A 55,476-nucleotide genomic window follows, 5' to 3' on the forward strand; every position below is an offset into this window, starting at 1 on the left:
GGCATGCCGGTGGTGAACGACACCACATGCAGTCCATACGCCAGGTACAAACCCAGAAACAGCAGGCCTTCGGCGCGGGTCACGCGATAGCCGGTATAGAACAGCGGCAGGCACAGCGCCGCGACGCCGAGCATCACCGGCAAGTCGAAGTCCAGCGCGTTGGGCGATACCGACAGCGGTGACGGCGCCACCAGCGCCGTGACGCCGAGCACCCCCAAAAGGTTGAACAAGTTGCTGCCGATCACGTTGCCCACGGCGATGTCGCGCTCGCCACGGATTGCGGCGATCAACGACGTGGCCAGTTCGGGCAGGGAAGTGCTGACGGCAACGATGGTCAGGCCAATGATCCGTTCAGAAAGCCCCAGGTCAGTGGCCACCGCGACGGCCGCCCCCAGCAGCAGATGTCCAGCGTAAACCAGCATCGCCAATCCGACGGCGATCATCAGCAAGCTGCTGATCCAGGGGGCTTGTGCCTTGTGCTCATGAGTCGAAACAGGACGTGCGGAATGTCGCGACTGACGCAGCAGCAGGCCGAGGTACAGTGCCAGTGCCAGCAGCAGTACTACGCCGTCCGTGCGGGTCAGCTCCTCATTCCACGCCAGAATCGATACCAGCAAACTGGCACCGATCATCAATGGAATGTCCAGGCGCACCAGTTGCCGGGAAACCCGCAAAGGAATGATCAGCGCGGACAGCCCGAGGGTAACGAGGATGTTGAAAATGCTGCTGCCGATCACGCTGCCGACGGCGATGTCGGTGTTGTTCGCAAGCGTGGCTTGCAGGCTGACCGCCATTTGCGGTGCGCTGCTGCCGAGGGCGACAATGGTCAAGCCGATGATCAGGGGGCGAACATGCAGGCGCGCTGCCAGGCGAACGGCGGCGCGCACCATCAGTTCGGCGCCGACTATCAACAACAGCAGCCCGCTGAACAATTCGATCACGCTGATCAGGGGTAAATCGGCTAGTCCGAAAATGGTGGATGCTCCATCCGTCAGTCGAGGGCTTGCACACGAACACGTGCAGTGCCGCTTTTGAGCATGCCCAAGCGTTCGGCGGCTTCATGGGACAGGTCGATCAGGCGTCCACGGGTATGGGGGCCACGGTCGTTGATACGCACCACGCAGGATTTGTCGTTGTTCAGGTTGGTGACCTTGACCCGCGTGCCGAAGGGTAGCTGACGGTGGGCGGCGGTCATGGAATTCTTGTCGAAACGCTCACCGCTGGCGGTGCGTTTACCTTGGTGTTTGGCGCCGTAGTAGGAGGCAACGCCGGTTTTGTCGTAGCCGTGCGGGTCGACGGTGTCGGTGCTGGCGCAACCGGCCAGTAAAGAGAGCAGGGCGCAAAGGCTGAGCAGACGCTTCATTGAAGGTTTCCCGAAAACAAATGTGGGAGCCAGCCTGCTGGCGATTGCGCAGTGTTAGACATGGATATGTTGAATGTCAGACCGCTATCGCCGGCAGGCTGGCTCCCACAGGGAGTGGAGCCAGATTTGAAGGCTGGCTCCAATTTCATCAGCCTTCGAGTTTGCTTTTGAGCAATTCGTTCACTTGTTGCGGGTTGGCCTTGCCCTTGGAGGCTTTCATGGCCTGGCCGACGAAGAAGCCGAACATCTTGCCGCGCTTGGCTTCGTCTGCCGCGCGGTATTGCTCGACCTGCTCGGCGTTGGCCGCAAGCATTTCGTCCAGCACCGTCGAGATCGCGCCGGTGTCGGTCACTTGCTTCAGACCGCGCTTGTCGATGATCTCGTCCGCCGTGCCTTCGCCGTTGGCCATCGCTTCAAACACCACCTTGGCGATCTTGCCGGAGATGGTGTTGTCCTTGATGCGCAGGAGCATGCCGCCCAGAAGCTCGGCGGAAACCGGCGACTGTTCGATGTCCAGACCTTGCTTGTTGAGCAGGCTGCCCAACTCGACCATCACCCAGTTGGCCGCCAGCTTGGCGTCGCCGCCGATGCTCGCGACTTTCTCGAAGTAATCGGCTTGCTCGCGGCTGGTGGCCAGAACGCTGGCGTCATAGACCGACAGACCGAATTGCTCCTGGAAGCGCTCGCGTTTCTGTGGCGGCAATTCCGGCAGGGTGGCGCGCACTTCGTCGAGGAACGAGTTTTCGATCACGACGGGCAGCAGGTCCGGATCGGGGAAGTAACGGTAGTCGTTGGCTTCCTCTTTGCTGCGCATCGGCCGGGTTTCGTCCTTGTTCGGATCGTACAGGCGGGTCTGCTGGATGACTTTGCCGCCGTCTTCGATCAGTTCGATCTGACGCTGGATTTCGCTGTTGATCGCCTTCTCGATGAAGCGGAACGAGTTGACGTTCTTGATCTCGCAGCGGGTGCCGAACTCGACCTGACCTTTCGGACGGATCGACACGTTGCAGTCGCAACGCAGCGAACCTTCGGCCATGTTGCCGTCGCAGATGCCCAGGTAACGTACCATGGCGTGGATCGCCTTGACGTAGGCCACAGCTTCCTTGGCGCTGCGCATGTCCGGCTCGGAAACGATTTCCAGCAGCGGTGTGCCGGCACGGTTCAGGTCGATGCCGCTGGCGCCGCTGAATTCTTCGTGCAGGCTCTTGCCGGCGTCTTCTTCCAGGTGTGCGCGGGTGATGCCGACGCGTTTGACCGTGCCGTCTTCGAGGGCGATGTCCAGGTGGCCCTTGCCGACGATCGGCAATTCCATCTGGCTGATCTGGTAGCCCTTGGGCAGGTCCGGGTAGAAGTAGTTTTTACGGGCGAACACGTTGTGCTGGCCGATCTCGGCGTCAATCGCCAGGCCGAACATCACCGCCATACGCACCGCTTCCTGGTTCAGCACCGGCAGCACGCCGGGCATGCCCAGATCTACCAGGCTGGCCTGGGTGTTCGGCTCGGAGCCGAAGGTGGTGGAACTACCGGAAAAGATTTTCGACCGGGTGGTGAGCTGGGTGTGAATCTCCAGCCCGATCACGACTTCCCATTGCATGTGTGTCTCCTCAGAAGCCGGTTGGGGTGCGGGTGTGCCAGTCAGTGTTGAGCTGATACTGGTGGGCAACGTTCAACAGGCGACCTTCCTGGAAATACGGAGCGAGCAATTGCACGCCGACCGGCAGACCGTCGACAAAACCTGCTGGCATGGACAGGCCCGGCAGACCCGCGAGGTTGGCGGTGATGGTGTAGACGTCTTCCAGGTATGCAGCGACCGGGTCGCTGTTCTTGGCGCCGAGCTTCCAGGCCGGGTTCGGCGTGGTTGGGCCGAGGATGATGTCGACCTCATTGAAGGCTGCCATGAAGTCGTTCTTGATCAAACGGCGGATCTTCTGCGCTTTCAGGTAGTAGGCATCGTAGTAACCGGCCGACAGCGCGTAGGCGCCGACCATGATCCGGCGCTGTACTTCCGGGCCGAAACCTTCGCCACGGGAGCGCTTGTACAGGTCGATCAGGTTGACCGGATTTTCGCAGCGGTAGCCGAAGCGCACGCCGTCGAAACGCGACAGGTTGGACGAGGCTTCCGCCGGGGCGATCACGTAGTACGCAGGAATGGCGTGCTGCATGTTCGGCAGGCTGATTTCCTTGATCACGGCGCCGAGCTTTTCCAGCTCCTTGACGCTGTTGTGGATCAGCTCGGCGATGCGCGGGTCGAGACCGGCGCTGAAATACTCTTTCGGCACGCCGATGCGCAGGCCTTGCAGCGAGCCGTTGAGGCTGGCGCTGTAGTCCGGCACGGGCTCATCGATGCTGGTGGAGTCGTTCGGATCGAAGCCGGCCATACCTTGCAACATAATTGCGCAGTCTTCGGCAGTGCGCGCCATCGGGCCGCCCTGATCGAGGCTGGACGCATACGCAATCATGCCCCAGCGCGAAACGCGACCGTACGTCGGTTTCAGGCCGGTGAGGTTGGTCAGCGCGGCGGGCTGACGAATGGAGCCTCCGGTGTCGGTGCCGGTGGCGGCAGGCAACAGACGAGCGGCAACCGCGGCAGCGGAGCCACCGGACGAACCGCCCGGTACGTGTTCCAGGTTCCACGGGTTTTTCACCGCGCCGTAGTAGCTCGACTCGTTGGCCGAACCCATGGCGAATTCGTCCATGTTGGTCTTGCCCAAGGTCACGGCCCCGGCAGCGGCCAGCTTGGCGACGACGGTCGCGTCGTAGGGAGCCTTGAAGTTGTCGAGCATCTTCGAGCCGCAGCTGGTGCGAATGCCCAGGGTGCAGAACAGGTCTTTGTGGGCGATCGGCGCACCGAGCAGGGCGCCGCTCTCACCATTGGCGCGGCGGGCGTCAGCGGCTTTCGCCTGCGTCAGCGCCAGGTCTTCGGTGAGGCTGATGAAACTGTTGAGCTGCGGATCGAGCTGGGCGATGCGCGCCAGCAGGACTTTAGTCAGCTCTTCGGAGGAAAACTTTTTATCGGCGAGTCCGCGGGCGATCTCGGCCAGAGTCAATTGATGCATTGCAGGCTCTTTCCCTATTAGTCGATGACTTTCGGAACCAGGTACAGGCCGTTTTCGACCGCTGGTGCGATGGACTGGTAGGCCTCGCGGTGATTGGTTTCGGTCACGACGTCTGCGCGCAGGCGCTGGCTGGCTTCCAGTGGGTGGGCGAGCGGCTCGATACCGTCGGTATTGACCGCCTGCATTTCGTCGACCAGCCCGAGAATGCTGTTGAGGGCCGAAGTGATGTGTGGAAGATCGGCATCATTTAGGCCAAGACAGGCCAGATGAGCGATTTTTTCCACGTCGGAGCGTTCAAGCGCCATTGGGATTCTCCAGTGGAAAACAAAACGGACGGCGTCCGTGTGTTAGATTGTCGGAACACTACCGCACTTCTACGGTCATAAGGCCGCGATTGTGGGGCTTGGTGCACAGAAAAGCGGCCAATTTAACATATTGGCGCCTTGCCCAAAATCCCTGTCGTTGTTAGAGTTTGCCGCACTTTTTTACCCACGCGTTGCCTAGGGTCCCTTTCCCATGTTCAAGAAACTGCGTGGCATGTTTTCCAGCGATCTTTCCATTGACCTGGGCACTGCCAACACCCTTATTTACGTGCGCGAGCGCGGTATCGTCCTGAATGAGCCATCGGTTGTGGCCATTCGGACACACGGTAACCAGAAAAGTGTTGTTGCTGTCGGCACCGAAGCCAAGCGCATGCTGGGTCGTACGCCGGGCAATATTGCTGCCATTCGTCCGATGAAGGACGGCGTTATTGCCGATTTCAGCGTCTGCGAAAAAATGCTGCAGTACTTCATCAACAAGGTTCACGAAAACAGCTTCCTGCAGCCTAGCCCTCGTGTGTTGATCTGCGTTCCGTGCAAATCCACCCAGGTTGAGCGTCGTGCCATTCGTGAATCGGCCCTCGGTGCCGGTGCCCGCGAAGTATTCCTGATCGAAGAGCCAATGGCTGCTGCGATCGGTGCCGGCCTGCCGGTAGAAGAAGCCCGCGGTTCGATGGTCGTGGATATCGGCGGCGGTACCACTGAAATCGCGCTGATCTCCCTCAACGGTGTGGTTTACGCTGAATCCGTACGGGTTGGCGGCGACCGTTTCGACGAAGCGATCATCACCTACGTGCGTCGCAACTACGGCAGCCTGATCGGTGAATCCACCGCAGAGCGCATCAAGCAGGAAATCGGTACGGCCTACCCGGGCGGCGAAGTTCGTGAAGTCGACGTTCGCGGCCGTAACCTTGCCGAAGGCGTTCCACGGGCATTCACCCTGAACTCCAACGAAGTGCTGGAAGCTCTGCAAGAGTCCCTGGCAACCATCGTTCAGGCCGTGAAAAGCGCTCTGGAGCAATCGCCACCGGAACTGGCTTCCGACATCGCCGAGCGTGGTCTGGTACTGACCGGTGGTGGCGCTCTGTTGCGTGACCTCGACAAGTTGCTGGCCCAGGAAACCGGTCTGCCGGTGATCGTCGCCGAAGATCCGCTGACCTGCGTTGCTCGCGGCGGTGGCCGTGCATTGGAAATGATGGATAAACACACCATGGACCTGCTTTCCAGCGAGTAAGTCGCCGGAATGCCTCTATGCTGTTGAGCGCGCAGGCAGCACTTTGCAGTGCTGCCTGTTCGCGTTTATCTTCTGTCAGTCTGCATCCAGGCCGGATCGCTGTCGTATGAATAAAGAGAACATTTGCCTGGGAGGAGCGGCTTATTAAACCGCTTTTCACCAAGGGTCCCTCACTGGGCGTGCGCTTGTTGGTGCTGGTCGTGCTGTCGGTCGCGTTGATGGTGGTCGATGCCCGCTTCACACTGCTCAAGCCGGTGCGTAGCCAGATGTCGCTGGTGCTGATGCAGTCTTACTGGGTCACCGACTTGCCGCAGCGGCTGTGGCAGGGCGTGGCAAGCCAGTTTGGCAGCCGGACCGAACTCGTCGCCGAAAACGAAAAACTCAAGACCGAGAACCTGCTGTTGCAGGGGCGCATGCAAAAGCTTGCCTCCCTCACCGAGCAGAACGTGCGGCTGCGCGAGTTGCTCAACTCCTCGGCGCTGGTCAATGAGAAGGTCGAAGTGGCCGAGCTGATTGGCATGGACCCCAACCCATTCACTCATCGCATCATCATCAACAAAGGTGAACGTGACGGCGTGATCCTCGGGCAGCCGGTGCTCGATGCCCGCGGGCTGATGGGGCAGGTGGTCGAGTTGATGCCCTACACCTCACGTGTTCTCTTGCTGACCGATACCACTCACAGCATTCCGGTACAGGTGAACCGCAACGGGTTGCGGGCGATTGCCAGCGGCACCGGCAATCCTGAGCGCCTGGAGTTGCGTCACGTGGCCGATACTGCCGATATCAAGGAAGGTGACTTGTTGGTCAGTTCCGGCCTCGGTCAGCGCTTCCCGGCGGGTTACCCGGTGGCGACGGTCAAGGAAGTGATTCACGACTCTGGCCAGCCGTTTGCCATTGTGCGTGCCGTGCCCACCGCTGCCTTGAATCGCAGCCGCTACTTGCTGCTGGTGTTCAGCGACGGGCGTACCGCCGAAGAACGCGCCAATGACGCGGCGCAGGCTCAGGAAGCGCTGGATCAGCACGGTGGTGGCCCGATGATTCCTCCTGCGGTGTCCAAGCCTGCCCTTGTACCGGCTGCAGCGGCCGCTCCGGTAGCTCCGGCGCCAGTGACTCCGGCTGCCCCGGCTCCCGCTGCCACGGCCCCGGTCAAACCTGTGACCCCCAAACCTGCCGCCAAGCCGCCCGCTGCCGCCAAGCCTGCGGCCAAACCGCCTGTCTCCGCACCGGCTTCTACTGGGGGACGAGAATAATGGTCGGTACCACCGCATCGCGAAACGGCTGGATCGTCTGGCTGACCTTCGCTGTCGGCATGCTGCTCAGCATTTCGCCACTGCCGCAATTCATGGAAATCCTCCGTCCCCTGTGGCTGGCTATGCTGCTGGCCTTTTGGGCGCTGGCCCTGCCGCAGAAAGTCGGTATGGTCACCGCCTTTTGTCTCGGCCTGGCCGAAGATGTGCTCTACGGTACGCTGCTGGGGCAGAACGCATTGATCCTGACGCTCATCACCTACCTGGTACTGGCGCTGCAACAACGCCTGCGGATGTTCCCGATGTGGCAACAGAGCCTGGTGATCCTGGTGATCTTCGGCCTCGCCCAGCTGGTTCAACTATGGCTCAGCGCCCTGACCGGCAATCGCCAGCCAACCCTGGCGCTGGTGCTGCCTGCCTTGGTCAGCGCATTGCTCTGGCCTTGGATTAGCTTCGGTTTGCGCGGATTGCGTCGACGCTACAAAATCAATTAATCCGCTCAGGCATTAGACAGGGAGAGGTCTTGATGAAACGGTTGTACCTCGCCTCAGGCTCGCCGCGTCGACGTGAGCTGCTCACGCAGATCGGCGTGCCGTTCACCGCCATCAGCGCGGATATCGATGAAACCCCTTTGTCCCACGAATCCCCATCGGCCTATGTCGAGCGCCTGGCGCGCGGCAAAGCCGAGGCCGGGCACGGGGCGGTCGTGTCTGGGGATTCGTTCTGCGTCCTCGGCGCCGATACCGCCGTGGTGCTCGACGGTAAAATACTCGGCAAACCGGTTGATGAAACCCAAGCGTGCGCCATGCTGAAGATGTTGTCCGGGCACGAACACCTGGTCTTGACCGCTATTGCCGTGCTCGATGGCGAGCGTTGCGAATCCCGGGTTGTCACCAGTCGCGTGCGCTTTCGGGATATCAGTCCTGAAGAAGCCGTGGCCTACTGGGCCAGCGGAGAACCCCGGGACAAGGCGGGTGGTTATGGCATTCAAGGATTGGGAGCGGTGTTTGTTGCCGGGCTCAATGGAAGTTATTCGGCGGTGGTTGGACTGCCGCTGTGCGAAACCGCAGAACTGCTCGGCCATTTCGGCATACCCTGTTGGCAAACCCACAACGCGCGCTAAGCGTCGTACAGAACAGATGCGGCCATTATCGTGAATACGCCTGAACGAGACCCTGCCATGAGTGAAGAGATTCTGATCAACATCACGCCGATGGAATCGCGCGTGGCGGTGGTCGAAAACGGTGTCCTGCAAGAGGTTCATGTCGAGCGTACGCAAAAACGCGGGATCGTCGGCAATATCTACAAAGGCAAGGTCGTGCGGGTACTGCCGGGTATGCAGGCCGCTTTCGTCGACATCGGCCTTGATCGCGCCGCATTCATTCACGCGTCGGAAATATCCTTGCGAGAAGGCCCTGCGGTCGAAAGCATCAGTGCCCTGGTGCACGAAGGCCAAAGCCTGGTGGTGCAAGTCACCAAAGACCCGATCGGCTCCAAGGGCGCGCGCCTGACCACGCAACTGTCGATTCCTTCGCGCTATCTGGTGTACATGCCGCGCACAGCTCACGTCGGTATTTCCCTGAAGATCGAAGACGAAGCCGAACGCGATCGTCTCAAGCAAGTGGTCACCGATTGCGTGGCCAGGGAAGGCATCAAGGAAGCCGGCGGTTTCATCCTGCGCACGGCGGCCGAAGGCGCCGGCGCGGACGAGATCCTGATGGACATCCGCTACCTGCGTCGGCTTTGGGATCAGATCAACGAGCAGATAAAGACCATCAGCGCGCCGAGCGTGATCTACGAAGATCTCGGTCTGGCGTTGCGCACGCTGCGCGATCTGGTCAGTCCGAAAATCGAAAAAATCCGCATCGACTCCCGGGAAACCTTCCAGAAAACCACGCAGTTCGTCGCCGAACTCATGCCGGAGATCGCTGATCGTCTGGAGCACTACCCCGGCGAACGGCCGATTTTCGACTTGTATGGCGTGGAAGACGAAATCCAGAAAGCGCTGGAACGTAAAGTCCCGCTCAAGTCCGGTGGCTATCTGGTGGTCGATCCGGCGGAAGCCATGAGTACCATTGACGTCAACACCGGGGCGTTCGTCGGCCATCGCAACCTCGAAGAAACCATCTTCAAGACCAATCTCGAAGCCGCGACCGCTATCGCACGTCAGCTGCGCCTGCGCAATCTGGGCGGCATCATCATCATCGACTTCATCGACATGGAAGATGAAGAGCACCAACGCCAGGTATTGCGCACGCTCGAGAAGCAATTGGAGCGCGATCACGCCAAGACCAACATCATCGGCATCACCGAGTTGGGCCTGGTGCAGATGACCCGCAAGCGTACCCGCGAAAGCCTCGAACAGGTGCTGTGTGAGCCGTGCACCAGCTGTCAGGGACGCGGCAAGCTGAAGACGCCGGAAACCGTTTGCTACGAAATCTTCCGTGAAATCCTCCGTGAAGCTCGCGCCTATCAGGCGGAAGGCTATCGTGTATTGGCGAACCAGAAAGTTGTCGATCGACTACTGGATGAAGAGTCGGGCAATGTCGCCGAGCTTGAAGGCTTTATCGGTCGCACGATTCGGTTCCAGGTCGAAACCATGTATTCGCAGGAACAGTACGACGTGGTGTTGCTCTGAATCCCTACGCGTCAGTAGCACTACAACGGCTTGCCGCAGTTTTTTGCAGGAACTTCGTCATGGGAGCCAACTGACATGGAACGTCTGACACGCATTTTGGCCGTAATGACCCGCTGGGGTCTGGGCCTGTGCGCGTTGGTTTTGGTGTTGATGGCGCTCTATGTCAGCCTTGGCCGCGAATTGTCACCGTTGGTGGCCGAGTACCGTGCCGAAGTCGAAAGCAAAGCCACCAGTGCCTTGGGCATGCCGTTGCAGATCGGCGAGCTGGAAGGACGCTGGAGCGGCTTTGCCCCGATTCTGCTGGCTCACGACGTGACGGTCGGTGAGGGGGCCAATGCCTTGCATCTGGATCAGGTGCGCGCAGTCCCGGACCTTTGGGCCAGTGTGCTGGCGCGCCAGGTGCGTATCGCTCATCTGGAGCTCAACGGGCTGAAGATCAGCCTCAAGCAAGGCGAGGATGGCCAGTGGGCGCTGGAAGGGTTGCCGGTGAAGGACGATCAGCCCCTCGATCCGGAGCAGTTGCTGAACCAGATGCAGATGATTCAGCAACTGTCGGTACTCGACAGCCAGGTCACTCTGCAACCGTTTGGCGAGTCACCGATGACCTTGACCTATGTCGGCATGAGTCTGAAAGTTGGCTCCACTCGTCAGCGGCTCGATGCTCGCTTGACCCTTCCTGACGGTCAGCCGATGGCCATGAGCCTGCGCACGCGCATTCGCGCCAGCCAGTGGAAGGATGGCGAGGCGCAAGTCTATCTGAGTCTGCCGCAAAGCGACTGGTCGAAGTGGTTGCCCGAAACGCTCACCCGGCAATGGAATTTCACCGAGATCAAGGCCGGAGGCGAGCTGTGGCTGAGCTGGGGCAAGGGTGCCATGCAAAGCGCTGCCGTGCGCTTGAATGCACCGCAACTCAAGGGCGCCTATGCCGAGCGAAAGCCGATCCAGATCAACAATCTGGCGCTGAACGGGTATTTCCAGCGCAGCGCCGAAGGCATGTTGGTGACCCTGGATTCGCTGGCCATGAACCTCGGCGAGACGCGCTGGGAAACGCATTTGCAGCTCAAGCAAACGGCAGCGACGGACAAGACCGAAGAGCTATGGCACCTGCAGGCCGACCGTGTCGACCTGACTCCGCTCACGCCGCTGATCAATGCCCTCGGGCCGCTGCCCGAAGGTTTTGCCACAGTGGTAGATCGGCTCAAGGTCACGGGCCGATTGCGTAATGTGCTGCTTGATGTTCGACCGAATGCCACTGATGAGAGCAAGTTCGAATTCGCCGCCAACCTCGATCAGGTTGGCTTCGACGCCTATCACGGCGCTCCGGCGGCGCGAAATGTCAGCGGCAGCATCAGCGCAAATCTGGGGCACGGCGAGCTGCGCATGGACAGCAAGGACTTCATGCTGCACCTGGACCCTATCTTCGCCAAACCATGGCAGTACATTCAGGCCAATGCGCGGTTGACCTGGAAGCTGGATAAAGACAGCTTCACCCTGGTCGCGCCGTACCTGAAGGTACTGGGCGAAGAAGGCAAAATTGCCGGTGACTTCCTGATTCGCCTGCATTTCGACCACACTCAGGAAGACTACATGGACCTGCGGGTCGGCCTCGTAGAGGGCGACGGCCGCTACACCGCCAAGTACCTGCCGAAAGTCCTCAGTCCTGCGCTCGATGAATGGCTGCGCACCGCCATTCTGAAAGGCGCGGTCGACCAGGGTTTCTTCCAGTATCAGGGATCACTGAGCCACGATGCCAAGGACACGGATCGCAGCATCAGCCTGTTCTTCAAGGTTCACGATGCCGAGTTGGCGTTCCAGCCGGGCTGGCCGCATGTGCGTAATGTCACGGGCGATGTGTTCGTCGAAGACAGTGGGGTGCGGGTTCTGGCCAGCAAGGGGCAGTTGCTCGACACCCAGGTCAGCGATATTTACGTCAATATCCCTCACGCTCCAGCGGGGCAAGACTCTCACCTCTTGCTCGACGGCCAATTTGCCGGTGGACTGGGCGATGGCCTGAAAATCCTTCAGCAAGCCCCTATCGGTACTGCTGACACCTTTGCCGGGTGGGAAGGCGAGGGTGAGTTGCACGGCAAACTGAATCTGGATATCCCGCTGGCCAAGGCCACGCAACCGAAGATCATCGTCGATTTCAAAACCGCCAAGGCACGGTTGAAGCTGGCCGAACCTGAGCTGGAACTGACCCAGCTCAAAGGAGATTTCCGTTTTGACAGCGGCAAGGGGCTGAGTGGTCAGAACATCAGCGCCAGAGCCTTCGACAAACCGGTGTCCGCGCAGATTTTTGCCGATGGCCGTGCAGGCAAGCTCAATACTCGCGTTGTGGCTTCGGGACAGGTCGAGGTCAAGAAACTCACCGATTGGCTTAAGGTGACGCAGCCGCTACCGGTCAGTGGTGTGATCCCTTATCAACTGCAGCTGACCCTGGATGGTGCCGACAGCCAGTTAATGGTCAATTCCAGCCTCAAAGGCGTGGCGATCGATTTGCCAGCACCGTTCGGCCTGGCCGCCGATGTCGGGCGCGATACAACGTTTCGTATGACCTTGCAGGGCGCCGAGCGGCGCTACTGGGTCACCTACGGGAACCTGGCGAGTTTCACGTTTGCGGCGCCGACTGCCAACTTCGCCGACGGTCGCGGTGAATTGTTCCTGGGCGGCGGAGATGCCGTGTTGCCTGGCGCTAAGGGCCTGCGAATACGCGGTGTGTTGTCGGAACTGGACGTCGGCCCTTGGAAGGCGCTGGTAGACAAGTACGCCGGCCAGGACCCAGGCGGCAGCGCCAAACAGTTGCTCAGCAGTGCGGATATCAAAGTGGGCAAGCTCACTGGCATTGGCACGACACTGGATCAGGCTTCGGTGCAATTGACGCGTAAAGTGGCCTCCTGGGCGGCGCAACTCGACAGTCAGCAAGTCAAGGGCAGCGCGAGCATTCCTGACGCGAAAGGCGTGCCGATTGTGATCAATCTGCAAACTGTCCGTTTACCCGCACCGGATCCGAAGGTGCTGGCCGATGAAAATTCGCCGGACCCGCTGGCAACCGTGGACCCGACGAAAATCCCGGCGGTGGATATCACCATCAATCAGCTGTATCAGGGCAAGGACCTGGTCGGCGCGTGGTCGCTGAAGATTCGACCGACAGCCAAAGGTATTGCCTTCAACGCGCTGGATCTGGGCCTCAAGGGCATTTTGCTGGTGGGCAGCGGTGGCTGGGAAGGAGCACCTGGCGCCAGCAACAGTTGGTACAAGGGCCGCATCAGCGGTAAAAATCTCGCCGATGTGCTTAAGGGTTGGGGGTTTGCGCCGAGTGTCACCAGCCAGGACTTTCACATGGACGTTGACGGCCGTTGGCCCGGCTCTCCAGCCTGGGTCGCCACCAAGCGTTTCTCCGGGACGCTCGATGCGACGCTCAATGAAGGTCAGTTTGTCGAGGTGGAGGGCAGCGCCCAGGCATTACGCGTGTTTGGCCTGCTCAACTTCAACTCCATCGGGCGTCGCCTGCGTCTCGATTTTTCCGACCTGTTTGGCAAAGGCCTGAGTTATGACCGGGTCAAAGGTTTGCTGGTGGCGACGAACGGTGTGTATGTCACCCGTGAGCCGATTCGCTTGACAGGCCCGTCCAGCACCATCGAGCTCGACGGTACGTTGAATATGGTGGCTGACAAGATCGATGCGAAATTGCTGGTGACCTTGCCGGTGACCAACAACCTGCCGATTGCTGCGCTGATTGTCGGCGCGCCCGCCATCGGTGGTGCGCTGTTCCTGATGGACAAGCTGATCGGCGACCGCGTCTCGCGTTTCGCCAGCGTCAAGTACACGGTCAAAGGGCCGTGGAAAGAGCCGAAAATCACCTTTGAAAAACCTTTTTGAAAGCCACGCTTAGAGGCTATGGAGTAGCATGACCGAAGGCTGCGATTTTTTGATCTTGCTGTTTCAAATCAAATGATCGCAGCCTTCGGCAGCTCCTACAGGGTCTGTGTTTATTTCAGAAAGGATCAATCCATGTCTGTCGCGGTGATTCAAATGGTCAGCCAGAGCGATGTGCTGGCCAACTTGGCCCAGGCCCGTCGTTTGCTTGAACAAGCGGCTGCGGGCGGTGCGAGGCTTGCCGTGCTGCCGGAGAATTTCGCTGCCATGGGGCGCCGTGACATCGCCGATATCGGCCGCGCCGAAGCGTTGGGCGAAGGCCCGATCCTGCCGTGGTTGAAACAGACCGCGCGCGACCTCAAGTTATGGATAGTGGCTGGCACCTTGCCGTTGCCACCGGTGGATCAGCCGGCGGCCAAGGTACACGCCTGTTCGTTGCTGGTTGATGACCAGGGCGAAACGATGGCGCGCTATGACAAGCTGCACTTGTTCGACGTCGACGTGGCGGACAATCGCGGACGTTATCGCGAATCCGATGACTATGCTTATGGCAGTGGCGTCGTGGTGGCAGACACACCGGTCGGTCGGGTTGGTCTGACGGTCTGTTATGACTTGCGCTTCCCGGAGCTGTACAGCGAGTTACGCGCTGCCGGTGCGCAACTGATTACGGCGCCTTCTGCGTTTACTGCCGTGACCGGCGCCGCGCACTGGGAAGTGCTGATTCGCGCACGAGCCATCGAGACCCAGTGTTATGTGCTTGCGGCTGCCCAGGGCGGGACGCATCCGGGGCCGCGAGAGACTTTCGGTCACGCTGCTATCATCGATCCCTGGGGGCGGGTGCTGGCGCAACAGGATCAAGGCGAGGCCGTGCTGCTGGCCGAACGCGACAGCAGCGAACAGGCGTCCATCCGGGCGCGGATGCCGGTGTCCACTCATCGGCGCTTTTTCTCGCAGGGCGCCCAGCGACCTGCATCAGAACGACGAATTTAAGGCGTAAAACATATGAGCGAGTTGTTGTCCTCAGTCAGTGAACACCTCCTGGCGCCCGGCGGCGTGACGATCGAGAGCCTGCAAGGTGTGCTCGGCGATCTGGCTGGCCCGGGCATCGATGCCGCCGACCTGTATTTCCAGGGGCAGATTTCCGAGTCCTGGGCGTTGGAAGACGGCATCGTCAAGGAAGGCAGCTTCAACCTCGATCAGGGTGTGGGTGTGCGGGCGCAATCGGGTGAAAAAACCGGTTTTGCTTATAGCAACGCCATCACCCTGGAAGCCTTGGGCGCAGCAGCCCGTGCTGCCCGTTCGATTTCTCGCGCCGGGCAGAATGGCACGGTACAGGCGTTCACCACGCAAGATGTCGCGCAGTTGTATGGGCCGGACAATCCGCTGGAAGTGCTGTCCCGTGCCGAGAAAGTCGATTTGCTCAAGCGCATCGACGCCGCCACCCGCGCGCTCGATCCGCGTATCCAGCAGGTCACCGTGAGCATGGCCGGTGTCTGGGAGCGGATTCTGGTGGCCTCCACCGACGGCGGCCTGGCGGCGGACGTGCGACCGCTGGTGCGTTTCAATGTCAGTGTGATCGTCGAGCAGAACGGTCGTCGCGAGCGCGGTGGACATGGCGGTGGCGGTCGTACCGACTACCGCTATTTCCTCGCCGAAGACCGCGCCATGGGCTATGCCCGTGAAGCATTGCGCCAGGCACTGGTCAATCTTGAAGCGATTCCGGCACCGGCCGGTACCTTGCCGGTGGTGCTCGGTTCCGGGTGGTCGGGCGTGCTGCTGCACGAAGCGGTCGGGCATGGTCTGGAAGGCGATTTCAATCGCAAGGGCAGTTCGGCTTACAGCGGACGCATGGGCGAAATGGTTGCGTCCAAGCTTTGCACCATCGTCGATGACGGCACCCTGGCCGGTCGCCGTGGCTCGTTGAGTGTCGATGACGAAGGCACGCCGACCGAGTGCACCACGCTGATCGAGAACGGCGTGCTCAAAGGCTACATGCAGGACAAGCTCAATGCCCGCCTGATGGGCGTGGCCCGCACCGGCAATGGTCGTCGAGAATCCTATGCGCACCTGCCGATGCCGCGCATGACCAACACTTACATGCTCGCCGGCGAAAGCGATCCGCAAGAAATCATCGCCTCGGTGAAACGCGGAATCTACTGCGCCAATCTCGGCGGCGGTCAGGTGGATATCACCAGCGGCAAATTCGTGTTCTCCACCAGCGAGGCGTATCTGATCGAGGACGGCAAGATCACTGCCCCGGTCAAAGGTGCAACACTGATCGGCAACGGGCCGGAAGCCATGAGCAAAGTGTCGATGGTCGGTAACGACCTCTCACTGGACAGTGGTGTGGGGACGTGCGGCAAGGATGGGCAGTCGGTGCCGGTGGGTGTCGGCCAGCCAACGCTGAAGATTGATGCGATCACCGTGGGTGGCACGGGTTCGTAAGGAGGCATACATCCCGTGCAGGAGCTGCCGAGGGCTGCGATCTTTTGATTTTGCTTTTGAGAAACAAGATCAAAAGATCGCAGCCTGCGGCAGCTCCTACAGGGGGCGAGAATTAACGCAGACCGCGTTGAGTCTCGTCCAGCTCACGGATGTACTTGAAGATTTTACGGCTGGAAGCAGGAGGTTTGTTTTGCGCAACCTCGTGCTGGGCCTGCCGGATCAGGGAGCGCAATTGCTGGCGATCCGCGTCCGGGTAGTCGACGACGAATTTTTCCAGCACGGCATCGTCGCCGGCGATCAGGCGATCACGCCAACGTTCCAGGTTGTGGAAGCGTTCGTTGTACTGGCGAGTGGAGGCATCGAGTTGATCGAGCAAAACCAGAATGGCGTCAGTGTCCTGATCGCGCATCAGTTTGCCGATGAACTGAAGGTGCCGTTTACGCGCGATATTCGCGGTGTGCTTGGGCGCATCGGCCAGGGCCCGGCGCATAGCGTCGGTCAACGGCAGTTTTGCCAGCAAGTCAGGCTTGAGTGTTGTAAGGCGCTCGCCGAGATCAACCAGAGCATGCAGCTCGCGTTTGACCTGGGATTTGCTTTTTTCTCCCGTATCGAGGGAGTCGTCGTAAGAATCAACCATGGTGGCCGTCCGCAAAGAAACGCCGCCATGATAACCAGTCGGGGGCCGCTTGTCCGGCCCGGTCGCTCGATGACCGTTACCGAAAGCAGAATTTGAGTGGAGAACAGCATGAGTGCAGTTGAAAGCGTCGGTCCACAAGCGTTGCCGGCACTGCAGGAACAAGTCGAGCAGATCATCGCTGAAGCCAAGCGCCAGGGCGCCAGTGCCTGTGAAGTCGCGGTCTCCCTGGAGCAGGGCCTGTCGACCACAGTGCGTCAGCGTGAAGTCGAAACCGTTGAATTCAACCGTGACCAGGGTTTTGGCATCACCTTGTATGTCGGCCAGCGCAAAGGCTCGGCCAGCACTTCGGCCAGTGGGCCGGATGCGATTCGCGAGACGGTCGCTGCAGCATTGGCTATCGCCAAACACACCTCGGAAGACGAAGCCTCGGGACTGGCGGATGCTGCACTGATGGCGCGTGATCTTCAGGATTTCGATCTGTTCCATCAATGGGACATCACCCCGGAACAAGCCATCGAACAGGCGCTGGCCTGTGAAGCTGCTGCGTTTGACGCCGACAGCCGGATCAAGAACGCCGACGGCACGACACTCAGCACTCATCAGGGCTGCCGTGTCTACGGTAACAGCCATGGCTTTGTCGGCGGCTACGCATCGACCCGGCACAGTTTGAGCTGTGTGATGATCGCTGAGGCCGATGGCCAGATGCAGCGTGATTACTGGTACGACGTAAACCGCCAGGGCAATTTGCTGGCCGACCCGGTGAGCATTGGCCAGCGTGCGGCGCAACGGGCAGCCAGCCGTCTCGGTGCGCGTCCGGTGCCGACGTGCGAAGTCCCGGTGCTGTTTTCCGCCGAACTGGCCGGTGGGTTGTTCGGGAGTTTCCTGTCGGCGATCTCCGGCGGCAGTTTGTACCGTAAATCCTCGTTCCTTGAAGGCACGCTGGGGCAGAAGTTGTTTCCGCAATGGCTGACCATAGATGAGCGTCCGCATTTGATGCGCGCGATGGGCAGTGCGGCATTCGATGGTGATGGTCTGGCGACCTATGCCAAACCGTTCGTCGAAAAAGGTGAGTTGGTGTCCTACATCCTCGGCACCTATTCCGGTCGCAAACTCGGCATGCCAAGTACAGCAAACGCTGGCGGCGTACATAACCTGTTCGTCACTCATGGAGATGAAGACCAGGCGGCCTTGCTGCGGCGCATGGGGCGTGGCCTGCTGGTGACTGAATTGATGGGGCAGGGCCTGAACATGGTGACCGGCGATTATTCCCGAGGTGCAGCGGGTTACTGGGTTGAGAACGGTGAAATCCAGTTTGCGGTGCAGGAAGTCACCATCGCCGGGAACATGCGTGACATGTTCAAGCAGATTGTTGCCGTGGGTAATGACCTGGAACTGCGCAGCAACATTCGTACGGGTTCGGTGTTGATCGAGCGGATGACGGTGGCGGGCAGCTAAAGCCTCCACCTCTATACAAAAAGGCGCGCCACCCTATTGGGTGGCGCGCCTTTTTTCTTGTTTTGGTTCTCATTATCATATAATAATAAATCTCATTACCGAATGAGCCTCGGATCATGAGTTCTGCCTTGCACGAGCAGCCGTACCTTGAAAACTGGCGCTGGATGAGTCGCCAGATCCGTTGCGCGATGAACCCTGACGAGCCGCGCCTGATCGACCACTATCTGGCCGAAGGTCGGTATCTGGCCTGCTGCACGGCTACCTCACCGTGGATCGTCGCCGAAACTTCCTTCCGTTTGTTGCTTGATACCGCCGCCGATGTCGCGCTGCCGTGGCATTGGCGCACTTACTGTCTCGACCAGGCCTGGCGCCCACTGCGCGAACTCGAACGTCTCTCTTTGTGCAAATGCCGCCTCAAGCGTTGGCAAAGCTACACCTGGCAACTGGCGACCTGCGAGTTGCAGCCTTCGATTCCCCTAACTGAACTGGTGCAAGGATTTTCAGATGACCAAGACACGTATTGAGCGCGACAGCATGGGCGAACTTCAAGTGCCGGAAGACGCCCTCTATGGCGCACAGACGCAACGTGCGGTGGATAACTTCCCGATCAGTGGCAAACCCATGCCCGTGCAGTTCATTCGCGCGCTGATCCTGGCCAAGGCTGCCGCCGCCCGGGCCAACGTCGAGCTCAGGCAGATCAGCGAGGCCCAGGGCAAGGCCATCGTCGATGCGGCCCAGGGTCTGCTCGAAGGCGATTTCATGCAGCATTTTCCGGTGGATATTTTCCAGACCGGCTCCGGCACCAGCTCCAACATGAACGCCAACGAAGTGATCGCCACGCTGGCCAGCCGAGTGCTCGGCGAGCCGGTAAACCCCAATGATCATGTCAATTGCGGCCAAAGCAGCAACGACATCATCCCGACCACGATTCACGTCAGTGCGGCGCTGGCGTTGCACGAACAGTTATTGCCGGCGCTGACGCACCTCGTACAGGTGATCGAGCGCAAGGCCGAGCAGGTTCATCACCACGTCAAAACCGGACGCACCCACCTGATGGACGCCATGCCGGTGCGCATGAGCCAGGTGCTCAATGGCTGGGCGCAACAGCTCAAGGCCAACATCGGTCATTTGCAAGGCTTGCAACCCGCGCTGCAATCCCTGGCACAGGGCGGGACAGCGGTGGGTACTGGCGTCAATGCGCATCCCGAGTTCGCGGCACGTTTCTGCCAGCAGCTTAGCCAGTTGACTCACGTTCAGTTCCAACCCGGCAAGGACTTGTTTGCGCTGATCGGCTCCCAGGACACCGCCGTCGCTGTCTCCGGCCAACTCAAGGCCTCTGCCGTGTCACTGATGAAAATCGCCAATGACCTGCGCTGGATGAACTCCGGTCCGTTGGCCGGTCTCGGCGAAATCGAACTGGAGGCCTTGCAGCCGGGCTCCTCGATCATGCCGGGCAAGGTCAACCCGGTGATTCCAGAGGCCACCGCTATGGTCGCGGCGCAGGTCATCGGCAACGACACGGTGATCACCATTGCTGGTCAGTCCGGCAACTTCGAACTCAACGTGATGTTGCCGATCATTGCCCAGAACCTGTTGAGCAGCATCGAGTTGCTGGCCACCTCAAGCCGTTTGTTGGGTGACAAGGCCATTGCCAGTTTCAAGGTCAACGAAGTCCGGATCAAGGAAGCACTGTCGCGCAACCCGATTCTGGTGACGGCACTCAATCCGATCATTGGTTATCAGAAGGCCGCCGAAATCGCCAAGAAGGCCTATCAGCAGAGTCGACCAGTCATTGATGTCGCGCTGGAGCACACCGACCTGTCACGCAGCCAGCTGGAAGAACTGCTCAACCCGGAAAAACTCACCGCTGGCGGCGTGTAAACGCCGCTACCGCTTTGGAGGCACACCTATGGAGCACTGGAAACGCACGATCGAAAGAGCCAATCGCTTTTTCATGCTGGGTGAACTGGTCGATGCCCGTGAGGCCTATCTGCAGGCATTGGCCCTGGCCCAGGTGTTGTTCGAGCGCTGGGCGAATGCCGATGAAGCGGTGGCGGCTTGCGTGATTTCCCATCACAACCTGGCGGACCTGCATTTGCGCCTGAACCAGCCGGAGGAAAGCGCCGAATACCTTTGCGCCATCCACCAGCGGCTGTTGCAGACCCTGCAGGATCCGCGTCTATCACCGGCACTGCGCGAAGCTGCGTCACGCCAGAGCAGCAAGACTTACGTCGAGCTGCTGAATTTTATCAGCGATCACGGCGAATACCCGCGCAGCCATCGATTACTGCATATCGATGCTGCGACGCCTGCGCCTCATCATCATGGAGTCCACTGAAATGGCTTTTACTCTGCCCGCCTTGCCGTACGCCTATGACGCCCTGGAACCGCACATCGATGCGCAGACCATGGAAATTCATTACACCAAACATCACCAGACCTACATCAACAACCTCAACGCCGCTGTTGAAGGGACCGAATTCGCCGAATGGCCGGTGGAGAAACTGGTGTCGGCGGTTCAGCAACTCCCGGAAAAGCTACGAGCGGCAGTGATCAACCAGGGCGGTGGACACGCCAACCATTCACTGTTTTGGGAAGTCATGGCACCCACCGGCGGCGGCAAACCCGAGGGTGAGCTGGCCAAGGCTATCGACGAGCAACTGGGCGGTCTGGACAATTTCAAAGACGTTTTCACCAAAGCTGCGTTGACCCGATTCGGCAGCGGCTGGGCGTGGTTGAGCGTGACCCCACAAAAGACCCTGATCGTGGAAAGCAGCGGCAACCAGGACAGTCCGCTGATGAACGGCAACACGCCAATACTGGGTCTGGATGTTTGGGAGCACGCCTATTACTTGCAATATCAGAACCGTCGCCCGGAATACATCAGTGCGTTTTACAACGTGATCAATTGGCCGGAAGTGGCTGCGCGGTATCAGGCCGCAATGGTTTAAGTCCTTAAAAAACAATTCAAGGCTGACTATGGGCACTGAAACACTGGCGATCGGAAGTGGACGATTATTTCGTTACGCGTTTGGATCGCTGCTTCTGCTGGCGGGCATGAGTTTGCTGGTTGCGCACGGGTTGGAATGGTTGGACCTTGCGCCGAAACTGTCACGAGCGCTGCAGGGCGGAGCGATCTGCGCCCTTGGAACCGCGCTTGGCGCGGTGCCGGTTCTGGTGATCCGCAGTATGGCGCAGGCACTCAGTGATACGTTGTTGGGATTCGGTGCCGGGGTCATGCTGGCGGCGACGGCGTTTTCGCTGATCGTGCCTGGCATTGCCGCGGCGGAACACCTCGGTATGAGCCCGTTTTCGGCCAGCGGCCTGATCTGTGTTGGCATCATGCTAGGTTCGTTTGGCCTGTTTCTGGTGGATCGCAAAGTGTCCGGGGCCTCGCCGGAAATGCTCATCGGTACCGTCGAACATCCGATCATTCCACCAAGGATCTGGCTGTTCGTGTTCGCGATCATTGCCCATAACATTCCCGAGGGCATGGCTGTGGGCGTTTCGGCCGGTGGCGGTATGGCGGATGCCGATAGCCTGGCGATGGGTATCGCCTTGCAAGATGTGCCGGAAGGGTTGGTTATCGCGCTGGTGTTGGCCGGGGCAGGGATGTCGCGGTTCAAGGCATTCCTGATTGGAGCAGCTTCAGGGTTGGTTGAGCCCGTGTTCGCGCTGCTATGCGCCTGGTTGGTGAGTTTGGCCGAGTTGTTGTTGCCATTGGGGTTGGCGCTGGCTGCGGGGGCGATGCTCTTGGTGGTGACCCACGAAATCATTCCCGAATCGCGCCGACACGGCCACGACAAGCTGGCCAGTCTTGGGTTGTTGATCGGGTTTTGTTTGATGATGGTGATGGATACCGCGTTGGCATAATAAGATCGCAGCCTGCGGCAGCACCTGCAGAGGCTGCGATCTTTTGAAGTTACTCGCCTTCGTCGAAGAAGTTGTTGATCAATGCGACCAGCGCATCCAGCGCTTCCTGTTCTTGCTCGCCTTGCGTGCTCAGATGAATTTTGGTGCCCTTGCCGGCAGCGAGCATCATCATGGCCATGATGCTTTTGCCATCAATGGTGGATTCTGGTGTGCGTCCTACCCTGATGGTGCAATCCTTGAATTGGCCGGCGACGCCAACGAACTTTGCGGAAGCGCGGGCATGCAAGCCCAGCTTGTTGATGATTTCGATTTCCAGAGCAGGCATCGCGATGTGAATCCCTTTAACTGAGGTCGCGGTGGCGGACCTGGACGTTCTTCAATGTTTGGTGCAGGGTTTTGCCCAGCCGCTCGGTCAGGTAGACGGAACGGTGGTGCCCGCCGGTGCAGCCGATCGCAATGGTGACATAGGCGCGGTTGCTGGCGGCAAAGCGAGGGAGCCACTTTAACAGGTATGTGGAAATGTCCTGGTACATCTCTTCGACGTCTGGCTGCGCCGCCAGATAATCGGCAACCGGCTGATCGAGTCCGGACAGTTCGCGCAGTTCCGGTTTCCAATAAGGATTGGGCAGGCAACGAACGTCGAACACCAGGTCAGCGTCTACCGGCATGCCACGCTTGAACCCAAAGGACTCCACCAGAAATGCCGTGCCGGGTTCCGGCTGGTTCAACAGGCGCAGCTTGATCGAGTCGCGCAATTGATACAGGTTCAGATTGGTGGTGTTTATTTTCAGGTCGGCGAGGTCGGCAATGGGGCCGAGCAGGACGCTTTCAACGTTGATCGCTTCGGCCAGCGAGCGATTGGCATTGCTCAGAGGGTGGCGCCGACGTGTTTCGGAAAAACGCTTGAGCAGTGTTTCTTCGTCGGCATCCAGGTACAGGACATCGCACTGGATATGCCGACTGCGAACTTCTTCGAGCAGTTCTGGAAAGCGTGTCAGGTGACTGGGCAGGTTGCGAGCGTCGATGGACACGGCAACCAGCGGTTGAGTCAGTTCGGTGTGGATAAGCGCGCGCTCGGCGAGCTCCGGCAACAACCCGGCGGGCAAGTTGTCGATGCAGTAGTACCCGTTGTCCTCGAGCACGGCGAGGGCGGTGCTTTTACCTGAGCCGGAGCGACCACTGACAATTATCAAGCGCATGATTAATGACCGTTTTGCTCGTCCAGGACGACCTGATACAAGGCTTCATTGCTCGCTGCGCTGCGCAGTTTTTCGCGCACTTCCTTGCGGTCGAGCATGCTGGCGATCTGTCGTAACAGCTCCAGGTGTGCGTCGGTAGCAGCTTCCGGGACCAACAGCACGAACAGCAGGTCAACCGGGGCGCCATCGATAGCGTCGAAGTCGATAGGCGCATCCAGATGCATCAGGGCACTGATGGGTGACACGCAGCCCTTCAGGCGACAATGAGGAATGGCGATGCCATTGCCAAACCCGGTGGAGCCGAGTTTTTCACGGGCAATCAATGCCTCGAAGACATCTTGCATCTCCAGAGCCGGCACTTCGCGGGCGATCAGATTGGCAATTTGTTCGAGGGCTTTCTTTTTACTGCCTCCCGGCACGTTCACCAGGGAACGGCCGGGGGTCAGGATACTTTCAAGTCCGATCATGGGTAGGGAGTGTTAACGACCGGTTGCGCCCTGGAGGAGGCTCTGGGTCTTTTCCTTATGTTTTTTGAGTTGTTTATCCAGCTTGTCGGTGAGTGCGTCGATCGCGGCATACATATCGGTATGTTCCGCGTTGGCGACCACTTCATTCCCGGGAATATGCAGCGTGGCTTCGATTTTCTGCTTCAGTTTTTCGACGGTCATCGTGACCTGCACATTAGTGATCTTGTCGAAATGTCGCTCCAATCGTTCGAGTTTTTCGCCGATGTAGGTGCGAAGAGGTTCGGTCACTTCCAGTTGGTGTCCACTGATGTTGACTTGCATACAGCTTCTCCTTCGTTGCCAGTGCATAAAGCGGCAGATCAGATGATCTGCCACTGGAACGCTGTGGCGTGGCTCTACATCAACCGCTTGCGTTCGCTCGAAGGCGCGATCCCGAGAGATTCGCGGTACTTGGCGACGGTGCGGCGAGCCACCTGAATGCCTTGTGCCTCCAGTAAACCAGCGATCTTGCTGTCACTCAACGGCTTTTTCTGATTTTCCGCGGCAACCAGTTTTTTGATGATCGCGCGGATCGCCGTAGACGAGCATTCGCCGCCTTCGGAGGTACTGACGTGGCTGGAGAAAAAGTATTTCAGTTCATAAATGCCGCGAGGGGTGTGCATGAACTTCTGGGTGGTTACCCGCGAAATCGTTGATTCGTGCATGCCCACCGCTTCGGCGATGTCATGCAAAACGAGTGGCTTCATGGCTTCATCGCCGTACTCCAGGAAGCCGCGCTGATGCTCGACGATCTGGGTGGCTACTTTCATCAGGGTTTCGTTGCGGCTTTGAAGGCTCTTGATGAACCAGCGGGCCTCCTGCAACTGATTACGCATGAAAGTGTTGTCGGCGCTGGTGTCGGCGCGGCGTACGAAGCCTGCATACTGGGCATTGACCCGAAGGCGTGGCACCGACTCCTGATTCAGTTCCACCAGCCAGCGCTCGTTGTCCTTGCGCACGATGACGTCAGGCACCACGTACTCGGCTTCGGTAGACTCGATCTGCGAGCCAGGGCGCGGGTTGAGACTCTGGACCAGTTCGATGACCTGGCGCAGTTCATCTTCCTTGAGCTTCATGCGACGCATCAGCTGGCTGTAATCGCGGCTGCCGAGCAAATCGATATAGTCGGTGACGAGACGTTTGGCTTCAACCAGCCAAGGTGTTTTGGCTGGCAACTGGCGCAATTGCAATAGCAGGCATTCACCCAGGTTGCGGGCGCCAATGCCGGACGGTTCGAATTGCTGAATGCGGTGCAGGACCGCTTCAATCTCGTCCAGCTCAATGTCCAGTTCCGGATCGAAGGCCTCAAGGATTTCCTCAAGGGTTTCGTCCAGGTAGCCCTGATTGTTGATGCAGTCGATCAGGGTGACAGCGATCAGTCGATCGGTGTCGGACATAGGTGCCAGGTTCAATTGCCACAGCAAATGGCTCTGCAGGCTTTCCCCGGCAGATGTACGGGTGGTGAAGTCCCATTCATCGTCATCGTTGCTGGGCAGGCTGCTGGCGCTTGTCTGGTAAACGTCTTCCCACGCGGTGTCGACGGGGAGTTCATTGGGAATGCGCTCGTTCCAGTCGCCTTCTTCGAGGTTATCTACCGTCGGAGCGCTTTCCTGATAGGAGGGTTCCTGGATGTCGGTGTTGGGCTTTTGTTCGATGTTGTCGGCCAACGGGTCGGCGTTATCGAAGTCGTCGCCTTCTTCCTGGCGTTCGAGCATCGGATTGGACTCCAGCGCCTCCTGGATTTCCTGTTGCAGGTCCAGGGTCGACAATTGGAGCAGGCGGATGGCCTGTTGCAGCTGCGGTGTCATCGTCAGCTGCTGGCCCATTCTCAAGACTAGCGATGGTTTCATGGCAGGGGCTTAACACCTTATTCGCCGGCGCACATGCGCCATCCACTACAGGGCGCCGGAGCGCCAAACTTAAGCAAGTTATATGCCTGAAATAGAGCGCTTTGCCTAGACCGCTGTAACAATAAAATACTATAAAGCTTCATCAGGCATGCGCGGCGTCCCGGCGAAAACCGAAATGCCTCTGCCCTTACAGGCGGAATTCATGCCCCAGGTACACTTCCTTGACGAGGTCGTTGGCAAGGATCGTCTCGGCATCACCTTCGGCAATCAATTGTCCGTCGTTGACGATATAGGCGGTTTCACAGATGTCCAGGGTTTCACGGACGTTGTGGTCGGTGATCAGCACGCCAATGCCCTTGGCCTTGAGGTGGTAAATGATCTGTTTGATGTCACCCACTGAAATCGGGTCCACGCCGGCGAATGGCTCGTCGAGCAAAATGAATTTCGGGTTGGTTGCCAGTGCCCGGGCGATTTCCACGCGGCGGCGCTCACCACCGGACAGGCTCATGCCGAGATTGTCGCGGATGTGACTGATGTGGAACTCCTGGAGCAGGCTTTCCAGTTCCTTGCGACGACCGGCCTTATCAAGCTCCTTGCGGGTCTCGAGAATAGCCATGATGTTGTCCGCTACCGAAAGTTTGCGGAAAATCGACGCTTCCTGCGGCAGATAGCCGATGCCGGCCTTCGCGCGACCATGCATTGGCTGATGGCTGACATCCAGGTCGTCGATCAGGACGCGGCCCTGATCGGCCTGAACCAGGCCTACGATCATGTAAAAACAGGTGGTCTTGCCGGCGCCATTCGGGCCAAGCAGGCCGACAATCTGGCCGCTGTCGATGGACAGGCTGACGTCACGCACGACCTGGCGACTCTTGTAGGCCTTGGCCAGATGCTGGGCTTTCAGAGTTGCCATTACTGGGCCTTCTGCTCGTCGGTTTTCTTCTTCGGCTGGATTACCATGTCGATCCGCGGGCGCGACTCGGTCACTTTGCTGCCTGTTGCGCGACCGGCGCTGGCGAGTTTCTTCTCGGTGTCGTAGACGATTTTCTCGCCTTGGGTGACGTTGTTGTCCTTGTCGATCACTTTGGCGCGGTCGATAAGGACTACTCGATTCTGCGAGGCGTGGTACTGGATGGTCACGCCGTAACCCTGAACCGGCTTGGTGTCGCCCGCTGTTTGCAACTGCTCGAAGTAGGCCAGGTTGCCAACCGAGGTCACCACGTCGATGTCGCCATTGGGGGTGCGGGTCATGGTCACTTTGTTGCCGGTGACCTTCATCGAGCCCTGGGTGATGATCACATCGCCCGTATAGGTCGCGATGCCGTTCTTGTCGTCCAGTTGGGCGTCGTCGGCCTGAATGCGAATAGGCTGTTGTTGATCGTCCGGCAGAGCCCAGGCGCTCACGCTTCCCAGTGCTGCGCCCAGACTGAGCAAAATAGGGAGGGTTTTAACGAGCCTCATACTGTCCTCTTACGTTCGATAGCAGGTGTATCCTGCTTTCTTTCAGGTACGCTTTCATTCCGTTGCCTGTCGATACACCACCAGCGCCGTCGATTCTAACGGGTTGATCGGTCTGCGCATATTGCTGCTGTGGAAACACAGTCATACGGGTGGTGGTGATCAGGGTTCTGCGATTTTTCTCATCGAAGCGCGTGATGCGTACCGAATCGATCAGTTCGACCTGCGTGCCGTCTGGATTGACTTCACCCTTTTCGCTCTGCACGTGCCACGGGAACTCGGTGCCGCGAAACATGTTCAGGTCGGGGTTTGTCAGCAACGTCACTTCGGTCGATTTCAGGTGTTCGACCTTGTCCGAGGTCATTTCGTATTGCAGTTTTCCGTCAGGTAAAAACTGCACGCTGTGGGCGTTGAGCGCGTAATAGTCAATCGCGCTTTCATCCACCTGCACAACCGGTTTGTCGAGGAAGCGCTCAGGGCTGATGTTCCAGTAGCCGACCGCGGCGAAAATCGCCGCGATGCAGCCGTATACCAGGAATTTGCGAAACTTTTTGCTCAGCATGACTTGGCTCACAGGTACGCGGCGTTGGCCGCATCGAGGCGGCCCTGGGCGCGCAGGATCAATTCGCAGAATTCGCGGGCGGCGCCTTCGCCACCACGGGCCAGGGTTATGCCATGGGCGTGTTCGCGCACAAAGCTGGCAGCATTGGCCACCGCCATGCCCAGGCCGACGCGGCGAATCACCGGCAGGTCCGGCAGATCGTCGCCGAGATAGGCGACCTGTTCATAGCTTAAGCCTAGCTGCTCCAGTAGACCGTCGAGAACGACCAGTTTGTCTTCGCGTCCCTGAAACAGGTGCGGGATGCCGAGGTTCTTCGCCCGACGCTCAACCACGGGGGTCTTGCGGCCGCTGATAATCGCGGTCTCGACGCCAGCGTTCATGAGCATTTTGATGCCTTGACCGTCGAGGGTGCTGAACGTCTTGAACTCACTGCCGTCTTCGAGGAAGTACAGGCGACCGTCAGTGAGAACGCCGTCGACGTCGAACACCGCCAGCTTGATCTGTTTGCCGCGTTGCAGCAGGTCCGTATTCATTACATTACTCCCGCACGCAACAAGTCGTGCATGTTCAAGGCGCCGACCGGGCGGTCTTCGTTATCGACCACGACCAGTGCGTTGATTTTGTGATCTTCCATGATTTTCAGCGCTTCGGCGGCGAGCATCTCGGCTCGGGCAGTCTTGCCGTGAGCTGTCATGACCTGGTCGATAGTAGCGGTGTGGATATCGATACTGCGGTCCAGTGTGCGGCGCAAGTCGCCGTCGGTGAAGATCCCGGCCAGTTTGCCATCGTTCTCCAGGATTACTGTCATGCCGAGGCCTTTCCGGGTCATTTCCATCAAGGCGTCCTTGAGCAGAGTGCCGCGCTGTACCTGCGGCAGCTCTTGGCCGGCGTGCATGACATTTTCAACTTTCAGCAACAGGCGTCGGCCAAGGGCGCCGCCGGGATGGGAAAAAGCGAAATCTTCGGCGGTAAAGCCACGGGCCTCCAGCAAGGCAACGGCCAGGGCGTCGCCCATCACCAGTGCTGCGGTGGTCGAGGAAGTAGGGGCCAGGTTCAGCGGGCAGGCTTCGTGCTCGACTCGAACGTTGAGATTGACTTCGGCGGCCTTGGCCAGTGGCGAGGCGGGGTTGCCGGTCATGCTGATCAGCTGGATGCCCAAGCGCTTGATCAGTGGCAGCAGGGTCACGATTTCATTGGTGGAGCCGGAGTTGGAAAGCGCCAGAATGATGTCGTCACGGGTGATCATGCCCATGTCGCCATGGCTGGCCTCGGCCGGATGGACAAAAAAAGCCGTGGTGCCGGTGCTCGCCAGGGTGGCGGCGATCTTGTTGCCGATGTGCCCGGACTTGCCCATGCCAACCACGACCACGCGGCCTTTGCTGGCCAGAATCATCTCGCAAGCGCGTACGAAATCTGCGTCGATATGGGGTAGCAGGCCTTGTACGGCTTCTACCTCGAGGCGGATGGTGCGTTGTGCCGATTGAATCAGGTCGCTGGATTGGCTCATGTCTGAAATCGTATAGCCCGATGAAAAGGCGGCGATTATAGCGGTTATGATCGAATCCCTCACGCTAGTTCGTTGCCCATTGTCACTCCTTGTTACTGAATCCCTCTAAATGAAGCCTTTTGCTTCACTTTGCGCGGAATATGGCCCGGCATTGGCCTTGGGCGCGCAGCCGTTGCAGTGATATAGTTCGCCGCCAGTTCGGCCTGCCCGGAAGGTATGTGCTTTCGTCAGAAAGTCAGGCGTCCGAGTGAGAGGCTGCATCGCAAGGAGTTTAGATGAGTGCCGATAACGCCTACGCGGTCGAGCTGAAGGGACTGACCTTCAAGCGCGGTGCGCGCAGCATTTTCAATAACGTCGATATCCGTATCCCGCGTGGCAAAGTCACCGGCATCATGGGGCCTTCCGGATGCGGCAAGACCACGTTGCTGCGCCTGATGGGTGCGCAATTGCGACCTACCGGGGGCGAAGTCTGGGTCAACGGGCAGAACCTGCCGAAGCTGTCGCGCAGTGATCTGTTCGATGCCCGCAAGCACATGGGCGTACTGTTCCAGAGTGGCGCGCTGTTCACCGATCTCGACGTGTTCGAGAACGTGGCCTTTCCGCTGCGCGTCCACACCGCTCTGCCGGAAGAAATGATCCGCGACATCGTCCTGCTCAAATTGCAGGCCGTGGGTCTGCGTGGCGCTATCGACCTGATGCCAGATGAATTGTCTGGCGGCATGAAGCGTCGTGTCGCGCTGGCGCGGGCGATCGCCCTCGATCCACAGATTCTCATGTACGACGAGCCCTTTGTCGGCCAGGACCCGATCGCCATGGGCGTATTGGTGCGCCTGATCCGCCTGCTCAACGATGCGCTGGGCATCACCAGTATCGTGGTTTCCCACGACCTCGCCGAGACCGCGAGCATTGCGGACTACATCTATGTAGTGGGTGACGGCCAGGTGTTGGGGCAGGGCACGCCTGACGAGTTGATGAATTCGGATGAGCCGCGCATTCGTCAGTTCATGACGGGTGATCCCGATGGTCCGGTTCCGTACCACTTTCCAGCGACGGATTACCGCGCAGATCTTCTGGGGAAGCGCTGATGCGCAGAATTTCATTGATAGAGCGCATACGCCGCTTCGGCCAGGCCGGTATCGACGTGCTGGCGGTATTTGGGCGCTCGGCACTGTTCCTGTTCCATGCCCTGTTGGGTCGTGGCGGTATCGGTGGCGGTTTCGGGTTGCTGGTCAAACAACTGCATTCGGTGGGCGTGATGTCCCTGGTGATCATCGTGGTCTCCGGCGTTTTCATCGGCATGGTGTTGGCGCTGCAAGGGTTCAACATCCTGTCGAGCTACGGATCCGAGCAGGCCGTCGGGCAAATGGTCGCACTGACGCTGCTGCGAGAGCTGGGACCTGTAGTGACCGCCTTGCTGTTCGCCGGGCGTGCCGGTTCGGCGCTGACGGCCGAAATCGGCAACATGAAGTCCACCGAACAGTTGTCCAGCCTGGAAATGATCGGGGTCGACCCGCTCAAGTACATCATCGCCCCGCGCCTGTGGGCCGGCTTCATTTCCCTGCCGGTGCTGGCCATGATTTTCAGCGTGGTGGGTATCTGGGGTGGTTCATGGGTGGCTGTCGATTGGCTGGGTGTCTACGAAGGTTCCTACTGGTCGAACATGCAGAACAGCGTGACCTTCGCTGACGATGTGCTTAACGGGATCATCAAAAGCATTGTCTTTGCCTTTGTCGTGACCTGGATTGCCGTATTCCAAGGGTATGACTGTGACCCCACTTCCGAGGGGATCAGCCGTGCCACCACCAAGACCGTTGTATATGCCTCTTTGGCAGTGCTCGGCCTGGACTTTATTCTGACTGCCTTGATGTTTGGAGATTTCTGATGCAAAACCGCACCCTGGAAATCGGTGTCGGCCTTTTCTTGCTGGCTGGCATCCTGGCGTTGCTGCTGTTGGCGTTGCGGGTCAGTGGACTGTCCCCGAGCCCGAGCACCGATACCTATAAACTTTACGCGTACTTTGACAATATCGCCGGTTTGACGGTCAGAGCCAAAGTGACCATGGCCGGTGTAACCATCGGCAAAGTTACCGCGATCGATCTGGATCGCGACAGTTTTACCGGTCGGGTGACCCTGGAGCTGGAAAAGCGCGTCGATAACCTGCCTGCTGATTCCACTGCCTCTATCCTGACCGCTGGTCTGTTGGGCGAGAAATACATCGGTATCAGCGTGGGCGGCGAAGACGCCCTGCTCAAGGACGGTGGAACCATCCACGACACCCAGTCGTCGCTGGTGCTCGAAGACCTGATTGGTAAATTCCTGCTCAATACCGTTAGCAAAGACGCCAAATGAGGAACTGTTAAATGATCTCTACCTTGCGACGTGGCCTGATGGTTTTACTTGCGGCGCTGCCGTTGGTGGCCAATGCCGTGGCGGCGCCTTCAGCGCATGAACTGGTACAGGACACTACCAACCGTTTGCTCGCCGATCTGGCGGCCAATAAAGAGAAGTACAAGCAGGATCCGCAGGATTTCTATGCTGCACTGGACAGCATTGTCGGGCCTGTCGTGGATGCCGAAGGTATTTCCAAGAGCATCATGACGGTCAAATACTCGCGCAAAGCCACACCTGCGCAAATGAAGACCTTTGAAGAAAACTTCAAAAAGGGTCTGTTCCAGTTCTATGGCAATGCCTTGCTGGAGTACAACAACCAGGGCATCGTCGTTGATCCTGCCAAGGACGAGTCGGGCGACCGCACCAGCGTCGGCATGACCGTCAAGGGCAGTAACGGCGCAATCTACCCGGTTTCCTACACGCTGGAAAAGATCAATGGCGAGTGGAAACTGCGTAACGTCATTATCAATGGCATCAACATTGGCAAGCTGTTTCGCGATCAATTCGCCGACGCAATGCAGCGCAATGGCAACGACCTGGACAAGACCATCAATGGTTGGGCCGGTGAAGTCGCCAAGGCCAAGGAATCCACCGAGAAGCAAACCCAATGAGTGAGTCGGCCGTCTTGATGGACGACGCCGGCGAGCTGCGGCTCAGTGGCGTGCTGGATTACCGCAGCGGCCCGGGTTTGCGCGAGCAGGGTCAGGCGCTGATCAAGGCCAGCAATGCAGCAGCGGTGGTGGTTGACTGTTCGGCGGTGACCAAATCCAGCAGCGTCGGTCTGTCATTGTTGTTGTGTTTCATGCGCGATGCCCAGGCGGCCGGCAAGGCCCTGAGCATCCGCGGGATGCCAGAAGACATGCGTGAAATCGCCCAGGTCAGTGAGCTGACCGAGCTGTTGACGCATCCCTAACCCGCATCGACAAAAAAGCCCCCCGTCAGAGTCCTGCTCCGCGGGGTTCGCAGGCGCGGGGCTTTTTTGTATGATGTCCGACCCGTGCGCACAGGGCGCCGATTGAGGTTGAGCATGCAGGCCGTAGAAGTGAAGAGCTTCCTTGAAGGAAAGCTGCCCGGAACGATAGTAGAAGTCGAGGGCGAAGGCTGCAATTTCCAGCTGAACGTGATTAGCGATGAACTGGCGGCGTTGAGCCCGGTGAAGCGTCAGCAGCAGATCTATGCCCATTTGAACCCGTGGATCACCGATGGCAGCATCCATGCGGTTACTATGAAATTTTTCAGCAGCGCGGCCTGGGCCGAGCGCACCTGAGCCCAAGGGCGTCGAGATTCTTATGGATAAATTGATTATTACTGGCGGTGCTCGTCTTGACGGCGAAATCCGCATCTCCGGGGCAAAGAACTCTGCCCTGCCGATCCTGGCGGCCACGCTGCTGTGCGACGGTCCCGTGACTGTTGCCAACCTGCCGCACCTGCACGACATCACCACCATGATCGAGTTGTTCGGTCGCATGGGGATCGAGCCGGTGATCGACGAGAAGCTGTCCGTCGAAATCGACCCGCGCACCATCAAGACCCTGATCGCTCCGTACGAACTGGTTAAAACCATGCGTGCGTCGATTCTGGTACTGGGTCCGATGGTCGCCCGTTTTGGCGAAGCCGAAGTCGCGCTGCCTGGCGGTTGCGCCATCGGTTCGCGTCCTGTTGACCTGCACATCCGAGGCCTGGAAGCCATGGGTGCGGTCATCGATGTCGAAGGCGGCTACATCAAGGCCAAGGCGCCTGAAGGCGGCCTGCGCGGTGCACACTTCTTCTTCGATACCGTCAGTGTGACCGGTACCGAAAACATCATGATGGCCGCTGCCTTGGCCAAGGGCCGTAGCGTCCTGGCCAACGCTGCGCGCGAGCCGGAAGTTGTCGATCTGGCAAACTTCCTGAACGCCATGGGCGCCAAGGTTTCCGGCGCCGGCACCGATACCATCACCATCGATGGCGTCGAGCGTTTGCACACCACCACTTACAAAGTGATGCCAGACCGTATCGAAACCGGTACCTACCTGGTGGCCGCTGCCGTGACCGGCGGCCGAGTGAAGGTCAAGGACACTGATCCGACGATTCTCGAAGCCGTGCTGGAAAAACTCCGCGAAGCCGGTGCCGAAATTACCTGTGGCGAAGACTGGATCGAGCTGAACATGCACGGCAAGCGGCCAAAAGCCGTCAACGTGCGGACCGCTCCATACCCGGCATTCCCGACTGACATGCAGGCGCAGTTCATCTCCCTCAACGCCATTGCCGAAGGTACGGGCGCTGTGATCGAGACGATCTTCGAAAACCGCTTCATGCACGTTTACGAACTGCATCGCATGGGTGCTCACATCCAGGTCGAAGGCAACACCGCCATTGTCACCGGTATCGAAAAACTCAAGGGCGCGCCAGTCATGGCCACCGACCTGCGTGCTTCGGCCAGTCTGGTGATTTCGGCACTGATCGCCGAAGGCGACACCCTGATCGATCGCATCTACCACATAGACCGTGGCTACGAGTGCATCGAAGAGAAACTGCAGATGCTGGGCGCCAAGATCCGCCGCGTTCCGGGCTAGTTTCTGCTGCGCGGGCACAAGGACGTGCCCAATGGATTTGTTGAAGGTCGAGCCGGTTTCCGGCTCGACGCGTGTCCGGCGCCGTTTGCGACCGGGCATAAGATTCCTGATTAAGGGCTGACGTTTCCCATGCTGACTATCGCACTGTCCAAGGGCCGCATCCTTGACGACACATTGCCGCTTCTGGCTGAAGCGGGCATTGTGCCGACCGAGAATCCGGACAAGAGCCGCAAGCTGATCATCCCCACGACCCAGGACGACGTCCGTCTGCTGATCGTGCGTGCTACCGATGTGCCGACCTACGTCGAGCACGGTGCCGCCGACCTTGGCGTCGCGGGTAAGGATGTGCTGATGGAATACGGCGGCCAGGGCCTGTACGAGCCGCTGGACCTGCAGATTGCCCAGTGCAAGCTGATGACCGCCGGTAAAGTCGGCGCCGTCGAGCCCAAGGGTCGTCTGCGCATCGCCACCAAGTTCGTCAACGTTGCCAAGCGCTACTACGCCGAGCAAGGTCGTCAGGTCGATATCATCAAGCTGTATGGCTCGATGGAACTGGCACCGCTGATCGGTCTGGCCGACAAGATCATCGACGTGGTCGACACCGGCAACACGCTGCGGGCCAACGGCCTGGAGCCACAGGATTTCATTGCCGCTATCAGCTCCCGGCTGATCGTCAACAAAGCTTCGATGAAGATGCAGCACGCCCGTATCCAGGCGTTGATCGACACCCTGCGCAAGGCAGTGGAGTCTCGACACCGCGGCTGATTCACCTGCGCGACCTTGAGTCGCGCCCGTCTATCCGCCTCATAGCCAGAATCTCAGGTGCCCAAGCGGAAACGACTGCTAAGTTAGGGCGCCTGAGTTTTTGCCATTCCTATGAGGCTCTCGCTATGACCGCACCGACTGCAATTCGCCGACTCAACGCTGCTGACCCGGATTTCGCGCATCATCTGGATCATCTGCTGAGCTGGGAAAGTGTGTCTGACGACTCGGTCAATCAGCGAGTGCTGGACATCATCAAGGCCGTGCGTGAGCGTGGCGACGCGGCACTGGTGGACTTCACCCGGCAGTTCGACGGGCTGGACGTGAAATCCATGGCCGACCTGATCCTGCCGCGTGAGCGTCTGGAACTGGCGCTTACCCGCATCTCCGTAGCTCAGCGTGAAGCTCTGGAAGTCGCCGCGGCTCGTGTACGCAGCTACCACGAAAAACAGAAGCAGGACTCCTGGAGCTACACCGAGGCCGACGGCACGGTGCTGGGCCAGAAAGTCACGCCGCTGGACCGCGCCGGCCTGTACGTACCAGGTGGCAAGGCATCGTACCCGTCGTCGGTGTTGATGAACGCGATTCCGGCCAAAGTCGCCGGCGTTACCGAAGTGGTCATGGTAGTGCCAACCCCGCGCGGTGAAATCAACGAACTGGTGCTGGCCGCGGCCTGCATCGCCGGCGTTGACCGCGTGTTCACCATCGGTGGCGCTCAAGCCGTTGCTGCATTGGCTTACGGCACCGAAAGCGTGCCGAAGGTCGATAAAGTGGTCGGCCCGGGCAACATTTATGTCGCCACCGCCAAGCGCCAGGTGTTTGGCCAGGTCGGTATCGACATGATTGCCGGCCCGTCCGAAATCCTCGTGGTGTGCGACGGCCAGACTGATCCGGACTGGATCGCCATGGACCTGTTCTCCCAGGCCGAGCACGACGAAGACGCCCAGGCAATCCTGGTCAGCCCCGACGCCGAGTTCCTCGACAAGGTCGCTGCGAGCATCACCAAGCTGATGCCGACCATGGAGCGCGCCGCTATCATCGAGACCTCGATCAATGGGCGTGGGGCGCTGATCAAGGTGCGCGACATGGAGCAAGCCATCGAAGTCGCCAACCGCATCGCGCCGGAGCACCTCGAATTGTCTGTCGCCGATCCACAAGCCTGGCTGCCGCAGATCCGCCACGCCGGCGCCATCTTCATGGGCCGCCACACCTCTGAGGCGCTGGGCGATTACTGCGCCGGTCCCAACCACGTGCTGCCGACTTCCGGGACCGCGCGGTTCTCTTCACCCTTGGGTGTGTACGACTTCCAGAAGCGCTCGTCGATCATCTTCTGCTCCGAGCAGGGCGCCTCCGTTCTGGGCAAGACCGCGTCCGTACTGGCCCGTGGCGAGTCGCTGACCGCTCACGCCCGCAGCGCCGAATACCGCATCGCTGACGAACAAAAGGGAAACTGAACATGAGTAAATTCTGGAGTCCGTTCGTCAAGGATCTGGTGCCTTACGTACCGGGCGAGCAGCCGAAGCTGACCAAACTGGTAAAGCTCAATACCAACGAAAACCCGTACGGCCCATCGCCCAAAGCCTTGGTCGCGATGCAAGCCGAACTCAACGACAACCTGCGTCTGTACCCGGACCCGAACAGCGATGTGCTTAAGCAAGCCGTTGCCAGGTATTACGGCGTGCAAGGTAATCAGGTGTTCCTCGGTAATGGTTCCGACGAAGTCCTGGCGCACATTTTCCATGGTCTGCTGCAACACGATCAGCCGCTGCTGTTCCCGGACATCAGCTACAGCTTCTATCCGGTCTACTGCGGGTTGTACGGCATCAAGTTCGACGCGGTGCCGCTGGACGAGCGGTTCCAGATCAACCCGGCGGACTATGCCAAGCCGAACGGCGGGATCATTTTCCCCAACCCGAACGCACCGACCGGTTGCCTGTTGGCGCTGGAAGCGGTGGAGCAGATCCTCAAGGCCAGCCCGGATTCCGTGGTTGTGGTGGACGAGGCTTACATCGATTTCGGCGGTGAAACGGCAATCACCCTGGTAGACCGTTATCCGAATCTGCTGGTGACCCAGACGTTGTCCAAGTCCCGCTCCCTGGCTGGCCTGCGGGTTGGCCTGGCGGTCGGGCATCCGGACTTGATCGAAGCGCTGGAACGCATCAAGAACAGCTTCAACTCCTATCCGCTGGATCGTCTGGCGATTGTCGGAGCGGCTGCGGCGTTCGAGGATCGCGAGTATTTCGACAAGACCTGCCAGTTGGTCATCGACAGTCGCGAGAAGGTTATTGGGCAGTTGCAGGCGAAGGGTTTTGAAGTCCTGCCGTCGGCGGCGAACTTCATTTTTGCCCGTCACCCGCAGCACGATGCGGCAGGCCTGGCGGCGAAGTTGCGTGAGCAAGGTGTAATCGTTCGGCACTTCAAACAGGAACGGATCGCCCAGTTCTTGCGGATATCCATTGGCACGCCAGAGCAGAATCAGGCGTTGATCGATGGTTTAGGCGATCTCTAAAACACCGCTGCCCTCTGTAGGAGCGAGCTTGTTCGCGATGGTTTCTCAGACACAGTGATGTCGACTGATACACCTTCGCGAGCAAGCTCGCTCCTGCAAGGGCTCGTGCGGTTTGCTTAGTTTTCTTCCTTTTCCTTTTCCTTGACCGGAGCCGGCGGCGGACGCAAGCCTATTTCCGCGGTGAGCTTCAATTCCTTGCCGTTGCGCATTACCTGGATCGTGACTTTGTCGGTCGGTTTGATCCGTGCCACCTGGTTCATCGAGCGACGTCCGTCACCAGCCGGTTCGCCGTCGATGGCGAGAATCACGTCGCCCAGTTGCAGGCCGGCTTTTTGCGCCGGACCGTCGCGGAAGATCCCGGCGACCACAATGCCCGGACGCCCCGAGAGACCAAAGGATTCCGCCAGTTCCTGGCTCAGTGGCTGCACTTCAATACCCAGCCAGCCACGAATCACCTGACCGTGCTCGATGATCGACTTCATCACTTCCATGGCCAGTTTGACCGGGATGGCAAAGCCGATGCCCTGGGAGCCACCGGACTTGGAGAAAATCGCCGTGTTGATACCGGTCAGGTTGCCGTTGGCGTCGACCAATGCACCGCCGGAGTTGCCGGGGTTGATGGCGGCGTCCGTCTGGATGAAGTCTTCGTAATTGTTCAGGCCCAACTGATTGCGGCCGGTGGCGCTGATGATGCCCATGGTCACGGTCTGGCCTACGCCGAACGGGTTGCCGATGGCCAGCGCGACGTCGCCGATGCGGATGTTGTCGGAGCGGCCGACGGTGATCGAAGGCAGGGTCTTGAGGTCGATTTTCAGTACCGCGAGATCGGTTTCCGGGTCGCTGCCGATCACTCGGGCCAGGGTTTCACGCCCATCCTTGAGGGCCACCACGATCTGGTCGGCGCCGCTGGTCACGTGGTTGTTGGTCAGGATGTAGCCTTCCGGGCTCATGATCACGCCGGAGCCGAGGCTCGATTCCATGCGCTTCTGCTTGGGCGAGTTGTCGCCGAAGAAGCGCCGGAACTGTGGGTCCTCGAACAGCGGATGGTTGGGTTTGTTGATGACTTTGGTGGTGTACAGGTTCACCACGGACGGCGCGGCGATGGTCACCGCCTCCGCATAAGACACCGGGCCCTGCTGCATGCTGGTGGTCTGCGGGGCCTGTTGCAGGTTCACGTCGAGGCTGGGAAGCCCGACCCACTGCGGGTAACGCTGGATGATTAACAGAGCGACAAGCACGCCGGCCAACAGCGGCCAGCCGGAAAAACGCAGCGCCTTGAGCATTAAGCACGTCCTGAGAGAGTTGCAGGCGGTATGAGACCGCTCATAATGACGCGCATTATACGAGGCCACGCGTGCCTCTGAACGGGATATTTAGGAGTCTTTTATGGCCGTCGCCCTGAGCACCCTGGTCGAAGAAGCCGACCGTTACCTCGGCAGTTCGAAAATTGCCGATTACTGCCCCAACGGCCTGCAGGTCGAAGGACGGCCGCAGGTGATGCGCATCGTCAGTGGCGTCACGGCCAGTCAGGCGTTGCTCGATGCCGCCGTCGAGGCCAATGCCGATCTGGTACTGGTCCACCACGGTTACTTCTGGAAGGGCGAAAACCCGTGCATCACCGGCATGAAACAGCGTCGCTTGAAGACCTTGCTCAAGCATGACATCAGCCTGCTGTCCTATCACTTGCCGCTGGATCTGCACCCGGATGTCGGCAATAACGTGCAGTTGGCACGTCAACTGGACATAACTGTCGAAGGCCCACTGGACCCCGACAACCTGAAAATTGTTGGCCTGGTCGGCTCGCTGAACGAACCGATGACCCCTCGCGATTTCGCCCGCCGTGTGCAGGAAGTCATGGGACGTGAGCCACTGTTGATTGAAGGCAGCAACATGATCCGTCGGGTCGGCTGGTGCACCGGCGGTGGGCAGGGCTATATCGATCAAGCGGTGTTGGCAGGCGTCGACCTGTACCTCAGCGGCGAGGCGTCGGAGCAAACCTTTCACAGCGCCCGGGAAAACGACATCAGCTTCATCGCTGCCGGTCACCATGCCACCGAACGCTATGGCATTCAGGCGCTTGGCGATTACCTGGCGCGGCGCTTCGCCCTTGAGCACATCTTCATCGATTGCCCGAATCCGATCTGACGGTGAACGCGACACTGTAGGAGCGAGCACGCTCGCGATGAACCTGAGAACAACACTGGGGGTCAGGTTTGCAGCGTTATCGTTGACGACCATCGCGAGCCTGCTCGCTCCTACAGAAGCTCCGTACCGCCCAAACGAGCGGGCATATTCATATGCTCTTTCGATCTAGTTGGCGTCCTGATTAGAAGAGGTCGCTGTGCTAGGATTCCCCGCTCGAACACGGCCCGCTGGCCGTTCATAAGAAAGATTTCGTGAGTAGCCATGGTCGACAAACTGACGCATCTGAAACAGCTGGAGGCGGAAAGCATCCACATCATCCGCGAGGTGGCCGCCGAGTTCGACAACCCGGTGATGCTGTACTCGATCGGTAAAGACTCCGCCGTGATGCTGCACCTGGCACGCAAGGCATTTTTCCCAGGCAAGCTGCCGTTTCCGGTAATGCACGTCGACACCCAGTGGAAATTCCAGGAGATGTACAGCTTCCGCGACAAGATGGTCGCCGAGCTGGGCCTGGACCTGATCACCCACGTCAACCCGGAAGGCGTTGCGCAGGGCATCAACCCGTTCACCCACGGCAGCGCCAAACACACCGACATCATGAAGACCGAAGGCCTGAAACAGGCTCTCGACAAATATGGTTTCGACGCAGCATTCGGCGGTGCCCGTCGCGATGAAGAGAAATCCCGTGCCAAAGAGCGCGTGTACTCGTTCCGCGACAGCAAGCACCGCTGGGACCCGAAAAATCAGCGGCCCGAGTTGTGGAACGTCTACAACGGAAAGGTCAACAAGGGCGAATCCATTCGTGTGTTCCCGTTGTCGAACTGGACCGAGCTGGACATCTGGCAGTACATCTATCTGGAAGGCATCCCGATCGTCCCGCTGTACTTCGCCGCTGAGCGTGAAGTCATCGAGAAGAACGGCACGCTGATCATGATCGACGACGAGCGCATCCTCGAACACCTGAGCGATGAAGACAAAGCCCGCATCGTCAAAAAGAAAGTGCGTTTCCGTACCCTTGGTTGCTACCCGTTGACGGGCGCGGTGGAGTCTGAGGCCGAAAGCCTCACGGACATCATTCAGGAAATGCTCCTGACGCGAACTTCCGAGCGCCAGGGCCGTGTCATCGACCACGATGGCGCCGGCTCCATGGAAGACAAAAAACGTCAGGGTTATTTCTAAGGGGTTGTCATGTCGCACGTATCTGATTTGATCAGCGAGGACATCCTCGCCTACTTGGGCCAGCACGAACGTAAAGAGCTGCTGCGCTTTCTGACCTGCGGTAACGTCGACGACGGCAAGAGCACCCTGATCGGGCGCTTGCTGCACGACTCCAAGATGATCTACGAAGATCACCTGGAAGCGATCACCCGCGACTCGAAAAAAGTCGGCACCACCGGTGAGGACATCGACCTGGCATTGCTGGTCGACGGCTTGCAGGCCGAGCGCGAACAAGGCATCACCATCGATGTTGCGTACCGCTATTTCTCCACCGCCAAGCGCAAATTCATCATCGCCGACACTCCCGGTCATGAGCAGTACACCCGCAACATGGCCACTGGTGCGTCCACCTGTGACCTGGCGATCATCCTGGTCGACGCCCGTTACGGCGTGCAGACCCAGACACGTCGCCACAGCTTCATCGCCTCGCTGCTGGGCATCAAGCACATCGTCGTGGCCATCAACAAGATGGACCTCAAGGACTTCGACCAGGGCGTGTTCGAGTCGATCAAGGCCGATTACCTGCAGTTTGCCGAAGGCTTGAAGATGAAGCCCACCACGATGCACTTCGTGCCGATGTCGGCCTTGAAGGGCGACAACGTGGTGAACAAGTCCGAGCGTTCGCCGTGGTACACCGGCCAGTCGCTGATGGAAATTCTCGAGACCGTGGAAGTGGCGGGCGATCGCAACTTCACCGACCTGCGTTTCCCGGTGCAGTACGTCAACCGTCCGAACCTGAATTTCCGCGGTTTCGCCGGCACCCTCGCCAGCGGCATCGTCAAGAAAGGCGACGAAGTGGTTGTGCTGCCGTCGGGCAAGAGCAGCCGCGTGAAATCCATCGTCACCTTCGAAGGTGAGCTGGAGCACGCAGGTCCTGGTCAGGCAGTCACGCTGACCATGGAAGACGAAATCGATATCTCCCGTGGCGACCTGTTGGTGCATGCCGACAACGTGCCGCCGGTGACCGACAGCTTCGAAGCGATGCTGGTGTGGATGGCTGAAGAGCCAATGCTGCCGGGCAAGAAATACGACATCAAACGCGCCACCAGTTACGTGCCGGGCTCGATTGCCAGCATCGTCAACAAGGTCGACGTCAACACGCTTGAAGAAGGCCCGGCCAGCGCGTTGCAGCTCAACGAAATCGGCAAGGTCAAGATCGCGCTCGATGCGCCCATTGCCCTCGACGGTTACGACAGCAACCGCACCACCGGCGCGTTCATCATCATCGACCGCTTGACCAACGGCACCGTTGGCGCGGGCATGATCGTCGCCCAGCCTTTGGCCCATGGCACCAGCACGCACCATGGCAAACTGGCTCACGTCGCCACCGAAGAACGCGCACAGCGCTTCGGTCAGCAACCGGCCACCGTGTTGTTCAGCGGCTTGTCGGGCGCGGGTAAAAGCACCCTGGCGTATGCGGTTGAACGCAAGCTGTTCGACCTGGGTCGTGCGGTGTTCGTGCTCGATGGCCAGAACCTGCGCCACGACCTGAACAAAGGTCTGCCACAGGATCGCGCCGGGCGTACCGAGAACTGGCGTCGTGCCGCGCATGTTGCGCGTCAGTTCAACGAAGCGGGTCTGCTGACCCTGGCAGCGTTCGTTGCGCCGAGTGCCGAAGGTCGTGAACAGGCGAGGGAACTGATCGGCAAGGAGCGTCTGCTGACGGTCTACGTCCAGGCCTCGCCAACCGTTTGCGCCGAGCGTGATCCACAAGGTCTGTACGCGGCAGCCGGGGATAACATCCCGGGCGAATCCTTCCCGTACGACGTGCCGCTGGATGCCGATCTGGTGATCGACACCCAGTCCGTGTCGCTGGAAGAAAGCGTCAAGCAAGTGCTGGATCTGCTGCGTGAGCGTGGTGCGATCTAAGCTTTAGCCGCAAATGAAAAACCCGCCGATGAGTGATCATCAGCGGGTTTTTTTGTGTCTTTCAGATCGACAAAAGATCGCAGCCTTCGGCAGCTCCTACAGGATGTACGCCGAACCAATGTAGGAGCTGCCGAAGGCTGCGATCTTTTGATCTTAAATCTTCGGATACTCCCGATGCATCTGTTCCAGCAACGCGTCCTTGTCCTGCCACAGCTGATTGATCCAACCCTGGAATTGAAGTCGGTATTCACCGTCCTGATCGTAGTTCTTACCGATGAACTGCGGCGGAATCTTCAGCTCTTCAAAGTGCACCACCACATCCGCCACGTTCCCGCACAGCAAATCCCAGAAACCCGGACGGCCGGCGGGATAGTGGATGGTCACGTTGACCAGGGATTCAAGCTGCTCGCCCATCGCATCCAGCACAAAGGCAATGCCGCCGGCCTTGGCCTTGAGCAGGTACTTGAAGGGTGACTGCTGTTGCTTGTGCTTGCCCTCGGTGAAGCGCGTGCCTTCGACGAAATTGAAGATGCCCACCGGGTTGTTGCGAAACTTCGCACAGGTCTTGCGGGTGGTTTCCAGGTCCTTGCCTTTCTTCTCCGGGTGCTTCTCCAGATAGGTCTTGGAGTAGCGCTTCATGAACGGAAAGCCAAGCGCCCACCACGCCAGACCAATCACCGGTACCCAGATCAGCTCCTGTTTCAGAAAAAACTTCAGCGGCTGAATGCGCCGATTGAGCACGTACTGCAGCACCAGGATATCGACCCAGCTCTGATGGTTGCTGGTGATCAGGTACGAGTGCTGATAGTCCAGGCCTTGCAGGCCGCTGACGTGCCAGCGTGTACGCCGCACCAGATTCATCCAGCCCTTGTTGAGGCTGATCCAGGCTTCGTGGGTGTGGTTCATCAACCAGCCCGCGAGCCGCTGGGTGAGGGCGAACGGCAACACCTTGACGAGCGCTACACAGAACAGAAACGAGCAAAGCAAAATCGTATTCAGGGCCAACAACAACGCAGCGATCACGCCGCGCAACGGTGCAGGTAGAAAATCCAGCATTTAAACATCCATAGGTCGGTTGGCGGCTTGAATCGCGGTCAACGCGATGGTGTAGACGATATCGTCGACCTGCGCGCCGCGCGGTAAATCGTTCACCGGTTTGCGCAGGCCTTGCAGCATCGGACCGAGGCTGACGCAATCGGCGCTGCGCTGCACGGCTTTGTGGGTGGTGTTGCCGGTGTTGAGGTCGGGGAACACAAACACCGTGGCGCGACCCGCCACCTGACTGTTTGGCGCCAGTTGCCGGGCGACGGTTTCGTTGGCGGCGGCGTCGTACTGCAATGGGCCGTCGATCAGCAGCGAGTTTTGCTGCTCATGGGCAAGGAGGGTCGCTTCGCGGACCTTTTCGACTTCTTCACCACTGGCCGATTCTCCGCTGGAGTAACTGATCATCGCGACCCGTGGCGTGATGCCGAAGGCCGCTGCCGAATCCGCGCTTTGCAGGGCAATCTCGGCCAGTTCGCTGGCACTCGGGTGCGGGTTCATGACGCAGTCACCGTAGACCAGCACTTCTTCGGGAAACAGCATGAAGAACACCGAAGACACCAAGGTGCAGCCCGGCGCCGTTTTAATCAGTTGAAGAGCAGGGCGGATGGTGTTGGCGGTGGAGTGAATGACGCCTGACACCAGGCCATCGACTTCATCCAGCGCCAGCATCATGGTGCCGATCACCACAGTGTCTTCGAGTTGCTGTTCGGCCATCGGGGCGTTGAGGCTTTTGCTCTTGCGCAAGGACACCATCGGCTCGACGTAGCGTTCGCGGATCAAGTCCGGGTCAAGTATTTCCAATCCTGGCGGCAGCTCGATTCCCTGGGCGCGGGCGACGGCTTGCACGTCCTCGGGTTTGGCCAGCAACACGCAGCGTGCGATGCCGCGGGCCTGACAGATTGCCGCGGCTTGTACGGTGAGTGGCTCGCTGCCTTCGGGCAATACAATGCGCTTGTTGGCGGCCTGAGCACGCTGGATCAGTTGATAGCGGAACACCGCGGGTGACAGTCGCATCTCCCTTGGGGTGCCGCATCTCTGGTGCAGCCAGTTGGCGTCCAGATGGCTCGCGACAAAATCGGTGATGATTTCCGCACGCTCGCGGTCGTCGATCGGGATTTCCTTGTTCAGGCCGTTCAACTGGTTGGCGGTGTCGTAGGAGCCGGTGCTCACAGACAATACCGGCAGACCGGCCTGCAGAGCGCCACGGCACAGGTCCATGATGCGCGGGTCGGGCAGGGTGTCGCTGGTCAGCAACAGGCCAGCCAGGGGCACGCCATTCATGGCCGCGAGACTGACGGCGAGGATGATGTCGTCGCGATCGCCGGGGGTCACTACCAGCACACCGGGCTTGAGCAGCTCCACAGTGTTGCGCATGGTGCGGGCGCAGATGATGATCTTGGTCATGCGCCGGGTTTCATAGTCGCCGGCGTTGAGCACCTGGGCCCCCATCAGGTCGGCCACGTCGCGGGTACGCGGGGCGTTCAGCTCCGGTTGGAACGGGATGCAGCCCAGCAGACGGAAATCCCCGCTACGCAGCAACGGCGAATGCTCTTTGAGGCGTGAGGCAAAGGCCTCCATGCTTTCGTCGGTCTTGACCTTGTTGAGGATCACGCCGAGCACCTTCGGGTCCTTCGGTCCACCGAACAATTGTGCCTGCAACTCAACGCGACCAGACAGCTCGGTCAGCACTTCGTTTTCCGGTGCCGAGACCAGGATCACCTCGGCGTCCAGGCTTTTGGCCAAGTGCAAGTTCACCCGTGCGGCGTAACTGGCGCTGCGGGTCGGGACCATGCCTTCGACGATCAGCACGTCCTTGCCGATGGCGGCTTGCTGATAAAGGGTGATGATTTCTTCGAGCAACTCATCCAGCTGACCGTCGCCAAGCATGCGCTCGACATGGGCCAGGCCCAAGGGTTGAGGCGGTTTCAAACCGTGAGTGCGGGCAACCAGTTCAGTGGATCGTTCCGGCCCCGTGTCACCCGGGTGCGGCTGGGCGATGGGCTTGAAAAAACCGACCTTGAGCCCGGCCCGCTCAAGGGTGCGCACCAGCCCGAGGCTGATGGAGGTCAGACCCACACCAAAATCGGTGGGTGCGATAAAAAAAGTTTGCATGCGGATTCTCTGGAGGTGCATGGCAATGGTGCCGGCCTATATCTGGTCGACTACCGAAATTCAGTCGCCAAGGTTATCGCTAACCGAGCCTTGTGCGCACCAACCGCAGTCAAAGCGCTGGCCTATTTTTTCAAGCCGTTGCGCCGGGTCCATGACCCAGGCCCGGGATTGCCAGGGCGGCTGATGTCGCAGGTGTTGGGTATGTCCGCAGGAAAGCTCGGCGACCCAGTGGCCGCCTTCGTCCTGATGGAAGCCGGTGATCGTCGAATCCCGTCTGTCCGGGTTGTGTTCGCTTTCGGACGATTGCTTCGCTAAACTTGGTCTTTCAATATTCTTATGCAAAAGGTCTCGCCCCATGCTGATCGCCGCCAATAAGGCTGTCTCCATCGACTATACCCTGACCAACGACGCTGGTGAGGTCATCGACAGCTCCGCCGGCGGCGCGCCGCTGGTCTACCTGCAAGGCGCAGGCAACATCATCCCGGGCCTGGAAAAAGCCCTGGAAGGCAAGGCTGTCGGCGACGAACTGACTGTAGCCGTTGAACCTGAAGACGCTTACGGCGAATACGCTGCAGAACTGGTCAGCACCCTGAGCCGCAGCATGTTCGAAGGCGTGGATGAGCTGGAAGTGGGCATGCAGTTCCACGCATCCGCTCCGGACGGCCAGATGCAGATCGTGACCATCCGCGATCTGGACGGCGACGATGTCACCGTTGACGGCAACCACCCGTTGGCCGGTCAGCGCCTGAATTTCCAGGTCAAGATCATCGACATCCGTGATGCCAGCCAGGAAGAAATCGCTCATGGTCACGTCCATGGCGAAGGTGGCCATCATCACTGATTTCTGCGCTAAGCTCAGATAACTGGAGAGGCGCCCCGAGGGCGCCTTTTTAGTCTGCGGCCGACACCGCCAAGTGGCTGTTTCGAGAAGAACACGGGAATCTGGAGTACGCCATGAGTGCTTTTCACGACCTTAAACTGACAGCCCTGGATGGACAGGAGCTACCGCTGGCACCCTTCAAAGGGCAAGTCGTGCTGGTAGTCAACGTCGCATCCAAATGTGGCTTGACTCCGCAGTACGCAGCGCTGGAAAACCTCTACCAGCAATTCAAGGCAAAGGGCTTCAGCGTCTTGGGCTTGCCGTGCAACCAGTTTGCCGGGCAGGAACCGGGCAGCGAACAAGAGATCAAGGATTTCTGCAGCCTCAATTATGGCGTGACGTTTCCACTGTCCAGCAAGCTGGAAGTCAACGGGCATGAGCGTCATCAGCTCTATCGCCTGCTGGCTGGCGAGGGCGCGGAATTCCCGGGTGACATCACCTGGAATTTTGAAAAATTCCTGCTGGGCAAGGACGGTCGTGTGTTGGCGCGGTTCTCGCCACGTACGGCGCCGGATGATCCAACCATCGTTCACGCAATAGAAAAAGCCCTGAGCTGATATCTCCCCCCTGTAGGAGCTGGCTTGCCAGTGAATGCGGTGTCCCTGACACACCGCGTCGTCTGATTCGCCAGCAAGCCGGCTCCTACGTTATTGACTATCTTTTAGTGCTAAATCACTGCAATCAATAGTGCTGTTCAATGCGACGGACTCTCCATATTATAGTCGTCATAAAGTCATTCTTCCGTGGAGCGTCCCATGCCCGTACAAGCCCTGTTCAAACCGTTCCACCTCGGCACCCTTGAACTGCCGACTCGCGTCGTCATGGCGCCAATGACCCGTTCCTTCTCCCCGGGCGGTGTACCAAATTCAAAAGTGATCGAGTACTACCGTCGTCGCGCCGCGGCCGGTGTAGGCCTGATCATCACCGAAGGCACAACCGTCGGTCACCAGGCGTCCAATGGCTATCCGAACGTTCCGCATTTCTACGGTGAAGCCGCGCTGGCGGGCTGGAAGAAAGTGGTCGACGCGGTTCACGCCGAAGGCGGCAAGATTGTTCCGCAACTGTGGCACGTGGGCAGCGTGCGCCGTATCGGCACCGAGCCGGATGCCAGCGTGCCGGGTTACGGGCCGTCGGAAAAAGTGAAGGACGGTCAGGTTGTGGTTCACGGCATGACCAAGCAGGATATTCAGGACGTGATTGCCGCGTTCGCTCAAGCGGCCAAGGATGCCCAGAGCATCGGCATGGACGGCGTGGAAATCCACGGCGCCCACGGCTATCTGGTCGATCAGTTCTTCTGGGAAGGCAGCAACCAGCGCACTGACGAGTACGGCGGCAGCCTGGCTAATCGTTCGCGCTTCGCCATCGAATTGATTCAGGCTGTGCGGGCAGCAGTCGGCGAAGGCTTCCCGATCATCTTCCGTTTCTCCCAGTGGAAGCAGCAGGATTACACCGCGCGCCTGGTACAAACGCCGCAAGCCTTGGGTGATTTCCTCAAGCCTCTATCGGATGCCGGCGTGGATATTTTCCACTGCTCGACTCGCCGTTTCTGGGAGCCGGAGTTCGACGGTTCCGAGCTGAACCTGGCGGGCTGGACGCGCCAACTCACCGGCAAACCGACCATCACCGTGGGCAGCGTCGGCCTGGATGGCGAGTTCCTGCAATTCATGGTCAACACCGACAAGGTCGCGCAACCGGCCAGCCTGGAAAAACTGCTGGAGCGCTTGAACAACGAGGAGTTCGATCTGGTAGCGGTCGGCCGTGCGTTGCTGGTGGATCCGGACTGGGCACAGAAAGTGCGCGATGGACGTGAGGAAGACATCCTGCCGTTCAGCCGTGAGGCGTTGATGACGCTGGTTTAAGCGGCGTCTGCTTTGACGCCATCGCCAGCAAGCCGGCTCCTACCAATGTTCGTGATTTCTCAGAACCTGTAGGAGCCGGCTTGCTGGCGATGGCGATCTCAAAAATCACAAAAAATTCAAGGTACAGTCGGTGCATTCAGCACCACCATCTCCCCGGCACAAGCCCCGCGCAACTGCCCTTCGAACTGCTCGATAATCGTCGCCCACCCCTGGCGGCTGGCATGCTGGCGCGCATTCAAGCGTATGCAACGCAAGGTTTCCCTTCCTTCCAATAGCCACACGGCAGCATCGCAAAACGCCTCTTCATCCCCGGGCATCGCCAATACACCGTTGTAGCCATGACGAATGTGCTGGGCCGCCGCTGCCTGATCGTAAGCGACCACGCCAAGCCCCGAAGCAAGTGCCTCAAGCACAACATTGCCGAAGGTTTCGGTCAGGCTGGGAAACAGAAACACATCCCCGCATGCATAGTGGCAGGCCAGCGCTTCACCCCGTTGTGCGCCACAGAAAATTGCCTCGGGCATCTCCCTTTCCAGGGTCTGACGCTGCGGACCGTCACCCACTACGATCAATTTCAGATTGCGCTGTGGATAACTCGACTTGAGCTTATCGAAGGCACGTTTGAGCAGGCCCAGGTTCTTTTCCGGGGCCAGGCGCCCGACGTGGATGATCGCGATGTCATCCTCGGCCAGTCCCCATTGTTCACGCAGCGCGTTCAAGCGTTTGGCCGGGTGAAACAATTGGCTGTCGACCCCGCGAGACAATAACGCCAGACGCTCGAAATGCCGCCGCTCCAGCTCCATGCGCTGGCTGACGCTGGGCACCAGGGTCATGGTCGAGCGGTTGTGAAACCAGCGCAGATAGTGAGTCAGCAGGCGCGTCAGCAAGCCGAAGCCGTACTGATGGGAATACTGCTGGAAATTGGTGTGAAACCCGCTGACCACCGAAATCCCCAGGCGCCGTGCGGCACGCAATGCCGACAGACCCAGCGGTCCTTCGGTGGCGATGTACAACACGTCGGGGCGATGGCGCTTCCAGCGTCGCAACAGCTTGTGCATCGACGACTGACCCCATTGCAAACCGGGATAGCCCGGTAGTGGCCAGCCTCGGCACAGCAACAACTCATCGTCGCTGCTCAGTTGCTGGTCGCAACCTTGACGCGGTCGCACCAATTCGACCTGATGCCCGCGCGCGCGCAAACCGTCGCACAAGCGACCCAGGGTATTGGCCACGCCGTTGATTTCCGGGGGGAAGGTTTCGGTGATCAGGGTGATATGCAGAGCTGTTGTCATGGCCCCAGTGTCGATTGGGGCCATGTCGTCGTTGTGACGGTGGGATGATGGATTTATGAATGCTTCAGCGTTGGGTTACCAGATTCTCGGCGCCGCGCTCACGTACCCAGAACAACGTCGCCCCGGCCACGGCGGCCGGCATCATCAGGATGTTCACCACCGGAATCAGCAGCACCAGATAAACACTGCCGCCGAAACTCATGCTCTGCCAGCGTTTCTCGCGCAGCCAGGCGAGCATTTCGTTCCAGCCCAGTTTGTGGTTGTCCGCCGGGTAGTCGATGTACTGGATCGCCATCATCCACACGCCGAACAGCAGCCACAGGGGGGCTGCAATGATGTTCACCACCGGGATGAAGGACAGAATGAACAGCCCGATGGCCCGCGGCAGAAAGTAGCCGAGCTTGCGCATTTCCCGGGCCAGCGTGCGCGGGATCATCGCAATCAGTTCGCCCCAGCTGAAGGCCGGGAAGTCATCGGTGCCACGCACCACCACTTCGACTTTCTCCGCGAGAAAGCCGTTGAACGGCGCGGCAATGATGTTGGCGAGCATGGTGAAGGTGAAGAACACCATCAACAGCACCAGCACCACGAAAATCGGCCACAAGATGTAACTGAGAAAGCTCAGCCAGTCGGGCAGCGATGGCATCAGCGTATCGACCCACAGACTGAATTGGTGGCCGGCCAGATAGATCAATCCGACGAACAGCACCAGATTGATCGCCAGCGGCAGCAGTACGAACAAACGCAGACTGGGGCTCAACACCAGCTTGAGGCCTTCACGCAGGTATTGCGGGCCTGACAGGACAGGGGCGGGCATAACGTGCTCCGAGCAAAGGGAAAACGCGCCGACCTTACCGGCTTTGCCTTGTGGGTGAAAGCGCGGCAGCAGTATCGACATTCACTGTAACAAAGACGTCTATATAGTCACCGGAATGGGATAGAGACCACCTATGAGCTGGATTGTTAAACCGTATTTCCTTAATCTTCGCCCCCTCGATACGCTGCACCCAATCTTTTTACAGGACGGTCGTGTTCAAGCCTTGCACAAGTGCTTCAACCGTTCTTTTTTATTCCCGCCGGCAATCCGGCGTTCCGCGCCAGGTGTTCCGGGCCGGTCAACAGGAGCAGGTCATGTCTGAAGTCCGTCATTCGCGAGTGATTATTCTCGGTTCCGGCCCCGCCGGTTACAGCGCCGCGGTGTATGCCGCCCGTGCCAACCTCAAGCCACTGCTGATCACCGGCATGCAGGCCGGCGGTCAACTGACCACCACCACCGAAGTCGACAACTGGCCGGGCGACGTCCACGGCCTGACCGGCCCGGCGCTGATGGAACGCATGAAAGAGCACGCCGAACGCTTTGAAACCGAGATCGTGTTTGATCACATCAATGCAGTCGACTTCGCCGCCAAGCCGTACACCCTGACCGGCGACAGCGCGACCTACACCTGTGATGCCCTGATCATCGCTACCGGCGCCAGCGCCCGTTATCTGGGCCTGCCATCCGAAGAAGCGTTCATGGGCAAAGGCGTTTCGGCCTGCGCGACCTGCGACGGGTTCTTCTACCGCAACAAGCCTGTGGCAGTGGTTGGCGGCGGCAACACCGCGGTTGAAGAAGCCCTGTACCTGGCCAACATCGCCAGCAAGGTAACCCTGATCCACCGTCGCGAAACCTTCCGTGCCGAGAAGATCCTGATCGACAAGCTGAACGCCCGCGTTGCCGAAGGCAAGATCGAGCTGAAGCTGAACGCGACCCTGGACGAAGTGCTGGGCGACAACATGGGCGTGACCGGTGCCCGCCTGAAGAACAACGACGGCAGCTTCGACGAAGTGACAGTCGACGGTGTGTTCATCGCCATCGGCCACACCCCGAACACCTCGTTGTTCGAAGGCCAGTTGACCTTGAAAGACGGTTACCTGGTGGTGCAGGGCGGTCGTGAAGGCAACGCCACTGCGACCAACCTGGAAGGCATCTTCGCCGCCGGTGACGTGGCTGACCATGTGTACCGTCAGGCGATCACCTCGGCCGGCGCTGGCTGCATGGCGGCACTGGACGCCGAGCGTTACCTCGACGACCTGCAGAACGCTTGATTCTGCCTTCGTTGAAATGAAAAAACCGGCCTCGGCCGGTTTTTTCATGAGCAACACAGGACAAACCTGTAGGAGCCGGCTTGCTGGCGATGGCGGCACATCTGTCAACATCGACGGTGCCTGACACACCGCTATCGCCAGCAAGCCGGCTCCTACGGGATCGGGTATCAGGTCAGTTTGGCGAGGCACTCCTCGAGAATGTCCAGGCCTTCCTCCAGCACTGTCGCTTCGATAGTCAACGGCGCCAGCAGGCGAATAATGTGGCGTGATTTGCCGCTGGGCATCAGCAGCAGGCCCGCATCCCGCGCGAGGGCCAGCAGTTGGGTCAATTGTGCCGGGGCGGGCGAGCCATCGGTATTGTTCAACTCGATGCCTCGCATGGCGCCGACGCCGGTCAGGCGTCCCAGGTACGGCGTCAGGTTGTTCGCACGCCAGGTTGCATGACGGCCGACAATCGCTTCTTCCTGTTGAGTGCCCCAGGCATGCAGGTTGGCATCGGTCATTTCGTTCAGGGTTGCCAGCGCCGCTGCGCAGGCGATGGGGTTGCCGGAGTAAGTACCACCGAGTCCACCCTTGGGCAGGTTGTCCAGCAGCAACTTGCGCCCGACCACCGCACCCAGCGGTACGCCACCGGCGATGCTTTTGCCCAGCAGGATCAAGTCCGGCTCGATGCCCAGTCGTGAGAACGCAAAACGCTGGCCAGTACGGCCGAAGCCGGACTGAATTTCATCGGCGATCAACACTATCCCTTTGTCGTCACAAAACTTGCGCAGCGTCCTGGCGAATTCCACGTCCATGGTGAGGAATCCCGCTTCGCCCTGCACCGGTTCGACGATGAAACAGGCGACGTCATCGACATCGATTTCAACACTGAACAGACGCTCCATGGCTTTGAGGGCATCGGCGCAGGTCACGTCGTTGTCCTGGCTGGGAAACGGCAGGTGATACACCGGTCCGGGCAGCACACCGACTTTCTGTTTGTAGGGTGCGACCTTGCCGTTGAGATTGAGCGTGGCCAGCGTGCGCCCGTGGAAGGCGCCGTCGAAGGCGATCACCGCGCTGCGGCCGGTGGCGCCACGGACGATCTTCAGGGCATTTTCCGCCGCTTCCGCACCGCTGTTGGTGAGCATCCCGCTGACCGGGTAATCCACCGGGATGAACGCGCTCAGGCGATCCATCAGTTCGATGTAAGGCACATGGGGTGCAGCGTTAAACGCGTAGTGGGTCAGCCGGGTGGCCTGTTCACGAATGGCCTCGACGATGCGCGGATGGCAATGGCCGAGGTTCAGCACGCCGATGCCGCCGACAAAGTCGATGTAGCGTTTGCCATCGGTATCCCAGACCTCGGCGTTCTTGCCGTGGCTGAGCGTGACAGGGTGAACGATGTTGATCGACTGGCTGATGGTTTCGCTGCGCATGAAGGGCCGGCTCGGAAGATGAAGGACTTCTTTTTATCTAAGCCGTGAGCGGGGGGGCGGGGCAAACGAAATAAAGTTGCCGAGTCAATCTTAAAAGTCGGGTTGTACTGTCGATCATCTGTAGGAGCGAGCCTGCTCGCGATGGTCGTGAACGATAACGCTGGGAGCCTGATACCCCGCAGCATTCTCAGGTTCATCGCGAGCAGGCTCGCTCCTGCAATTTGAATCAGCGGCGTGTCAGCGGCTGTTGGGTGAACTTTACACCGGCCAGGCCGTGGGCAATCAATGCGCGGATGTTGGCGTGATCGCTGCCTTCTGGTGTTGCCACCACGGAACGGTAGTGCTCACCAAAGGCCAGCAGCGCTTCTTCATCGCTCAGACCTTCCAGCAGTGCCAGACCCAGGGTCTTGCACGAACCTTCGTTCTGCCCGGCCGCGTTTTCCACGCCGCCGTTGTTGAAAGCCTGAGGTTGGTAATCGTAACCGGCGGCAATGAACGCCAGGGTATCGGCGAAAGCATGTTCGCCGCTCTTGAGGCTGGCGCGCAGGGTGTTCAAATCACTCATTGGGTTTTCCTTTGGCAAACGCCGCCTGTTGTTCGGCGCTGGCTTCTTGCTGAAATTGGGCTTTCCAGTCGGCGTACGGCATGCCGTAAACCACTTCGCGGGCGTCATCGAGGCTGACCTCGATCTGGCGCTCGTCGGCGGCTGCCTTGTACCACTTCGACAGGCAGTTGCGGCAGAAACCCGAGAGGTTCATCAGGTCGATGTTCTGCACATCCTTGCGGCTGTCCAGATGGGCCACCAGCCGGCGAAAGGCGGCGGCTTCGAGTTCCAGGCGTTGTTGATCGGTCATGGCGGTCTCTGCGAGACAGCTTCAAACGGCGCGCTTGAAGCTGCAAGTTGGATGGCGGTGGCTGCAAGTTTACAGCCTGGCGCTTGTGGCTTGAAGCTAGCGGCTCGCTGCAAGCGTAATCGACACCGACTCGGCAAATCGCAGGGCGTGAGGCTTGTCGACCTCGACCTCGGCATACAACACCGATTCATTGGTCATCACCAGGTCGAGGATTTCCTGGGTCAGGCGTTCGAGCAGGGCAAAGCGATTGCCCTCGACGTGCGCAATGATCGCCTTGGTGATGGTCCGGTAGTTCAGCGCATGGTCGATGTCGTTGTCGCGCACGGCTTCCTGGGCTGCGTAGAGAATGGTCAGGTTGATCAACACATCCTGCTTGTTGAGGATTTCATCCTCGTTGATACCGATGTAGGTGCGCAGGCACAGGTCCTTGACCCGGATACGTGCCATACCTGGTTGAAGTTGTGGCATTACGACTTGCTCCGTCCAATCAATTGCAGGAACTCCTGACGTGTGTTGCTCGACTCGCGAAACGCGCCGAGCATTACCGAGGTGTTCATGGTCGAATTCTGTTTCTCGACGCCGCGCATCATCATGCACATATGCTGTGCCTCAATGACGACGGCAACGCCGGCCGCACCGGTCACCTGCTGCACCGCGTCGGCGATTTGCCGGGTGAGGTTCTCCTGGATCTGCAGGCGGCGGGCGAACATGTCCACCAACCGCGCGATCTTCGACAGGCCCAACACCTTGCCCGTTGGAATATAAGCGACATGCGCCTTGCCGATGAAGGGCAAGAGGTGATGTTCACAGAGCGAATACAGTTCGATGTTGTCGACGATCACCATTTCATCGTTATCGGACGCAAACAGGGCGCCGTTGACGATTTCTTCGACACTTTGATCATAACCATGACAGAGGTACTGCATGGCTTTGGCCGCCCGCTTCGGGGTGTCGCGCAAGCCTTCGCGGTCCGGATTTTCACCGAGGCCGATGAGGATCTCGCGGTAGTTTTGAGACAAGGCGTTCTGATGCAGGAATAACGTCATGGAAGATCCTCGCGGGACACTTATTTGATGTGCCTTCCGCCGTTAACGGTCAGGGTCGTGCCGGTGACATAAGGGTTGTCGAGCAAATAGCGCAGGCTCTGATAAATCACCTCGCTGCCGGGCTCGATGCCCAGCGCGGACTTGGCCAGTGCCTTGGCGCGGTAGGCTTTATCGTCTTCAGGGTTGAACAGTAGCAGCGCGGGGGCGA

Annotated in this window: 59 protein-coding genes (2 of these 59 cut by a window edge); 31 read left to right on the plus strand and 28 right to left on the minus strand. The window is 59.3% G+C overall.

What is annotated here, in order from left to right; translation table 11 throughout:
• From AD668_RS03205 to gatC, 5 genes are all read right to left on the minus strand, one after another.
• Positions 1–941, minus strand: the 5' portion of a protein-coding gene (locus AD668_RS03205; protein ID WP_053154537.1) for a calcium/sodium antiporter. 121 nt of this gene lie to the left of the window's left edge; the window shows 941 of its 1,062 coding nt (coding positions 1–941); its start codon is at positions 939–941; the stop codon falls past the left edge of the window.
• Positions 942–991: 50 nt separating this feature from the next.
• Complete coding sequence (locus AD668_RS03210) at positions 992–1,363, minus strand: septal ring lytic transglycosylase RlpA family protein (protein ID WP_053154540.1); 372 nt, start codon at positions 1,361–1,363, stop codon at positions 992–994.
• A gap of 148 nt (positions 1,364–1,511) precedes the next feature.
• Entirely contained in the window at positions 1,512–2,957 is a 1,446-nt protein-coding gene (gatB, locus tag AD668_RS03215; protein WP_053154543.1) for an Asp-tRNA(Asn)/Glu-tRNA(Gln) amidotransferase subunit GatB, read from the minus strand.
• Between the two features lie 10 nt (positions 2,958–2,967).
• Positions 2,968–4,419, minus strand: coding sequence for an Asp-tRNA(Asn)/Glu-tRNA(Gln) amidotransferase subunit GatA (gatA, locus tag AD668_RS03220; protein WP_053154546.1), 1,452 nt, complete (start codon positions 4,417–4,419; stop codon positions 2,968–2,970).
• A 17-nt stretch (positions 4,420–4,436) separates the two neighbouring features.
• Positions 4,437–4,724, minus strand: a complete 288-nt coding sequence (gene gatC, locus AD668_RS03225; protein WP_007901429.1) for an Asp-tRNA(Asn)/Glu-tRNA(Gln) amidotransferase subunit GatC — start codon at positions 4,722–4,724, stop codon at positions 4,437–4,439.
• A 211-nt stretch (positions 4,725–4,935) separates the two neighbouring features.
• On the opposite strand from gatC, the gene mreB reads away from it, so the two are divergent.
• The 8 genes from mreB to tldD all read left to right on the plus strand — a co-directional run bounded on the left by mreB (position 4,936) and on the right by tldD (position 16,179).
• Positions 4,936–5,973 carry a rod shape-determining protein MreB gene (gene mreB / locus AD668_RS03230; RefSeq protein WP_002555108.1) on the plus strand — a complete coding sequence of 346 codons (1,038 nt, stop codon included), beginning with the start codon at positions 4,936–4,938 and terminating at the stop codon, positions 5,971–5,973.
• Positions 5,974–6,116: 143 nt separating this feature from the next.
• Positions 6,117–7,223 carry a rod shape-determining protein MreC gene (mreC, locus tag AD668_RS03235; protein ID WP_082344416.1) on the plus strand — a complete coding sequence of 369 codons (1,107 nt, stop codon included), beginning with the start codon at positions 6,117–6,119 and terminating at the stop codon, positions 7,221–7,223.
• Positions 7,223–7,714 carry a rod shape-determining protein MreD gene (mreD, locus tag AD668_RS03240; RefSeq protein WP_053154552.1) on the plus strand — a complete coding sequence of 164 codons (492 nt, stop codon included), beginning with the start codon at positions 7,223–7,225 and terminating at the stop codon, positions 7,712–7,714. The genes mreC and mreD overlap by 1 nt, the downstream gene beginning before the upstream one ends.
• Positions 7,715–7,746: 32 nt before the next feature.
• Positions 7,747–8,343 (plus strand): nucleoside triphosphate pyrophosphatase, encoded by a 597-nt coding sequence (locus AD668_RS03245; protein WP_053154554.1) that lies wholly within the window; start codon positions 7,747–7,749, stop codon positions 8,341–8,343.
• A 57-nt stretch (positions 8,344–8,400) separates the two neighbouring features.
• On the plus strand, positions 8,401–9,858 hold the full coding sequence (gene rng, locus AD668_RS03250) for a ribonuclease G (RefSeq protein WP_053154556.1): 1,458 nt from the start codon (positions 8,401–8,403) through the stop codon (positions 9,856–9,858).
• Between the two features lie 75 nt (positions 9,859–9,933).
• Positions 9,934–13,737 (plus strand): YhdP family protein, encoded by a 3,804-nt coding sequence (locus AD668_RS03255; RefSeq protein WP_053154559.1) that lies wholly within the window; start codon positions 9,934–9,936, stop codon positions 13,735–13,737.
• A 132-nt stretch (positions 13,738–13,869) separates the two neighbouring features.
• Entirely contained in the window at positions 13,870–14,724 is an 855-nt protein-coding gene (locus AD668_RS03260) for a carbon-nitrogen hydrolase family protein (protein WP_053154562.1), read from the plus strand.
• A 12-nt stretch (positions 14,725–14,736) separates the two neighbouring features.
• Positions 14,737–16,179, plus strand: coding sequence for a metalloprotease TldD (gene tldD, locus AD668_RS03265; protein WP_053154565.1), 1,443 nt, complete (start codon positions 14,737–14,739; stop codon positions 16,177–16,179).
• Between the two features lie 112 nt (positions 16,180–16,291).
• Here tldD and yjgA read toward each other — a convergent pair whose 3' ends face one another.
• Positions 16,292–16,816 carry a ribosome biogenesis factor YjgA gene (yjgA, locus tag AD668_RS03270; RefSeq protein WP_034148278.1) on the minus strand — a complete coding sequence of 175 codons (525 nt, stop codon included), beginning with the start codon at positions 16,814–16,816 and terminating at the stop codon, positions 16,292–16,294.
• A gap of 108 nt (positions 16,817–16,924) precedes the next feature.
• On the opposite strand from yjgA, the gene pmbA reads away from it, so the two are divergent.
• The 6 genes from pmbA (at position 16,925) to AD668_RS03300 (ending at position 22,144) form a co-directional block, all read left to right on the plus strand.
• Positions 16,925–18,271 (plus strand): metalloprotease PmbA, encoded by a 1,347-nt coding sequence (gene pmbA, locus AD668_RS03275; RefSeq protein ID WP_053154567.1) that lies wholly within the window; start codon positions 16,925–16,927, stop codon positions 18,269–18,271.
• Between the two features lie 116 nt (positions 18,272–18,387).
• Positions 18,388–18,795: a hypothetical protein gene (locus AD668_RS03280; protein WP_053154569.1), complete on the plus strand. Its 408-nt coding sequence runs from the start codon at positions 18,388–18,390 to the stop codon at positions 18,793–18,795.
• Positions 18,776–20,152: an aspartate ammonia-lyase gene (locus AD668_RS03285; RefSeq protein WP_053154572.1), complete on the plus strand. Its 1,377-nt coding sequence runs from the start codon at positions 18,776–18,778 to the stop codon at positions 20,150–20,152. Before AD668_RS03280 ends, AD668_RS03285 begins: the two co-directional genes overlap by 20 nt.
• A 28-nt stretch (positions 20,153–20,180) precedes the next feature.
• Entirely contained in the window at positions 20,181–20,609 is a 429-nt protein-coding gene (locus tag AD668_RS03290) for a hypothetical protein (protein ID WP_053154577.1), read from the plus strand.
• 1 nt (position 20,610) lies between these two features.
• Positions 20,611–21,222 carry a superoxide dismutase gene (locus tag AD668_RS03295; RefSeq protein WP_053154580.1) on the plus strand — a complete coding sequence of 204 codons (612 nt, stop codon included), beginning with the start codon at positions 20,611–20,613 and terminating at the stop codon, positions 21,220–21,222.
• A 28-nt stretch (positions 21,223–21,250) separates the two neighbouring features.
• Positions 21,251–22,144 (plus strand): ZIP family metal transporter, encoded by an 894-nt coding sequence (locus tag AD668_RS03300; RefSeq protein WP_053154582.1) that lies wholly within the window; start codon positions 21,251–21,253, stop codon positions 22,142–22,144.
• Positions 22,145–22,193: 49 nt separating this feature from the next.
• Here AD668_RS03300 and AD668_RS03305 read toward each other — a convergent pair whose 3' ends face one another.
• The 10 genes from AD668_RS03305 to AD668_RS03350 form a co-directional block, all read right to left on the minus strand.
• On the minus strand, positions 22,194–22,469 hold the full coding sequence (locus AD668_RS03305; protein WP_053154585.1) for an HPr family phosphocarrier protein: 276 nt from the start codon (positions 22,467–22,469) through the stop codon (positions 22,194–22,196).
• Positions 22,470–22,485: 16 nt separating this feature from the next.
• Positions 22,486–23,343 carry an RNase adapter RapZ gene (gene rapZ / locus AD668_RS03310; RefSeq protein ID WP_053154588.1) on the minus strand — a complete coding sequence of 286 codons (858 nt, stop codon included), beginning with the start codon at positions 23,341–23,343 and terminating at the stop codon, positions 22,486–22,488.
• Positions 23,344–23,345: 2 nt separating this feature from the next.
• Positions 23,346–23,810, minus strand: coding sequence for a PTS IIA-like nitrogen regulatory protein PtsN (gene ptsN / locus AD668_RS03315; RefSeq protein WP_053154591.1), 465 nt, complete (start codon positions 23,808–23,810; stop codon positions 23,346–23,348).
• 12 nt (positions 23,811–23,822) lie between these two features.
• On the minus strand, positions 23,823–24,131 hold the full coding sequence (gene hpf, locus AD668_RS03320; RefSeq protein ID WP_007941242.1) for a ribosome hibernation-promoting factor, HPF/YfiA family: 309 nt from the start codon (positions 24,129–24,131) through the stop codon (positions 23,823–23,825).
• Positions 24,132–24,205: 74 nt separating this feature from the next.
• Entirely contained in the window at positions 24,206–25,699 is a 1,494-nt protein-coding gene (locus AD668_RS03325; RefSeq protein WP_053154593.1) for an RNA polymerase factor sigma-54, read from the minus strand.
• 187 nt (positions 25,700–25,886) lie between these two features.
• On the minus strand, positions 25,887–26,612 hold the full coding sequence (lptB, locus tag AD668_RS03330) for an LPS export ABC transporter ATP-binding protein (RefSeq protein ID WP_053154596.1): 726 nt from the start codon (positions 26,610–26,612) through the stop codon (positions 25,887–25,889).
• A complete protein-coding gene (gene lptA, locus AD668_RS03335) occupies positions 26,612–27,160 on the minus strand; it encodes a lipopolysaccharide transport periplasmic protein LptA (RefSeq protein ID WP_034147097.1) in 549 nt (182 codons plus the stop codon). The genes lptB and lptA overlap by 1 nt, the downstream gene beginning before the upstream one ends.
• The gene (gene lptC, locus AD668_RS03340; protein WP_053154597.1) at positions 27,147–27,719 is read right to left on the minus strand and encodes an LPS export ABC transporter periplasmic protein LptC; all 573 of its coding nucleotides are present in this window, start codon (positions 27,717–27,719) and stop codon (positions 27,147–27,149) included. The genes lptA and lptC overlap by 14 nt, the downstream gene beginning before the upstream one ends.
• 8 nt (positions 27,720–27,727) lie before the next feature.
• Positions 27,728–28,252, minus strand: a complete 525-nt coding sequence (locus AD668_RS03345) for an HAD family hydrolase (protein WP_053154600.1) — start codon at positions 28,250–28,252, stop codon at positions 27,728–27,730.
• Positions 28,252–29,226, minus strand: a complete 975-nt coding sequence (locus AD668_RS03350) for a KpsF/GutQ family sugar-phosphate isomerase (protein WP_053154602.1) — start codon at positions 29,224–29,226, stop codon at positions 28,252–28,254. Before AD668_RS03350 ends, AD668_RS03345 begins: the two co-directional genes overlap by 1 nt.
• Positions 29,227–29,501: 275 nt before the next feature.
• Between AD668_RS03350 and AD668_RS03355 the strand changes: the two genes are divergently transcribed.
• From AD668_RS03355 to hisC, 10 genes are all read left to right on the plus strand, one after another.
• A complete protein-coding gene (locus tag AD668_RS03355; RefSeq protein ID WP_053154604.1) occupies positions 29,502–30,311 on the plus strand; it encodes an ATP-binding cassette domain-containing protein in 810 nt (269 codons plus the stop codon).
• Positions 30,311–31,108: a lipid asymmetry maintenance ABC transporter permease subunit MlaE gene (mlaE, locus tag AD668_RS03360; protein ID WP_053154606.1), complete on the plus strand. Its 798-nt coding sequence runs from the start codon at positions 30,311–30,313 to the stop codon at positions 31,106–31,108. The genes AD668_RS03355 and mlaE overlap by 1 nt, the downstream gene beginning before the upstream one ends.
• Positions 31,108–31,575: an outer membrane lipid asymmetry maintenance protein MlaD gene (gene mlaD, locus AD668_RS03365; protein ID WP_053154608.1), complete on the plus strand. Its 468-nt coding sequence runs from the start codon at positions 31,108–31,110 to the stop codon at positions 31,573–31,575. The genes mlaE and mlaD overlap by 1 nt, the downstream gene beginning before the upstream one ends.
• An 11-nt stretch (positions 31,576–31,586) precedes the next feature.
• A complete protein-coding gene (locus tag AD668_RS03370) occupies positions 31,587–32,228 on the plus strand; it encodes a phospholipid-binding protein MlaC (RefSeq protein WP_053154610.1) in 642 nt (213 codons plus the stop codon).
• Entirely contained in the window at positions 32,225–32,530 is a 306-nt protein-coding gene (locus tag AD668_RS03375) for a lipid asymmetry maintenance protein MlaB (protein WP_053154612.1), read from the plus strand. Before AD668_RS03370 ends, AD668_RS03375 begins: the two co-directional genes overlap by 4 nt.
• Positions 32,531–32,644: 114 nt before the next feature.
• Positions 32,645–32,884: a BolA family protein gene (locus AD668_RS03380; protein ID WP_053154615.1), complete on the plus strand. Its 240-nt coding sequence runs from the start codon at positions 32,645–32,647 to the stop codon at positions 32,882–32,884.
• A 22-nt stretch (positions 32,885–32,906) separates the two neighbouring features.
• Positions 32,907–34,172: a UDP-N-acetylglucosamine 1-carboxyvinyltransferase gene (murA, locus tag AD668_RS03385; protein WP_053154618.1), complete on the plus strand. Its 1,266-nt coding sequence runs from the start codon at positions 32,907–32,909 to the stop codon at positions 34,170–34,172.
• Positions 34,173–34,301: 129 nt separating this feature from the next.
• A complete protein-coding gene (hisG, locus tag AD668_RS03390) occupies positions 34,302–34,937 on the plus strand; it encodes an ATP phosphoribosyltransferase (protein WP_007970278.1) in 636 nt (211 codons plus the stop codon).
• 125 nt (positions 34,938–35,062) lie between these two features.
• Positions 35,063–36,388, plus strand: coding sequence for a histidinol dehydrogenase (gene hisD / locus AD668_RS03395; RefSeq protein WP_053154620.1), 1,326 nt, complete (start codon positions 35,063–35,065; stop codon positions 36,386–36,388).
• A 2-nt stretch (positions 36,389–36,390) separates the two neighbouring features.
• Positions 36,391–37,443: a histidinol-phosphate transaminase gene (hisC, locus tag AD668_RS03400; RefSeq protein ID WP_053154623.1), complete on the plus strand. Its 1,053-nt coding sequence runs from the start codon at positions 36,391–36,393 to the stop codon at positions 37,441–37,443.
• Positions 37,444–37,559: 116 nt separating this feature from the next.
• On the opposite strand, the gene algW is transcribed toward hisC, so the two are convergent.
• The gene (algW, locus tag AD668_RS03405) at positions 37,560–38,726 is read right to left on the minus strand and encodes a Do family serine endopeptidase AlgW (RefSeq protein WP_053154626.1); all 1,167 of its coding nucleotides are present in this window, start codon (positions 38,724–38,726) and stop codon (positions 37,560–37,562) included.
• A 103-nt stretch (positions 38,727–38,829) separates the two neighbouring features.
• Here algW and AD668_RS03410 point away from each other — a divergent pair, with 103 nt between their 5' ends.
• From AD668_RS03410 to cysN, 3 genes are all read left to right on the plus strand, one after another.
• Positions 38,830–39,588 carry a Nif3-like dinuclear metal center hexameric protein gene (locus AD668_RS03410; protein ID WP_053154628.1) on the plus strand — a complete coding sequence of 253 codons (759 nt, stop codon included), beginning with the start codon at positions 38,830–38,832 and terminating at the stop codon, positions 39,586–39,588.
• A 261-nt stretch (positions 39,589–39,849) separates the two neighbouring features.
• Entirely contained in the window at positions 39,850–40,767 is a 918-nt protein-coding gene (gene cysD, locus AD668_RS03415; protein ID WP_053154630.1) for a sulfate adenylyltransferase subunit CysD, read from the plus strand.
• 9 nt (positions 40,768–40,776) lie between these two features.
• Positions 40,777–42,675 (plus strand): sulfate adenylyltransferase subunit CysN, encoded by a 1,899-nt coding sequence (gene cysN / locus AD668_RS03420; protein WP_053154632.1) that lies wholly within the window; start codon positions 40,777–40,779, stop codon positions 42,673–42,675.
• Positions 42,676–42,828: 153 nt separating this feature from the next.
• Here the strand turns inward: cysN and AD668_RS03425 are convergent, their stop codons facing one another.
• Genes AD668_RS03425 through AD668_RS28530 form a run of 3 tightly spaced genes read right to left on the minus strand, consistent with a single transcriptional unit; the run spans position 42,829 to position 46,218 of the window.
• On the minus strand, positions 42,829–43,731 hold the full coding sequence (locus AD668_RS03425; RefSeq protein WP_053154635.1) for an acyltransferase: 903 nt from the start codon (positions 43,729–43,731) through the stop codon (positions 42,829–42,831).
• Complete coding sequence (pta, locus tag AD668_RS03430) at positions 43,732–45,831, minus strand: phosphate acetyltransferase (protein ID WP_053154638.1); 2,100 nt, start codon at positions 45,829–45,831, stop codon at positions 43,732–43,734. It lies immediately after the preceding gene.
• A gap of 60 nt (positions 45,832–45,891) precedes the next feature.
• A complete protein-coding gene (locus AD668_RS28530) occupies positions 45,892–46,218 on the minus strand; it encodes a DUF3565 domain-containing protein (RefSeq protein WP_082344417.1) in 327 nt (108 codons plus the stop codon).
• On the opposite strand from AD668_RS28530, the gene AD668_RS03440 reads away from it, so the two are divergent.
• The 3 genes from AD668_RS03440 to AD668_RS03450 all read left to right on the plus strand — a co-directional run bounded on the left by AD668_RS03440 (position 46,187) and on the right by AD668_RS03450 (position 48,570).
• Positions 46,187–46,672: a peptidylprolyl isomerase gene (locus AD668_RS03440; protein WP_007901600.1), complete on the plus strand. Its 486-nt coding sequence runs from the start codon at positions 46,187–46,189 to the stop codon at positions 46,670–46,672. The genes AD668_RS28530 and AD668_RS03440 overlap by 32 nt on opposite strands.
• A 113-nt stretch (positions 46,673–46,785) precedes the next feature.
• A complete protein-coding gene (locus tag AD668_RS03445; protein WP_053154641.1) occupies positions 46,786–47,268 on the plus strand; it encodes a glutathione peroxidase in 483 nt (160 codons plus the stop codon).
• Positions 47,269–47,466: 198 nt separating this feature from the next.
• Positions 47,467–48,570 (plus strand): NADH:flavin oxidoreductase, encoded by a 1,104-nt coding sequence (locus tag AD668_RS03450; protein WP_053154646.1) that lies wholly within the window; start codon positions 47,467–47,469, stop codon positions 48,568–48,570.
• Between the two features lie 116 nt (positions 48,571–48,686).
• Here the strand turns inward: AD668_RS03450 and AD668_RS03455 are convergent, their stop codons facing one another.
• On the minus strand, positions 48,687–49,886 hold the full coding sequence (locus AD668_RS03455) for a glycosyltransferase family 1 protein (protein WP_053154649.1): 1,200 nt from the start codon (positions 49,884–49,886) through the stop codon (positions 48,687–48,689).
• Positions 49,887–49,926: 40 nt separating this feature from the next.
• Positions 49,927–50,679, minus strand: coding sequence for a sulfate transporter CysZ (gene cysZ, locus AD668_RS03460; RefSeq protein WP_053154652.1), 753 nt, complete (start codon positions 50,677–50,679; stop codon positions 49,927–49,929).
• 314 nt (positions 50,680–50,993) lie between these two features.
• Between cysZ and trxB the strand changes: the two genes are divergently transcribed.
• Complete coding sequence (gene trxB, locus AD668_RS03465; protein WP_053154655.1) at positions 50,994–51,950, plus strand: thioredoxin-disulfide reductase; 957 nt, start codon at positions 50,994–50,996, stop codon at positions 51,948–51,950.
• Positions 51,951–52,117: 167 nt separating this feature from the next.
• Here the strand turns inward: trxB and AD668_RS03470 are convergent, their stop codons facing one another.
• The 6 genes from AD668_RS03470 to folM form a co-directional block, all read right to left on the minus strand.
• Positions 52,118–53,368, minus strand: a complete 1,251-nt coding sequence (locus AD668_RS03470; protein WP_053154658.1) for an aspartate aminotransferase family protein — start codon at positions 53,366–53,368, stop codon at positions 52,118–52,120.
• A 226-nt stretch (positions 53,369–53,594) separates the two neighbouring features.
• Positions 53,595–53,933, minus strand: a complete 339-nt coding sequence (locus AD668_RS03475; RefSeq protein WP_053154661.1) for a HopJ type III effector protein — start codon at positions 53,931–53,933, stop codon at positions 53,595–53,597.
• On the minus strand, positions 53,926–54,222 hold the full coding sequence (locus AD668_RS03480) for a DUF1244 domain-containing protein (RefSeq protein WP_053154664.1): 297 nt from the start codon (positions 54,220–54,222) through the stop codon (positions 53,926–53,928). Before AD668_RS03480 ends, AD668_RS03475 begins: the two co-directional genes overlap by 8 nt.
• 96 nt (positions 54,223–54,318) lie before the next feature.
• Entirely contained in the window at positions 54,319–54,690 is a 372-nt protein-coding gene (gene folX, locus AD668_RS03485; protein ID WP_053154667.1) for a dihydroneopterin triphosphate 2'-epimerase, read from the minus strand.
• Positions 54,690–55,268, minus strand: a complete 579-nt coding sequence (folE, locus tag AD668_RS03490) for a GTP cyclohydrolase I FolE (RefSeq protein ID WP_053154670.1) — start codon at positions 55,266–55,268, stop codon at positions 54,690–54,692. Before folE ends, folX begins: the two co-directional genes overlap by 1 nt.
• 20 nt (positions 55,269–55,288) lie before the next feature.
• Positions 55,289–55,476, minus strand: the final stretch of a protein-coding gene (folM, locus tag AD668_RS03495) for a dihydromonapterin reductase (protein WP_053154673.1). The gene runs 523 nt beyond the window's last position; the window shows 188 of its 711 coding nt (coding positions 524–711); the start codon falls outside the window, past its right edge; its stop codon occupies positions 55,289–55,291.

It is taken from the genome of Pseudomonas sp. P1.8 (assembly GCF_001269805.1).
Taxonomy (GTDB): domain Bacteria; phylum Pseudomonadota; class Gammaproteobacteria; order Pseudomonadales; family Pseudomonadaceae; genus Aquipseudomonas.

Excerpts from the sequence above, each read along its gene's own strand:
- hisG (WP_007970278.1), top strand. The coding sequence starts at position 34,302 with ATGCTGACTATCGCACTGTCCAAGGGCCGCATCCTTGACGACACATTG.
- pmbA (WP_053154567.1), top strand. The coding sequence starts at position 16,925 with ATGAGTGCAGTTGAAAGCGTCGGTCCACAAGCGTTGCCGGCACTGCAG.
- mreD (WP_053154552.1), top strand. The coding sequence starts at position 7,223 with ATGGTCGGTACCACCGCATCGCGAAACGGCTGGATCGTCTGGCTGACC.
- rapZ (WP_053154588.1), bottom strand. The coding sequence starts at position 23,343 with ATGCGCTTGATAATTGTCAGTGGTCGCTCCGGCTCAGGTAAAAGCACC.
- AD668_RS03355 (WP_053154604.1), top strand. The coding sequence starts at position 29,502 with ATGAGTGCCGATAACGCCTACGCGGTCGAGCTGAAGGGACTGACCTTC.
- yjgA (WP_034148278.1), bottom strand. The coding sequence starts at position 16,816 with ATGGTTGATTCTTACGACGACTCCCTCGATACGGGAGAAAAAAGCAAA.
- AD668_RS03370 (WP_053154610.1), top strand. The coding sequence starts at position 31,587 with ATGATCTCTACCTTGCGACGTGGCCTGATGGTTTTACTTGCGGCGCTG.
- gatB (WP_053154543.1), bottom strand. The coding sequence starts at position 2,957 with ATGCAATGGGAAGTCGTGATCGGGCTGGAGATTCACACCCAGCTCACC.
- mreB (WP_002555108.1), top strand. The coding sequence starts at position 4,936 with ATGTTCAAGAAACTGCGTGGCATGTTTTCCAGCGATCTTTCCATTGAC.
- hisC (WP_053154623.1), top strand. The coding sequence starts at position 36,391 with ATGAGTAAATTCTGGAGTCCGTTCGTCAAGGATCTGGTGCCTTACGTA.
- AD668_RS03380 (WP_053154615.1), top strand. The coding sequence starts at position 32,645 with ATGCAGGCCGTAGAAGTGAAGAGCTTCCTTGAAGGAAAGCTGCCCGGA.
- gatC (WP_007901429.1), bottom strand. The coding sequence starts at position 4,724 with ATGGCGCTTGAACGCTCCGACGTGGAAAAAATCGCTCATCTGGCCTGT.
- AD668_RS03245 (WP_053154554.1), top strand. The coding sequence starts at position 7,747 with ATGAAACGGTTGTACCTCGCCTCAGGCTCGCCGCGTCGACGTGAGCTG.
- AD668_RS03470 (WP_053154658.1), bottom strand. The coding sequence starts at position 53,368 with ATGCGCAGCGAAACCATCAGCCAGTCGATCAACATCGTTCACCCTGTC.
- murA (WP_053154618.1), top strand. The coding sequence starts at position 32,907 with ATGGATAAATTGATTATTACTGGCGGTGCTCGTCTTGACGGCGAAATC.
- AD668_RS03450 (WP_053154646.1), top strand. The coding sequence starts at position 47,467 with ATGCCCGTACAAGCCCTGTTCAAACCGTTCCACCTCGGCACCCTTGAA.
- ptsN (WP_053154591.1), bottom strand. The coding sequence starts at position 23,810 with ATGATCGGACTTGAAAGTATCCTGACCCCCGGCCGTTCCCTGGTGAAC.
- trxB (WP_053154655.1), top strand. The coding sequence starts at position 50,994 with ATGTCTGAAGTCCGTCATTCGCGAGTGATTATTCTCGGTTCCGGCCCC.
- rng (WP_053154556.1), top strand. The coding sequence starts at position 8,401 with ATGAGTGAAGAGATTCTGATCAACATCACGCCGATGGAATCGCGCGTG.
- AD668_RS03305 (WP_053154585.1), bottom strand. The coding sequence starts at position 22,469 with ATGCCTGCTCTGGAAATCGAAATCATCAACAAGCTGGGCTTGCATGCC.
- lptA (WP_034147097.1), bottom strand. The coding sequence starts at position 27,160 with ATGAGGCTCGTTAAAACCCTCCCTATTTTGCTCAGTCTGGGCGCAGCA.
- AD668_RS03290 (WP_053154577.1), top strand. The coding sequence starts at position 20,181 with ATGGAGCACTGGAAACGCACGATCGAAAGAGCCAATCGCTTTTTCATG.
- hpf (WP_007941242.1), bottom strand. The coding sequence starts at position 24,131 with ATGCAAGTCAACATCAGTGGACACCAACTGGAAGTGACCGAACCTCTT.
- AD668_RS03295 (WP_053154580.1), top strand. The coding sequence starts at position 20,611 with ATGGCTTTTACTCTGCCCGCCTTGCCGTACGCCTATGACGCCCTGGAA.
- AD668_RS03445 (WP_053154641.1), top strand. The coding sequence starts at position 46,786 with ATGAGTGCTTTTCACGACCTTAAACTGACAGCCCTGGATGGACAGGAG.
- AD668_RS03210 (WP_053154540.1), bottom strand. The coding sequence starts at position 1,363 with ATGAAGCGTCTGCTCAGCCTTTGCGCCCTGCTCTCTTTACTGGCCGGT.
- AD668_RS03350 (WP_053154602.1), bottom strand. The coding sequence starts at position 29,226 with ATGAGCCAATCCAGCGACCTGATTCAATCGGCACAACGCACCATCCGC.
- AD668_RS03425 (WP_053154635.1), bottom strand. The coding sequence starts at position 43,731 with ATGCTGGATTTTCTACCTGCACCGTTGCGCGGCGTGATCGCTGCGTTG.
- AD668_RS03345 (WP_053154600.1), bottom strand. The coding sequence starts at position 28,252 with ATGAATACGGACCTGCTGCAACGCGGCAAACAGATCAAGCTGGCGGTG.
- hisD (WP_053154620.1), top strand. The coding sequence starts at position 35,063 with ATGACCGCACCGACTGCAATTCGCCGACTCAACGCTGCTGACCCGGAT.
- mlaE (WP_053154606.1), top strand. The coding sequence starts at position 30,311 with ATGCGCAGAATTTCATTGATAGAGCGCATACGCCGCTTCGGCCAGGCC.
- folX (WP_053154667.1), bottom strand. The coding sequence starts at position 54,690 with ATGCCACAACTTCAACCAGGTATGGCACGTATCCGGGTCAAGGACCTG.
- AD668_RS03325 (WP_053154593.1), bottom strand. The coding sequence starts at position 25,699 with ATGAAACCATCGCTAGTCTTGAGAATGGGCCAGCAGCTGACGATGACA.
- AD668_RS03475 (WP_053154661.1), bottom strand. The coding sequence starts at position 53,933 with ATGAGTGATTTGAACACCCTGCGCGCCAGCCTCAAGAGCGGCGAACAT.
- lptC (WP_053154597.1), bottom strand. The coding sequence starts at position 27,719 with ATGCTGAGCAAAAAGTTTCGCAAATTCCTGGTATACGGCTGCATCGCG.
- AD668_RS03285 (WP_053154572.1), top strand. The coding sequence starts at position 18,776 with ATGACCAAGACACGTATTGAGCGCGACAGCATGGGCGAACTTCAAGTG.
- AD668_RS03375 (WP_053154612.1), top strand. The coding sequence starts at position 32,225 with ATGAGTGAGTCGGCCGTCTTGATGGACGACGCCGGCGAGCTGCGGCTC.
- AD668_RS03410 (WP_053154628.1), top strand. The coding sequence starts at position 38,830 with ATGGCCGTCGCCCTGAGCACCCTGGTCGAAGAAGCCGACCGTTACCTC.
- gatA (WP_053154546.1), bottom strand. The coding sequence starts at position 4,419 with ATGCATCAATTGACTCTGGCCGAGATCGCCCGCGGACTCGCCGATAAA.
- AD668_RS03480 (WP_053154664.1), bottom strand. The coding sequence starts at position 54,222 with ATGACCGATCAACAACGCCTGGAACTCGAAGCCGCCGCCTTTCGCCGG.
- cysZ (WP_053154652.1), bottom strand. The coding sequence starts at position 50,679 with ATGCCCGCCCCTGTCCTGTCAGGCCCGCAATACCTGCGTGAAGGCCTC.
- cysN (WP_053154632.1), top strand. The coding sequence starts at position 40,777 with ATGTCGCACGTATCTGATTTGATCAGCGAGGACATCCTCGCCTACTTG.
- cysD (WP_053154630.1), top strand. The coding sequence starts at position 39,850 with ATGGTCGACAAACTGACGCATCTGAAACAGCTGGAGGCGGAAAGCATC.
- folE (WP_053154670.1), bottom strand. The coding sequence starts at position 55,268 with ATGACGTTATTCCTGCATCAGAACGCCTTGTCTCAAAACTACCGCGAG.
- AD668_RS03440 (WP_007901600.1), top strand. The coding sequence starts at position 46,187 with ATGCTGATCGCCGCCAATAAGGCTGTCTCCATCGACTATACCCTGACC.
- AD668_RS03300 (WP_053154582.1), top strand. The coding sequence starts at position 21,251 with ATGGGCACTGAAACACTGGCGATCGGAAGTGGACGATTATTTCGTTAC.
- AD668_RS03255 (WP_053154559.1), top strand. The coding sequence starts at position 9,934 with ATGGAACGTCTGACACGCATTTTGGCCGTAATGACCCGCTGGGGTCTG.
- algW (WP_053154626.1), bottom strand. The coding sequence starts at position 38,726 with ATGCTCAAGGCGCTGCGTTTTTCCGGCTGGCCGCTGTTGGCCGGCGTG.
- AD668_RS03260 (WP_053154562.1), top strand. The coding sequence starts at position 13,870 with ATGTCTGTCGCGGTGATTCAAATGGTCAGCCAGAGCGATGTGCTGGCC.
- AD668_RS28530 (WP_082344417.1), bottom strand. The coding sequence starts at position 46,218 with ATGGAGACAGCCTTATTGGCGGCGATCAGCATGGGGCGAGACCTTTTG.
- AD668_RS03455 (WP_053154649.1), bottom strand. The coding sequence starts at position 49,886 with ATGGCCCCAATCGACACTGGGGCCATGACAACAGCTCTGCATATCACC.
- pta (WP_053154638.1), bottom strand. The coding sequence starts at position 45,831 with ATGCAAACTTTTTTTATCGCACCCACCGATTTTGGTGTGGGTCTGACC.
- AD668_RS03280 (WP_053154569.1), top strand. The coding sequence starts at position 18,388 with ATGAGTTCTGCCTTGCACGAGCAGCCGTACCTTGAAAACTGGCGCTGG.
- tldD (WP_053154565.1), top strand. The coding sequence starts at position 14,737 with ATGAGCGAGTTGTTGTCCTCAGTCAGTGAACACCTCCTGGCGCCCGGC.
- mlaD (WP_053154608.1), top strand. The coding sequence starts at position 31,108 with ATGCAAAACCGCACCCTGGAAATCGGTGTCGGCCTTTTCTTGCTGGCT.
- lptB (WP_053154596.1), bottom strand. The coding sequence starts at position 26,612 with ATGGCAACTCTGAAAGCCCAGCATCTGGCCAAGGCCTACAAGAGTCGC.